The following is a 57671-nucleotide window of genomic DNA, read 5'->3' as shown; positions in this document are numbered from 1 at the left end:
CCAAACGCTGCTGGGCGCGGCGGCCGAGCACTACCGGGCCGACCTGTCCAACTTCTTCGGCCTGGATCTGGCCCGGGTGCTGCCCTACAACCTGGCCCGCACCTGGCATCTGCAGCTGTCGCTGTTCTGGACCGCGGCCGCCTTCCTGGCCGGCGGCATCTTCCTGGTGCCCTTCATCGCGCGCCGCGAGCCCAAGCGCCAGGCGCTGCTGGCCTACATCCTGCTGGGGGCGGTCGCGGTGGTGGTGTTCGGCTCGCTGATCTGTGAGGCGCTGTCCATCTACGGTGTCATCCCGGCCGGCGGGCTGTTCTCCCAGCAGTGGGAGTACCTCGACCTGCCGCGGCTGTGGCAGATCCTGCTGATCGCCGGCATGTTCATGTGGATCGCCATCATCTGGCGCGGCATCCGCGGCCGGCTCAAGGGCGAGTCGAAGATGAACATGCCGTGGCTGTTCTTCTTCTCCGGGCTGGCCATCCCGGCCTTCTACACGGTGGGCCTGCTGGCCGGCAGCGACGCCCACTACACCGTGGCCGACTTCTGGCGGTTCTGGGTGGTGCACCTGTGGGTGGAGGACTTCCTCGAGCTGTTCACCACCGTGATGGTGGCCTACATGTTCGTTCTGCTCGGCGTGGTGCGCGAGAAGATCGCGCTGGGCGTGATCTTCCTCGACGTCATCCTGTATTCCGCCGGAGGCGTCATCGGCACCATGCACCACCTGTACTTCTCCGGCACCCCGGTGGAACACATGGCGCTGGGCGCGTTCTTCTCGGCCGCCGAGGTCATTCCGCTGACCTTCCTGACCGTCGAGGCGTGGGCGTTCCTGCAACTCGGCGCACGCCAGCAGTCCGGCGACGCCAACCCGTTCCCCCACCGCTGGGCGGTCATGTTCCTGGTCGCGGTCGGCTTCTGGAACTTCTTGGGGGCGGGCATCTTCGGCTTCCTGATCAATCTTCCGGTGGTGTCCTACTACCAGATCGGCACCGCCCTGACCGCCAACCACGGGCACGCGGCCATGATGGGCGTGTACGGCATGCTCGCCGTCGGCCTGGCCATGTTCGCCTTCCGCTACGTGATCCCGGCCGACAAGTGGCCGGAGAAGCTGGCGCGAATCTCGTTCTGGTGCATGAACATCGGGCTGGCGTGGATGGTGTTCGCCACGCTGCTGCCGTTGGGCGTGCTGCAGCTCTACCACTCGGTCAACGACGGCTACTTCGAGGCCCGCTCGCTGGGCTACATCACCAAGCCCGGCAACGCGGTCCTGGAATGGCTCCGACTGCCCGGTGATGTCATCCTGATCGCCGGCGGCGTGCTGCCGTTCGTCTGGATCGCCTGGACCGCGCTGCGTAACTTCCGGTCCGGCACCACGGTTCAGGAGCTGCCCGAGCACCCGCTCTACACCGAGTCCCCGGTCATGTCCGAGGCCGGCGCCGCTGCGGCGAAGGATTGACCGGTGGGTGCACCGGCCACCACGGTCTGGTTGATCGCCGGGTATTCGCTGGCCCTGCTGGTCCTCGGCTGGGGCTTCGACGTCATGGCGCGCCGGGCCTCGGCGCACGCCGCCCGCTGGCGCACGGGCCGATTCACCTACCGGCCCGACCACGACGCGTGGATCTGCCCGCAGGATCATTGGCTGTGGCCGACGTCCTTCGACCCGAAGCACCGGGTGATGCGCTACCGCGCCCTGCCTGTGGTGTGTAACAGCTGCCCGGTGAAAGCGGAGTGCACCAGCTCCGAGCACGGCCGCGAGATCAGCCGCGAGGTCGACCCCTGGCCGCATTCGGATGCCGGCCGGTTCCATCGCGGGATCGCTTGCTGCGTAGCCGGATTGGGGATCGTGTTGCCGCTGGCCACCCTGGTCACCAACCACTCGGCGGCGGACGCGCTGGTGTTGACGGCCACCGTGCTGCTGGTCGCGCTGCTCGGCCTGCCGCTGGCGCGTCACCTGTGGAACACCCCCTCCAACGCGCCGCAACACCTGCCGCACCGCACCGCGATCGAGGACCAGGTGGCCGCGGCGATCGACCGGTACTCCACCCGCTGGGGCGGCTGGAAGAGCAAGGAGGACAACGCAACATGACCACCTTGGTGATCGCGCTGATCGGCGCCGGGATCGTAGTGCTCGTCGTCCTGGGTTTCTGGTCGCTGGTGGTGCTGCGCGAATACGAACGCGGCGTGGTGTTCCGGATGGGGCATGCCCGCCCGCTCTACGGTCCCGGATTGCGGTTTCTGATTCCGCTGCTGGACAAGATGATTCGGGTCGACCAGCGGCTGGTGACACTGACCATCCCACCACAAGAGGTGATCACCCGCGACAACGTGCCGGCCCGGGTCAACGCGGTGGTGATGTTCCAGGTGACCGATCCGCGCAAGGCGATTCTGGCGGTGGAGAACTACGCGGTCGCCACCTCGCAGATCGCCCAGACCACGCTGCGTTCGCTGCTCGGCCGGGCCGACCTGGACACGCTGCTGGCGCACCGCGAGGACCTCAACAACGACCTGCGCACCATCATCGACAAGCAGACCGAACCGTGGGGCGTGCAGGTGCACGTGGTGGAGATCAAGGACGTGGAGATCCCCGAGTCGATGCAACGGGCGATGGCCCGCGAGGCCGAAGCCGAACGCGAACGGCGCGCCAAGGTCATCAACGCGCGCGGCGAGCTGCAGGCGTCCGAGGAGCTGCGCGAGGCCGCCGAGACCCTGTCGAAGAGCCCGGCCTCGCTGCAGCTGCGCTACCTGCAGACGCTGCTGGAGTTGGGCGCCGACCAGAACTCGACGGTCGTCTTCCCGCTGCCGGTCGACATCATCACCCCCTTTCTGCGCAACCCGGAGCTGCTACAGGGCGTGGTCGACAACGTCGGCCGTCCCGGGTGACCGCTGCCGCCGACCTCTTAGGCGCACGCCAAATAACAAGCGTGCCAAACACTTTGGGTATCAGTGGGGCGCCGGGCGGGTCGGGCGGTAGGTTAACGGACAGTGAACGTAGGGTGAATTAAGGCTGAATTCACCCCGGGTGGTCGTGGGGAAATGGGGAAAACGCCGCACGCGTCGTCCGCACCTGCGACGTTTGAAGGGCCCGAGACCGAAAGCCTGCTGCGATGCCCTGTGCGCATGCCCCGCCGACCCGATAAGCGCCACGCCCGTTAAGCCGCGTGGCGCCATCGCGCCGGGCTGCCCATCACCGACGCGGGGTGAGCTTTGCCGGGCGGCAAAGCGGACACGGACGCGGCCCACTATTCGAGATCAACGCCGATGCGGCGAGCGCCGGCGCTACCGGCGTTTGCCGACACACCGCACTGTGAGGGGACACAACACGATGGATTGGGCTTTTCTACCACCAGAAATCAACTCGGCCAGGATGTACACCGGCGCCGGCGCGGCCTCGCTGCTGGCGGCCGCGGGCAGCTGGGACGCGCTGTCGGCCGAGCTGACGGCCACCGCCGACGGGTACGAATCGGTGCTCTCCGGCCTGGGCCTGCAATGGCACGGACCGGCCGCCGACGCGATGGCCTTCGCGGCGGCCCGCTACCTGACCTGGCTGCGCGCGACCGCCGAGCAGACCAAACAGACCGCCATGCAGGCGCGCACCGCCGCGGCGGCCTACGAGCAGGCCTACGCGATGACGGTGCCGCCGCCGGTGATCGCCGCCAACCGCACCCTGTTGGCGTCGCTGGTGGCGACCAACATCATGGGCCAGAACACCGCGGCCATCGCGGACACCGAGGCGCAGTACGCCGACTTCTGGGCCCAGGACACCGCCGCCATGGCCGGCTACTCGGCGTCGTCGACGGCGGCAACGCAGCTGCCGCGGTTCGCCTCCGCGAACAATTCCACCAACGAGTCCGGGGTGACCGCCCAGAACGCCGCGGTGAGCGCCGCCAACGCCAACGCCGCCGCGAACAAGGCTGTGACACAGTCATTTTCGCCGCTCGCCGACAACCCGCCGGGGACGACGATCAACAACTACTACGTGGACGCATCGTCGACCAGCGCGGCCAACAGCAACGCCTTCCGGGTCCTCGACGTCATCCAGGGCACCGGGCTGGGCTTCAGCGCCCCCTACAACATGGAACAGTTCGTGTCCGGGATCATCGGGGCCGAGAACAACCTGGGCATGTTGGCCAAACCCGGTGCGGCCGCGGCCAATATCGCCCCGGCGCTCGCCGCGCCCGCGCTGCGCGGCGCCACCGCAGGCCTCGGCGGCGGCCTGGGCGGGGGCCTGGGGAACGTCACCGCAACCCTGTCGCACGCCGGCACGATCGGGCCGATGTCGGTGCCGGCAACCTGGTCCGCTCCCACCAGCACGCATGTCTCGCCGTTGGCACCGGCCGGCTTCACCACGCTGCCGGGCACCGAGGAGCCGATGGCGTCGGGATATCCCGGCTACCCCGGCATGCCCGGCGGTGGCGCCGCGCGATCCGCCGGCGTGGGTGTCCCGCCCCGCTACGGCGTGCGGCTCACCGTGATGCCGCGCCCGCCGGCCGCCGGCTGACCCCGGCCACCAGCAGACCCCGTCGTCGCACCCAGTTCGTGCGCCGCTCATCAACGCTCATCGACCGCTCACCGACGCTTATAGAGATGTAGGGCAATGGATTTCGGCTTCCTTCCGCCAGAGGTGAACTCTGCCCGGATGTATGCCGGCCCCGGGTCGGGTTCGCTGTTGGCCGCCGCGGGGAGCTGGGACTCGTTGGCGGCGGAGTTGAGCATCACGGCCGCGGTGTACGAATCGGTGCTCGCCGGCCTGACGGGCCTGTACTGGCACGGGCCCGCGTCCCGGGCGATGGCGGCCGGCGCCGCCCCCTACGTGGGCTGGCTGCACACGACCGCCGAACGGGCACAGCAGACCGCGACGCAGGCCCGCGCCGCCGCGGCGGCCTACGAACTGGCGCATGCCATGACGGTGCCCCCCGCCGCCGTCGCGGCCAACCGCACCCAGCTGGCGGCGCTGGTGGCGACGAACTTCTTCGGCCAGAACACCGCGGCCATCGCGGCCACCGAAGCGCAGTACGCCGAATACTGGGCCCAGGACGCCGCCGCGATGTATGCCTACTCGGCCAGTTCGGCTGCGGCAGCGCAGTTTTCGCCGTTCGCCTCGCCCCGCCGCACCACCGACCCGGGCGGGGTGACGGCCCAGCAGGCCGCCGTCGCCGCGGCCGAGACCGGCAGCACCGGCACCGATTCGGGAACGCAGGTGATTCCCCCGACAGCCGGGGCCTCGGAAATCCCGCTCGATTTCCGGATCCTGGACACCATCCTGGGAGCCCAGACCACGTTCAGGTCGATCTTCACCACCGAGGGGATCCCGGCCGGAATCATCCAGGCCGACAAGAACTTGGGCATTCTGCCCAATCTCGCGACGATTCCGGCCGCACTCCCCCGGACACCCGCGCTGAGCGCCTCGCCGACCGGGCTGGGCAGAATCGACGCGGTGCTGGCCCGGGCCGCACGGATCGGCCCGATGTCGGTGCCCGCCGGCTGGACCGCCGCGACGGGCAATCCCGTTGCCGCAGCGCCGGTCACCGGCTGGTCCGAGCCGAGCGCGGCCGACGCGCGTCCCGGTGTGACCGCGCCCGGTCTTCCCGGGATACCGGGCGCCACGCTCAGACGCGCGGCGCTGGTGGTGCCCCGCTACGGCGTGCGGATCACGGTCATGGCCCGCCCGCCCGCCGCCGGCTGAACCTCAGCCGCCCGGCTGGGACGGCGGGGACGGCTCGGGCGGCGCCGGCGGGGCGAACCTCCAATTGTCCGGATTCTTCGACGAATACAGCACCGGGAACAGCTGACCGATGGTCGGCCATTGATTCACGTCGACGGCCATCCGCTGATACACGGCGTGTTCGTTGACGGTGGGACCGTTGATCACGCCGGCGATGGTGACGTACTGCTCGCCGGTGGCCTCGGGCCGCGGGCTGACGCCGGTCACCAGCAGGGTGCCGCTCAGCAGCTCGCCGCGGGGCCCGCGCGGAACGAACCGCTGGACGAGGAACACCGCCAACACGGCCACCAACAACACCAGCAGTCCGAATTCCCACACCCGGCCATGGTAGGACTGCTCACATGAATCGCACCCGCGGCGATGCGCCGCCCGGCGAACCAAGGGAGCGGCGCGGGTGAGCAACGACGATCTGGCGCTGGCGTTGCTGCTGGCCGACCGGGCGGATGCGGTGACCTCGGCCCGGTTCGGCGCGCTGGACCTGCGCATCGACACCAAACCGGACCTGACCCCCGTCACCGACGCCGATCGCGCCGCCGAGGCCGAGCTCCGCGCGGTGCTGGCGCGGCAGCGCCCGCACGACAGCATCGTCGGCGAAGAGTTCGGCGGAGACACCGCCTTCACGGGGCGGCAATGGATTATCGACCCGATCGACGGCACCAAGAACTTCGTCCGCGGGGTGCCGGTGTGGGCCACCCTGATCGCGTTGCTGCACGACGGCGTTCCCGTCGTCGGCGCGGTGAGCGCCCCGGCGCTGGCCCGCCGGTGGTGGGCCGCGCACGGCCGGGGAGCGTTCGTCGCGGTCAACGGGGCCGCCGCCCGTCGGCTATCGGTTTCCTCTGTGGCACAACTGGATTCGGCCAGTCTTTCGTTCTCCAGCCTGTCCGGGTGGGCGCAGCTGGGCCTGCGGGATCGATTCCTGGCGCTGACGGATGCGGTGTGGCGGGTGCGCGCCTTCGGCGACTTCCTGTCCTACTGCCTGGTGGCCGAAGGGGCCGTCGACATCGCCGCCGAGCCGGAGGTGTCGGTGTGGGACCTGGCCGCCCTCGACATCCTGGTGCGCGAGGCCGGCGGGACGCTGACCGGGTTGGACGGCACCCCCGGGCCGCATCGCGGCAGCGCGGTGGCCAGCAATGGACTGCTACAGCGACAGGTGCTCGAGCGCCTCGCACTGTGAATTAGTTAACAAGTGTTCTCCATGATCTTACTCCGGAGTAAGATCGGCTCTATCCGCACTGCCCATCAACCTGAGGCTGCTGAAAATGACCGATTCCGGTTCCACCAAGACCCCAGCCCGCGTCAAACGGCGTGACCGCCAGTCCGGCGTCGGGCTGCAACCGCACAAACGCACGGGCATCGACATCGCCATCGCGCTGCTCACCCCGCTGGTCGGGCAGGAGTTCCTGGACAAATACCATCTGCGCGACCCGCTCAACCGGGGCTTGCGGTACGGCACCAAGACCATCTTCTCCACCGGCGCCGCCACGTCCCGGCAGTTCAAGCGGGTACAGAACCTGCGCGGCGGGCCGACCCGGCTCAAGTCCAGCGGCAAGGACTACTTCGACCTGACCCCCGACGACGAGCAGAAGATGATCGTCGAGACCCTCGACGAATTCGCCGCCGAGGTGTTGCGGCCCGCCGCCCACGACGCCGACGAGGCGGCGACCTACCCGCGCGACCTGATCGCCAAGGCCGCCGAGCTGGGCATCACCGCGATCAACATCCCCGAGGACTTCGACGGCATCGCCGCGCACCGCTCCAGCGTGACCAACGTGCTGGTCGCCGAGGCGCTGGCGTACGGCGACATGGGCCTGGCGCTGCCGCTGCTGGCCCCGGGCGGCGTCGCCTCCGCGCTGACCCACTGGGGCAGCGCCGAGCAGCAGGCCACCTATCTGCCGGAGTTCGCCGGCGAGAACGTGCCACAGGCCTGCGTGGCCATCGCCGAACCGCAACCGCTGTTCGACCCCACCCGGCTGAAGACCAGCGCGGTGCGCACCCCGAGCGGATACCGCCTCGACGGGGTGAAGTCCCTGGTGCCCGCCGCCGCCGACGCCGAGCTGTTCATCGTCGGCGCGCAGCTGGACGGCAAGCCGGCCCTGTTCATCGTCGAATCCTCGACGAAAGGCCTTACCGTGAAAGCGGATCCGAGCATGGGAATCCGGGCGGCGGAGCTGGGCCACGTCGAACTGTCCGGGGTGACGGTGCCGCTGGGCGCCCGGCTCGGCGAGGACGAGGCCACCGACGACGACTATTCCGAGGCGATCGCCCTGTCCCGGCTGGGCTGGGCGGCACTGACCGTCGGGACGTCGCACGCGGTGCTCGACTATGTGGTGCCCTACGTGAAGGAACGCGAGGCCTTCGGTGAGCCGATCGCGCGCCGGCAGGCGGTCGCCTTCATGTGCGCCAACATCGCCATCGAGTTGGACGGGCTGCGGCTGATCACCTGGCGCGGCGCGGCGCGCGCCGAACAGGGCCTGCCGTTCGCCCGCGAGGCGGCGCTGGCCAAACGGCTCGGCGCCGACAAGGGCATGCAGATCGGCTCCGACGGCGTCCAGCTGCTCGGCGGCCACGGCTACACCAAGGAGCACCCGGTCGAACGCTGGTACCGCGACCTGCGGGCCATCGGCGTCGCCGAGGGCGTCGTGGTCATCTGAGTCGTTAATGCAAGAACCGAGCTGAAAGTTCAATCATGGCAATCAATCTGGAACTTCCCCGCAAAATGCAGGCGGTGACCACAAAGACGCATCAGGGCGCCGCGGAGTTGATGCGCCCGATCGCGCGCAAGTACGACCTGAAGGAACACGCCTACCCGGTCGAGCTGGACACGCTGATCAGCCTGTTCGAAGGGGCTTCGGAGTCAATCGAATTCGCCGGGGCGAACGCGCTGGGCGGCGAGGACGAAGAACGGGACAAGAACCACAACGGCGCCAATATGGCCGCGCTGCTGCAGACGCTGGAAGCCAGCTGGGGCGACCTCGCGATGATGCTCTCGGTGCCCTACCAGGGGTTGGGCAACGCGGCCATCTCCGCGGTCGCCAACGACGAGCAGCTGCAGCGGCTGGGCAAGGTGTGGGCGGCGATGGCCATCACCGAGCCCGGCTTCGGATCGGACTCGGCGGCGGTGTCGACCACCGCCACCCTGGACGGCGACGAGTACGTGATCAACGGCGAGAAGATCTTCGTCACCGCCGGCTCGCGGGCCACCCACATCGTGGTGTGGGCGACGCTGGACAAGTCGAAGGGCCGCCCGGCGATCAAGTCGTTCATCGTGCCGCGCGACCATCCCGGCGTCACCGTCGAGCGGCTCGAGAAAAAGCTCGGCATCAAGGGTTCCGACACCGCGGCCATCCGGTTCGACAACGTCCGCATCCCCAAGGAAAACCTGCTCGGCAACCCGGAAATCGAAGAGGGCAAAGGCTTTTCGGGGGTGATGGAGACCTTCGACAACACCCGGCCCATCGTTGCCGCCATGGCCGTCGGGGTGGCCCGCGCCGCGCTGGAGGAGATCCGCAAGATCCTCACCGACGCCGGCGTGGAGATCTCCTACGACAAACCCGCGCACGTCCAGAGCGCGGCCGCGGCCGAGTTCCTGCGGATGGAAGCCGACTGGGAGTCGGCCTATCTGCTGTCGCTGCGGGCGGCGTGGCAGGCCGACAACAAGATCCCCAACTCCAAAGAAGCGTCCATGAGCAAGGCCAAGGCGGGCCGGATGGCCACCGACGTCACCCTCAAGACCGTCGAATTGGCGGGCACCGCAGGCTATTCCGAGCAGTCACTGCTGGAGAAGTGGGCGCGTGACTCCAAGATCCTGGACATCTTCGAGGGCACCCAGCAGATCCAGCAGCTGGTGGTGGCCCGCCGCCTGCTGGGCCTGTCGTCGGCCGAACTCAAGTAGCGGCCGGGCTATCGGCGTTGCACGCCGAGCGTGCAACCACCGCGAGACATCGGCCGTTTTCTCGCCGCGAGTACACGTTCGGCGACAGTCAAGCGCGCCGGCGAATCCTCCGGCCGGGCCGTGGTGCGGGTCGTCGACGGTTTTTGAGCCGGCAGTACGCTGTTCGACCATGCGTGCTGCACGAGTGACTCGACTGGACGGTCCGGACGCGATCGAGGTGACGGACGTCGACGAACCGGCCGGCGACGGCGTCGTCGTCGACGTGCACGCGGCCGGGGTGGCCTTCCCGGACGCCCTGCTCACCCGCGGCCTCTACCAGTACCGGCCGGAGTTGCCGTTCGTGCTCGGCGCCGAGATCGCCGGCGTGGTGCGGTCCGCGCCCGAGGGCGCGCACGTGCGTTCCGGCGACCGGGTCGTCGGCCTCACCATGCTGTCCGGCGGCATGGCCGAGGTGGCGGTGCTGGCCCCCGACCGGGTGTTCAAGCTGCCCGACAACGTCAGCTTCGAGGCCGGCGCCGGCCTGCTGTTCAACGACCTGACGGTGTACTGCGCGCTGACCGTGCGGGGCCGGCTGCAGCGCGGCGAGACGGTGCTGGTGCACGGCGCGGCCGGCGGTATCGGCACGTCGGCGCTGCGACTGGCGCCGGCGCTGGGTGCCGCCCGCACCATCGCCGTGGTCAGCACGACGGACAAGGCCGACATCGCCACGGCGGCCGGCGCGACGGACGTCGTGCTGGCCGACGGCTTCAAGGACGCCGTGAAGGAGCTGACCCACGGCCGCGGCGTCGACATCGTCGTCGACCCGGTCGGCGGCGACCGGTTCACCGATTCGCTGCGCTCGCTGGCCCCCGGCGGGCGGCTGCTGGTGGTCGGCTTCACCGGCGGCGAGATCCCCACGGTCAAGGTAAACCGGTTGCTGCTCAACAACATCGACGTGGTCGGCGTCGGCTGGGGCGCCTGGACGGGCACCCATCCCGGCGCGCTGGCCGAGCAGTGGGCCGGGCTCGAACGACTGCTCACCTCCGGTGAGCTGGCCCCGCCCGAGCCGGTGGTCTATCCGCTCGACGAGGCCGCGGCGGCCGTGGCCTCGCTGGAGAACCGCACCGCCAAGGGCAAGGTCGTGCTGCGCGTGCGCGGTTAGGCGCTCGGCGGCCGGCGGCACCCGGGCGGCCTTGTGCCCGCCCAAAAGAAAAAGTAATGTCACTTTCAGTTTTTGCCGCCGAGCTTGGCCCCACCGGAGGAGCCACCATGGAATCCTTTATTCACCTGCGCAAAGGCCGAACACCGGGCCGGCTGCACGCCGACCTCGACGGGCTCAAGGACGACGAGCTGGGCCGCGGCGGCTTCACCGGCCGCACCGCCAACATGTACCGCCGCCACGACCCCACCGCCTACCGCGTGCAGGGTCCGCTGCGACCCATCGACGTGTTGACCTCCGAACTCAAACCGAGCGACGCCACCGACGCCACGGGCGGGCCGTTGCTGATGTTCGCCAACCCCGACTGCCGCATCTCGCTGTCGCGCCGTAGCGAGCCGATGCCGTTCTACGTCCGCCACGTCGACGGCGACCTGCTGTGCTTCGTCCACGGCGGCGCCGGATTGCTGCACACCGAGTTCGGGCCCATGCCCTACCGCCAAGGCGACTGGGTGTATCTGCCCAAGGCGACGACGTGGCGCCAGCTTCCGGATGCCGAGACCACGCTGCTGATGATCGAGGCCACCGACGAGTTCCGCGTCCCGCCGCCCGGGCCGCTGGGGCGGCACTTCCCGTTCGACCCGTCGCAGGCCACCATCCCCGAGCCGCAAGCACTCGATGACGATCCCGCCCGCGACGAGTACGAGGTCCGGCTGGTGCATGAGGGCGGCCCGACAACGCTGCTCTACCAACACAATCCGCTCGACGTCGAGGGCTGGCGCGGTGACAACTTCGCGTTCACCTTCAACATCGCCGACTACAACGTGGTGACCTCCGACAGCGTCCACCTACCGCCGACGGTGCACCTGTTCATGCAGGCCACCGGCGTGTACGTGATGAACTTTCTGCCCAAACCGGCCGAGGGCGTGCCCGGCACCGAACGCACCCCCTGGTATCACCGCAACGTCGACTACGACGAGATCGCCTTCTTCCACGGCGGCTCGCTCTACGGCATCCCGATGCCGCCCGGGCTGATTTCCCATGCGCCGCAAGGGGTTCACCACGGCGCACCGGAGAAGGCGCGGGAGCGGGCCCGCCGTAAGTTCGACGAGTACGCCCGGGTCGACTGGCAGGTGATCGCCGTCGACACCCGCCGCCGGCTGACGCCGTCGGCGGAGGTACTGGCCCACGACCTAGGACAGCACTGATGAAACACGAATACGACCGCATCCCCTACCTGGTTGCCTTCCAGAACAATTCGGGCGTGCGGGATGTCTACGGCGGGCTGGCCGAGATCACCGTGCTGGAGAGCTACCTGCTCAAGCCGAAGAACAAGCCGAGCGACACCGTGCTGGTGTTCATGCACCCGATCGGCGGCGGCGCCTACCTGCCGATGATCAATGCGCTGGCCCGCGCGGGCCACCACGTCATCTACTGCAACAGCCGGTTCCGCGGCACCGACTCGGCCCTGCTGATGGAGAAGGTGGTCGAGGATCTCGGCGAGTGCATCAAAGACGCCAAGAAGCGACTCGGCTACACCAAGGTAGTGCTGGCCGGATGGAGCGGCGGCGGCTCGCTGTCGGTGTTCTACCAGCAGCAGGCGCAGAATCCGACCATCACGTCCAGCCCGTCCGGCGACGGCCCGGACCTGACCAAGCTCGACCTGATCCCCGCCGACGGCATCATGCTGCTCGCCGCGCACATCAGCAGGCACGGCACGCTGACCGAGTGGCTGGACGCGTCCATCCTCGACGAATCCGACCCCACTAAGCGCGATCCCGAGCTGGACCTGTACGACTCCGACAACCCGAACCAACCGCCCTACAGCCAGGAGTTCCTGGACCGCTACCGGCAGGCCCAGATCGAGCGCAACCGCCGCATCACCGCGTGGGTCAAAGCCAAGCTGGCCGAGTTGAAGGCCGCCGGCCGCCCCGACGACGAATTCGGGTTCGTCGTGCACGGCACGATGGCCGACCCGCGCTGGCTGGACCCGACCGTCGATCCCAACGAACGCACCCCGGGAACGTGCTACCTGGGGGATCCTCGAGTGGTGAACATGAGCCCCGTCGGGTTGGCGCGGTTCTGCACGCTGCGCGGCTGGCTGTCGCAGTGGAGCTACGACGACGCCCGCGGCGACGCGCTGGCCTGCGGGCCCGACATCGCCATCCCGGCGCTGGTGATCGGTAACCTGGCCGATGACGCCTGCACCCCCAGCCACACCCGGCGGCTGTTCCAGGCGATCGGACACCACGACAAGGAGATGCACGAAATCCCGGGCGCCACACACTATTACGCGGGACCGGACCAGCGCGACGCGCTGCGCTCGGCGGTCGGCATCGTCACCGACTGGCTGGTCCGGCACGACTTCGCGGAGAAGGCATGAGCGCTGCGGGTGCGGCCGGACCGCTGGACGGCATCCGGGTGCTCGAGCTGGGCACCCTGATCGCCGGCCCGTTCGCCGGCCGGCTGCTGGGCGACATGGGCGCCGACGTGATCAAGGTGGAGCTCCCCCGGGCGCCGGACCCGCTGCGCACCTGGGGACAGGCCGAGGTCGACGGGCACCACGTGTTCTGGACGGTGCACGCCCGCAACAAACGAGCGATCACCCTCGACCTGCGCCACCCGCGCGGCCGCGAGCTGTTCTGCGAGCTCGTCGAGAAGTCCGACATCGTGGTGGAGAACTTCCGTCCGGGCACGCTGGAGAAGTGGAACCTGGGCTATGACGTGCTGTGCGAACGCAACCCCGGCATCATCCTGGTCCGGGTGTCCGGCTACGGGCAGACCGGACCCGACGCCGCCAAGGCCGGGTACGCCTCGGTCGCCGAGGCGGCCAGCGGACTGCGCCACCTCAACGGCTTTCCCGGCGGCCCGCCGCCCCGGCTGGCGCTGTCGCTCGGCGACAGCCTGGCCGGCATGTTCGGCGCCCAGGGCGCGCTGGCCGCGTTGTACCGCCGCAGCGTCACCGGCCGCGGCCAGGTGGTCGACGTCGCGCTGACCGAATCCTGTTTGGCCGTACAGGAATCCACGATCCCGGATTACGACGTCGGCGGGGTGGTGCGCGGGCCGTCGGGCACCCGGCTCGAGGGCATCGCCCCGTCCAACATCTACCGCAGCGCCGACGGCTCGTGGGTGGTGATCGCCGCCAACCAGGACACCGTGTTCGCCCGGCTGTGCAAGGCGATGGGCCGCGCCGAGCTGGCCACCGACGAACGGTTCGCCACCCACGTCGCGCGCGGCCGCAACCAGGACGAACTCGACGGGATCATCGGCGAGTGGGCCGCACAGCGCCAGCCTGACGAGATCATCGAAACCCTTTCCGCCGCAGGCGTGATCGCCGGACCGATCAACACGGTCGCCGAGGTCGTCAACGACCCGCAGCTGCGGGCCCGCGACATGCTGGTCGAGCATTACGACGAGCGGCTGCGGCGCAACGTGCTGGGCCCGGGCATCGTGCCGGTGCTCTCGGAATCGCCGGGCCGGGTGCGCAACGCGGGTCCGGCGCGGCCGGGCCAGCACAACGACGAGGTGTACCGCGGGCTGCTGGGCAAGACCGCCGAGGAACTCGAGGAGCTGCGGGCACAGGAGGTGCTGTGAGCACACATGTGGCCATCCGCGAGGTGGCGCTGCGCGACGGCCTGCAGATCGAGGCGCCGATCCCGTTGTCCGCCAAGCTCGAACTGCTGGCCGCGGTGGCGGCCACCGGGGTGCGCGAGGTCGAGGCCACCGCGTTCGTCTCCCCGTCCAAGGTGCCGTCGATGGCCGACGCCGCCGACCTGGCCGCCCACCTGGCCGACTACCCAGACATCGAATTCTCCGCCCTGGTCGCCAGTCCCAACGGCGCCAGGCGGGCGGTGGCCGCGGGGTTGCGCGCCATCGAATACGTGGTGGCCGCCGACGACACGTTCAGCGCGGCCAACGTCGGGCGCACCAGCGCCGAGGCCACCGAACAGATCGGCGACATCGTCGCCATCGCCCACGACGGCCCGGGCCCGCCGGTCACCGTCGAAGTCGTCATCGCCACCGCGTGGGACTCACCGTTCGAAGGCCCCACTCCCCCGCAGCGGGTGCTCGACATCGCCGCCGCGGCCCGCGACCGCGGGGCCGACCGGCTGTCGATCGCCGACACCATCGGCACGGCGACCCCCGGCCGGGTGAGTTCGCTGATCGCGCAACTGCTTCCGGTGATCGGGGACATGCCGCTCGGCGGTCATTTCCACAACACCCGCGGCTGCGGGCTGGCCAGCGCGTACGCGGCGGTCGGCGCCGGGGTCACCCGGCTGGACGCGTCGGTCGGCGGGCTGGGTGGCTGCCCGTTCGCGCCCGGGGCCACCGGCAACATCGCCACCGAAGACCTGGTGTACCTGCTCACCGACAGCGGATTCGACGTGGATGTCGACCTGCAGGCCGCCATCGCCGCCGCCGGTGTCGCGAAAACACTTGTGGGGCATGACCTTCCCAGTGCCCTGCTGCGCGCCGGGGACCGGCGGAGAAGTTGACAGCGGGGTCCCTGATGCCTGCCGAACTGCTGACCGCCAAGGGCCGCCAGACCAGGCAGGCCATCGAGCAGGCCGCCCGCAAGCTGTTCGCCGAGCGGGGTTTTCACGGCACCACGCTGGCCGACATCACGTCGGCGGCCGGGAAATCCCCGGCGGTATTCTACCGGTATTTCGCCGACAAGGAAGACCTGCTGGCCGCGCTCGCGGAGTCCTTCCTGCACGAGGTGGTCACGCCCTCGGGGCTCAGCGTCCACCTGCCGGACTCCCCCGACGACGACGCCTTCTTCACCGCGGTGGTCACCGGCTACTGGAACATGTTCAAACAGAACATCGGCATCATGATCGCGGTGGCCCAGCTGGCCGCCACCCAGCAGCGGTTCGCGGCGGTGCAGAACGAATTCCGGCGCTTCGGCATCGATCTGGTGGCGGCGTCGGTGCGCCGCGCCCAGGAGCAGGGTTACGGCACCGAGCTGCACCCCCAGCACACCGCGGCGGCCATCGCGCTGCTGTTCGAGAACTTCACCACCGTGTTCGTCGGCCCGTCCGGTCTGGGTATCGAGATCAGCGACGAGGACGCCATCGCCACCCTCTCGACGATCTGGAAGAAAACCCTCTACGGCGTGTAAGGAGACAGCTGTGGATTTCACCCTGCCCGAACACCTTCCGGGCGTGCTCGCCGCGATGGACGCGTTCATCGAGGACGAGATCAAACCGCTGGAGCGCGAGCACATCCAGTATTTCGACCAGCGCCGCGAGCATGCCCGCACCGATTGGGACAACGACGGGATCCCCACCCGCGAATGGGAGGACCTGCTGGCCGAGATGCGGCGGCGGGCCGACCGGGCGGGCTGGCTGCGGTACGGATTGCCCGCGTCGCTGGGGGGTCGCGACGGCAGCAACGTCGACATGGCGGTCATTCGGGAACACCTGGCGCACAAGGGTCTTGGCCTGCACAACGACCTGCAGAACGAGTCGTCGATCGTCGGGAACTTCCCGCAGGTGATCATGATGGAGCGGTTCGGCACCGACGAACAGCGCCGGGAGTGGTCGCAGGCGCTGATCACCGGGGAACGTTCCATGGCGTTCGGCCTGACCGAGCCGCAGCACGGCTCGGACGCCACCTGGCTTCAGACCCGCGCCGAACGCGACGGTGACGGCTGGGTGATCAACGGCGCCAAGCGATTCAACACCGGCGTGCACCGCGCCACCCACGACCTGATCTTCGCCCGCACCTCCGGTGAGCCCGGGACCGCGGTGGGCATCACCGCGTTCCTGGTGCCGACCGACGCACCCGGATTCACGGTGCCCTACTACTGGTGGACGTTCAACATGCCCACCGACCACGGCGAGGTCGAGCTGACCGATGTCCGGGTGCCCGCCGACGCGGTGCTCGGTGAGGTGGACCGCGGACTCGAAGTCGCGCAAACCTTCCTGCACGAGAACAGGATTCGGCAAGCGGCCAGCAGCCTGGGTGCCGCCCAGTACTGCATCGACCGGGCCGCCGAATACGCCGGCAGCCGAACGGTGTTCGGCAAACCGCTGTCGGTCAACCAGGCCGTGCAATGGCCGCTGGCCGAACTGCAGACCGAAGCCCAGATGGTGCGGCTGCTCGTGCAGTACGCGGCCTGGCACCTGGACCGCGACCACCACATGGAGGTATCCGACAAGGTGTCGATGGCCAACTACCGGGCCAACCGGCTGGTCTGCGACGCCGCCGACCGGGCCATGCAGATCTTCGGCGGCCTCGGCTACAGCCGGCACGAACCGTTCGAGCACATCTACCGCCATCACCGCCGCTACCGGATCACCGAGGGCGCCGAGGAGATCCAGATCCGCCGGGTGGCGCAGCGGCTGTTCAAATTCGGCAAGAAGTGATGGACAGCGACGCGGCCGAACTGCGCCCCAAACTGGAAGGGGTGCTGGCCACCGCGCTCGGCGCCGGCACCGCCGTCGAGCAGCTGCGCACGCTCACCGGCGGGGCCAGCAGAACCACCTGGGCGTTCGACGCCGTCACCGGCGGGCGGCGCCGCCCGCTGATCCTGCGCACCGGCCCGCCCGACGACGTGCACGCCGGCATGGAGCTCGAAGCCCAGGCGCAAGCCGCCGCCGCGGCCGCCGGCGCCCCGGTCCCCCACATCCTGGTCGCCGACAATTCGCCTGCCGCACTGGGCAATCCGTTCCTGATCTGTGACGAGATCAAGGGCGAGACCATCGCGCGGCGCATCCAGCGCCGGCTCGACGCCACCGACGGCCACGCGGCCCGGGCCCACCTGCTCGGGCAATGCGCGCACGCGGTGGCCGCCATCCACCGCGCCGAGATAGACCGGATCGAGGACCCGGGCCTGAGGCGCCAGGACCAACTCGCCGAATGGCGGCAACGCCTCGACGACATGGGCGACACCACCGCCACCTTCGAATGGGCGTTTCGCTGGCTGGCCGCCCGCCGGCCCCGGGCGGCGCCGGCGGTGTTGGTGCACGGCGACTTCCGGATGGGCAATCTCATCGTCGACGGCGCCCAGCTTGCCGCGGTGCTGGATTGGGAGCTGGTGCATGTCGGCCAGGCGTATGAGGACCTGGCCTGGTTCTGCATCCGCGCCTGGCGATTCGGCGCCCCGGCCGGCCTCGGCGCCGGCGGCCTGGGCAGCATCGAGAGCTTCCTGCGTGCCTACGAGCAGGCCAGCGCGACGACCGTGGACCGGGCGGCGTTCCACTGGTGGCTGGTGCTGGCCACGCTGCGCTGGGGGGTGATCTGCCGCTACCAGGCGGAGCGGCACCTGAGCGGCCTGCACCGCTCGGTCGAGCTGGCCACCATCGGCCGGCGCGTCTGCGAGACCGAGTGGGATCTGCTCAACCTGCTCGAAGGGGCCGCCTGATGATCGGCCCCTATGGCCGCCCGCTGGCCGCCGAACTCGTCGCCGCCGTGGCCGAATTCCTGGAGACCGACGTGCGCGCGGCGACCGAGGGGCAGGTCAACTTCCACGCCCGGGTGGCCGCCAACGCGTTGCGCATCGTCGAGCGCGAACTGCTCGACGAGAGCGAAGCGGAATCGCGTGCCGCCCTGGCCGCCTTGGGTTTCGCCGAGGAGGAGCAGCTCGCCGCCGCGATACGCGCCGGGGAGATGGACGCGCGGGCCGACGACGTCATCGCCTGCCTGCGCGCGCTGGTGCGACGCCGGTTGGCCGTCGCCCATCCCGGCTACGACAACGAATAGCAAACAGATCGGAGGGGAGCGGGGGCCATGACCGCCAGCGGTGCGAAAACCGTCGTCGACACGGCCGACCGGCTGTTCGCCGCCATCGAGCGCGGTGACGTGACCGCGGTCGCGGCGATGTGGAGCGACGACATCGCGGTGTGGCGGGTCGGCTCCCGCCGCGACGACGACAAGGCCCGCGCCGTGCGGGTGATCGACTGGTTCATCGGCGCGACCGCCCGGCGCCGCTACCAGATCCTGGACCGGCAGCTGTTCGACGGCGGCTTCGTCCAGCAGCACGTCTTGCACGCCACCGGGCATGGCGGGCAAGCGATCTCGCTGCGGGTGTGCATCGTGATCAGGGTGGGCGCGCACGGCATGATCGAGCGCATCGACGAATACTTCGATCCCGCCGGGATCGCGCCGCTGATGTGATAGGCGCTAGATTCGCCACGACAGTTGGGGGTGATCGATGACGACCTTGGAGACACTGCTGCACGATCCGGAGATGGCCGGCGTGTGGAACCTGGTGCCGGACCGCTCGGCCATCACTTTCAGCATCAAGAACATGTGGGGGCTGCTGACCGTCCGGGGCCGCTTCACCGACTTCACCGGTGACGGCCAACTGACCGGCAAGGGAGCGGTTTTCGGGCGCGTCGACATCCGGGCCGCATCGCTGGACACCGGGATCGGCCGCCGCGACCAGCACCTGCGCTCGCCCGACTTCTTCGACGTCGAACGCTTCGAGAAGATCAGCGTGGTGGTCACCGGGCTGCAGCCTACCAAGGGCAAAAACGCCGACCTGCGCACCGACTTCACCGTCAAGGGCGTCAGCGCACAACTGCCGCTGCCCGTCACGATCCTCGAGCTCGACGACGGCTCGATCCGGATCACCGGCGAAACCACGCTCGATCGCGCCCGATTCGACCTGGGCTGGAACCGGTTCGGCATGATCGGCCGCACCGCGACGGCCGCGGCCGACGTCATCTTCGTCCGAGATTCGCAATAGATTCGCAATAGATTTGCGGGCACCCCGATAAACCCACTGCGGCACCAGTAGCATCTGCAGCGTGTCGGACTCCACGCCCCAATCCAGCGTCGCCCTGCGGATCCTCGTCTACAGCAGCAACGCCCAGACCCGGGAACGGGTGATGCGGGCACTGGGCAGGCACCTGCATCCCGACCTGCCCGAGCTGAGCTACGTGGAGGTGGCCACCGGCCCGATGGTGGTCAAGACGATGGACCAGGGCGGCATCGACCTGGCCATCCTGGACGGCGAGGCCACCCCGACCGGCGGCATGGGAATCGCCAAACAGCTCAAGGACGAACTCGACGCGTGCCCGCCGCTGGTGGTGCTGACCGGGCGGCCCGACGATGCCTGGCTGGCGTCCTGGTCGCGCGCCGAAGCCGCGGTGCCGCATCCGATCGACCCCATCCTGCTGGGCCGCACGGTGCTGAACCTGTTGCGCACCCCGGTTCGCTGACCGGATCCACGCGTCCTCGTTGCCGCCGGGGCAAGCTCCCGGCCGTCGCCCCCTGACTTTACGCTGGACAGCGCGAGCACGGCGGCGTCAATACTGCAAAACGCCCACCCCGGGCAAGCGCGCCGCGCGCCGCGACGCTATGTTGAAGATCACTGTGACGGTCCCGAAACCGGGTTCGTCACAGCAGCCCGGTTACCGCCTGGCCGCTGCAGGCGGCTCGCACGACGGATCATGGAGCGAGTTGAACGTCTACATACCCATCCTGGTGCTGGGGGCGATCGCCACCGCCTTTGCCGTGGGCTCGGTGGTGATCGCGAGCCTGGCCGGCCCGTCACGTTTCAACAAGTCGAAGATGGCGGCCTACGAGTGCGGCATCGAGCCCACCGAAACCTCGGTGAGCGGCCCGCGCGCCACGGCCGGACAGCGGTTTCCGGTGAAGTACTACCTGACCGCGATGCTGTTCATCGTCTTCGACATCGAAATCGTGTTCCTGTACCCGTGGGCGGTCAGCTACGACGCGCTGGGCACCTTTGCTCTGATCGAGATGGTGGTCTTCATGCTCACGGTTTTCGTGGCCTACGCCTACGTGTGGCGCCGCGGCGGCCTGACGTGGGACTGAGGGCCGAGAGGGGATTGAGGTAAGCGTGGGTCTTGAGGAACAGCTGCCCGGCGGGATCCTGTTGTCGACGGTCGAGAAGGTCGCCGGCTACGTCCGCAAGAACTCGCTGTGGCCGGCGACGTTCGGGTTGGCCTGCTGTGCCATCGAGATGATGGCAACCGCCGGGCCAAGATTCGACATCGCGCGGTTCGGCATGGAGCGGTTCTCGGCCACTCCCCGCCAGGCCGACCTGATGATCGTCGCCGGTCGGGTGAGCCAGAAGATGGCCCCGGTGCTGCGCCAGATCTACGACCAGATGGCCGAGCCGAAATGGGTGCTGGCCATGGGGGTGTGCGCGTCATCCGGCGGGATGTTCAACAACTACGCGATCGTGCAGGGCGTCGACCACGTCGTCCCGGTGGACATCTACCTGCCCGGCTGCCCCCCGCGCCCGGAAATGCTGTTGTACGCAATCCTCAAGCTGCACGAGAAGATTCAACAGATGCCGCTGGGCGTCAACCGGGAAACCGCCATCGCCGAAGCCGAGCAGGCGGCGCTGTCGGCCCGGCCCACCATCGAGATGCGCGGACTGCTGCGATGAGCTCGCCCGACCAGGACCCCCGCGAGGCGATAGCCCAGGGCGACGACGAGGTGATCGACGTTCGTCGCGGCATGTTCGGGGCCGCCGGCACCGGCGACACGTCCGGCTACGGGCGGCTGGTGCGCACGGTCACCCTGCCCGGCAGCAGCCCGCGACCCTACGGCAGCTACTTCGACGACGTCGTCGACACGTTGACCGAGTCGTTGCAGAGCAACGGCATCGAATTCCACCAGGCAATCGAGAAGGTCGTGGTGTACCGCGACGAGCTCACCCTGCACGTCGACCGGGCCGCACTGCCGCACGTGGCCCAGCACCTTCGCGACGACCCGCGGCTGCGTTTCGAGATGTGCCTGGGCGTCAGCGGCGTGCACTACCCGCACGAGACGGGTCGCGAACTGCACGCCGTCTATCCGCTGCAGTCCATCACGCACAACCGCCGCGTCCGCCTGGAAGTGGCTGTGCCCGACGGGGATCCGCACATCCCGTCGCTTTACCGGATCTATCCGACCACCGACTGGCACGAGCGCGAGACCTACGACTTCTTCGGCATCATCTTCGACGGGCACCCGTCGCTGACCCGCATCGAGATGCCGGACGACTGGCACGGGCATCCGCAGCGCAAGGACTACCCGCTCGGCGGGATCCCGGTCGAATACAAAGGCGCACAGATACCCCCGCCCGACGAGCGGAGAGCGTACAACTGATGAGCACCACCACCGAATCGACGCACGACGGCGCCGGCGAGACCCTCGTGGTCGCGGGCGGCCAGGACTGGGACAAGGTCGTCGAGGCCGCCCGCAGCGCCGACCCCGGCGAACGCATCGTCGTCAACATGGGACCCCAGCACCCGTCCACCCACGGGGTGCTGCGGCTGATCCTGGAGATCGAGGGCGAAACGGTCACCGAGGCGCGTTGCGGAATCGGCTACCTGCACACCGGCATCGAAAAGAACCTCGAATACCGGTACTGGACCCAGGGTGTCACGTTCGTGACCCGAATGGATTATCTCTCACCGTTTTTCAACGAGACCGCCTACTGCCTGGGCGTGGAGAAGCTGCTCGGCATCACCGACCAGATACCGGAGCGGGTCAACGTCATCCGGGTGATGATGATGGAGCTCAACCGGATCTCCTCGCATCTGGTGGCCCTGGCCACCGGCGGCATGGAGCTGGGCGCGATGACGCCGATGTTCGTCGGCTTCCGCGGCCGCGAAATCGTGCTCACCCTGTTCGAGTCGATCACCGGGCTGCGGATGAACAGCGCCTACATTCGGCCCGGCGGCGTGGCCCAGGACCTGCCGCCGAATGCGAAAACCGAAATCGCCCAGGCGCTCGACCAGTTGCGCCAACCGCTGCGCGAAATGGGCGACCTGCTCAACGAGAACGCCATCTGGAAGGCCCGCACCCAGGACATCGGCTACCTGGACCTGACCGGCTGCATGGCGCTGGGCATCACGGGGCCGATCCTGCGCGCCACCGGGCTGCCGCACGATCTGCGCAAGAGCGAACCGTACTGCGGTTATGAAAACTACGAATTCGACGTGATCACCGCCGACACGTGTGATGCTTACGGGCGCTACATGATTCGCGTCAAGGAGATGTGGGAGTCGATCAAGATCGTCGAGCAATGTCTGGACAAGTTGCAGCCGGGCCCCATCATGGTCGAGAACGGAAAGATCGCCTGGCCCGCCGATTTGAAGGTCGGCCCGGACGGCCTGGGTAACTCGCCGGAGCACATCGCCAAGATCATGGGCGGCTCGATGGAGGCCCTGATCCACCACTTCAAGCTGGTCACCGAGGGCATCCGGGTCCCGCCGGGCCAGGTGTACACGGCGGTCGAATCGCCGCGCGGCGAGCTCGGCGTGCACATGGTCAGCGACGGCGGCACCCGCCCCTACCGGGTGCACTACCGCGACCCGTCGTTCACCAATCTGCAGTCCGTCGCCGCGATGTGCGAGGGCGGCATGGTCGCCGACCTGATCACCGCGGTCGCCAGCATCGACCCGGTGATGGGCGGGGTGGACCGATGACCGGCCCACAGGGGCAGCCGGTGTTCCTCCGGCTCGGCCCGCCGCCCGACGAGCCCAACGCGTTCGTGGTCGAGGGCGCGCCCACGTCCTACCCGCCCGAGGTGCGGGCCCGGCTCGAGGTCGACGCCAAGGAGATCATGGGCCGCTACCCCGACAAACGCTCGGCGCTGCTGCCGCTGCTGCACCTGGTCCAGTCGCAGGACTCCTACCTGACCCCGGCGGGGCTGGAGTTCTGCGGCGAGCAGCTGGGTTTGACCGGGGCCGAGGTGTCGGCGGTGGCCAGCTTCTACACCATGTACCGGCGTGGGCCGACCGGTGACTACCTCGTCGGGGTGTGCACAAACACGTTGTGCGCCATCATGGGTGGCGACGCCATCTTCGATGCGCTGAAGGAACATCTGGGCATCGGCAACGACGAGACCACGCCCGACGGGTCGGTCACGCTGCAACACATCGAATGCAACGCGGCCTGCGACTACGCGCCGGTGGTGATGGTCAACTGGGAGTTCTTCGACAATCAGACACCCGAGTCGGCGCGCGAACTCGTCGACTCGCTGCGCGCCGGTAAGCCCCGGCACCCCACCCGCGGCGCGCCGCTGTGCGTCTTCCGGGAGACCTCGCGCATCCTGGCCGGGCTGCCCGACGAGCGCCCCGACCAGGGGCAGGGCGGCGCCGGCGCGGCGACCCTGGCCGGGCTGAAGGTCGCCAAGGAACACGGCATGCAGGCACCGTACCCGCCGGAAGGCCAGCAATGACAACGACTTCGGAGACTTCGGAGGCCTCCGGGGCCCCGCAGGCGACGCCGCTGACGCCGGTGATCAGCCGCTTCTGGGACGATCCCGAGTCGTGGACGCTGCAGACGTACCACCGGCACGGCGGGTACGCGGCGATGAAGAAGGCGCTGGCGATGGAGCCCGACGCGGTCATCGGGATGGTCAAGGACTCCGGGCTGCGCGGGCGCGGCGGCGCGGGCTTCTCGACCGGCACCAAGTGGTCGTTCATCCCGCAGGGCGACACCGGCGCGGCCGCCAAGCCGCACTACCTGGTGGTCAACGCCGACGAGTCGGAACCCGGTACGTGCAAAGACATTCCGTTGATGCTGGCCACCCCGCACGTCCTGATCGAGGGGGTGATCATCGCGGCGTATGCGATCCGGGCCAACCACGCGTTCATCTATGTGCGCGGCGAGGTGCTGCCGGTGCTGCGCCGGCTGCAGAACGCCGTCGCCGAGGCCTACGCCGCCGGCTATCTGGGCCGCGACATCGACGGCTCGGGCTTCGATCTGGAGCTGGTGGTGCACGCCGGCGCCGGCGCCTACATCTGCGGCGAGGAGACCGCGCTGCTGGACTCGCTGGAGGGCCGCCGCGGCCAGCCCCGGCTACGGCCGCCGTTCCCGGCGGTGGCCGGGCTGTACGGCTGCCCCACGGTGATCAACAACGTCGAGACCATCGCCAGCGTGCCGTCCATCATCGGCAACGGCGTGGACTGGTTCCGCTCGATGGGCAGCGAGAAATCGCCGGGTTTCACGCTGTATTCGCTGTCCGGCCACGTCACCCGGCCCGGCCAGTACGAGGCGCCGCTGGGAATCACGTTGCGCGAGTTGCTCGATTACGCCGGCGGGGTGCGGGCCGGGCACCGGCTCAAGTTCTGGACCCCCGGCGGCTCGTCGACCCCGCTGCTGACCGACGAACACCTCGACGTGCCACTGGATTACGAGGGCGTGGGCGGGGTCGGCTCGATGCTGGGCACCAAGGCGCTGGAGATCTTCGACGAGACCACCTGCGTGGTGCGTGCGGTGCGCCGCTGGACCTACTTCTACAAGCACGAGTCGTGCGGCAAGTGCACGCCGTGCCGCGAGGGCACGTTCTGGCTCGACCAGATCTACGAACGGCTGGAGACCGGTAAGGGCACGGCCGAGGACATCGACAAGCTGCTGGACATCTCCGACACCATCCTGGGAAAGTCGTTCTGCGCGTTGGGCGATGGCGCCGCCAGCCCGGTGATGTCGTCGATCAAGTACTTCCGCGACGAGTACGTCGCCCACGTCGAGAACGGCAGATGCCCGTTCGACCCGCGAGACTCCATGCTGACACCGAACGGGAGCGACTCGTGACCCAAACTGCGGACACCGAAGGCCGCGTGACCCAGCCGGAGATGGTGACGCTGAGCATCGACGGCAACGAGATCAGCGTCCCCAAGGGGACTCTGGTGATCCGCGCGGCCGAGTTGATGGGCATCCAGATCCCCCGGTTCTGCGACCACCCGCTGCTGGAGCCGGTCGGGGCGTGCCGGCAGTGCCTGGTCGAGGTCGAGGGGCAGCGCAAGCCGATGGCCTCGTGCACCACGGTCGCGACCGACGACATGGTGGTGCGCACCCAGCTCACCTCCGAGGCCGCCGACAAGGCCCAGCACGGCGTGATGGAGCTGCTGCTGATCAACCATCCGCTGGACTGCCCGATGTGCGACAAGGGCGGCGAATGCCCGCTGCAGAACCAGGCAATGTCCAACGGCCGCAGCGATTCTCGCTTCACCGACGTCAAGCGCACCTTCGCCAAGCCGATCAACATCTCCGCGCAGGTGCTGCTGGACCGGGAGCGCTGCATCCTGTGCGCCCGCTGCACCCGGTTCTCCGAGCAGATCGCCGGCGACCCGTTCATCGACATGCAGGAGCGCGGCGCGCTGCAGCAGGTCGGCATCTACGCCAACGAACCGTTCGACTCCTACTTCTCGGGCAACACCGTGCAGATCTGCCCGGTGGGGGCGCTCACCGGCACCGCCTACCGGTTCCGGGCCCGCCCCTTCGACCTGGTGTCCAGCCCCAGCGTCTGCGAGCACTGCGCGTCCGGGTGCGCCCAGCGCACCGACCACCGCCGCGGCAAGGTGCTGCGCCGACTGGCCGGCGACGACCCGGAGGTCAACGAGGAGTGGAACTGCGACAAGGGCCGGTGGGCGTTCAGCTACGCCACCCAGCCCGACGTGATCACCACTCCCCTGGTCCGCGACGCCGACGGTTCGCTGCAACCGGCCTCCTGGTCGCACGCGATCGCCGCCGCGACCCGGGGGTTGGAATCCGCGCTGGGCAACACCGGGGTGCTGGTCGGCGGTCGGGCCACCTGGGAGGACGCCTACGCGTACTCGAAATTCGCCCGAATCGTGTTGGGCAGCAACGACATCGACTTTCGGGCCCGGCCGAGCTCGGCCGAGGAGACCGACTTTCTGGCCGCCCGGATCGCCGGCCGGCCGATCACCGTCAGCTACTCCGACCTGGAGTCCGCACCGGTGGTGCTGCTGGCCGGGTTCGAGCCCGAAGACGAGTCGCCGATCGTGTTCCTGCGGCTGCGCAAGGCGGCCCGCAAGCACGGGGTGCCGGTGTACGCGGTGGCGCCGTTCGCCACCCGCTCGCTGACCAAGATGTCGGGTCGGCTGATCAAAACCGCGCCCGGCGCCGAGGCCTCGGCGTTGGACCGGCTGGCCACCGGCGAAGTGGGTGACCTGCTGTCCACCCCGGGCGCGGTCATCATGGTCGGCGAACGGCTGGCCACGGCGCCGGGCGGACTGTCCGCCGCCGCCCGGCTGGCCGACACCACCGGCGCCCGGCTGGTCTGGGTTCCGCGGCGCGCCGGCGATCGCGGCGCCCTGGAGGCCGGGGCGCTGCCCGGGCTGCTGCCGGGCGGCCGGCCCGTCGCTGACGACGACGCCCGCGCGCAGATCGCGTCGGCCTGGAACGTGTCCGAATTGCCTTGCGGCCCTGGGCGTGACGTGCAGGAGATGCTGGCTGCCGCCGCCGACGGCACGCTGGGCGCACTGCTGGTCGGCGGTGTGGACCCGGACGACTTCGCCGATCCGCAGGCGGTGCTGGCGGCGCTGGACGGGGTGGGCTTCGTGGTCAGCCTGGAGCTGCGGCACAGCGCCGTCACGCAGCGCGCCGACGTGGTGTTCCCGGTCGCGCCGACCACCCAGAAGGCGGGCGCCTTCGTCAACTGGGAGGGCCGATTCCGCCCGTTCCAGGCCGCGCTGCGCGGCAGCATGACGCAGGCCGGCCAATCCGATCACCAGGTGCTCGACACTTTGGCCGACGAGTTGGGCGTCTACCTGGGGACGGCGACCGTCGAGGAGATCCGCACCGAATACGCCGCGCTGCCCTACTGGGAGGGCAAACGCGCGGCCGGCCCGGACGTCGCGGCCGCCGAGCCGACGCCGCCCGGGGCGGGTGAAGCGGTGCTGACCGGTTGGCGGATGCTGCTGGACAACGGTCGCATGCAGGACGGCGAACCGCATCTGGCCGGCACGGCGCGCAAGCCCGTGCTGCGGCTGTCGGCCGACACCGCCGCCGAGATCGGCGCCGCCGACGGCGATGCGGTCACCGTGAGCACGCCGCGCGGATCGATCAGCCTGCCGCTGGTGATCACCGACATGCCCGACCGGGTGGTCTGGCTGCCGCTGAACTCCTCCGGCTCGGCGGTACACCGCCAGCTCGGCGTCACCGTCGGCGCCACGGTGCGGATTGGAGTTGGCTCGTGACGACCCCCCTGACCGCCTTCGGGCACGACCCCTGGTGGCTGGTGCTGGGCAAGGCGCTGGCCATCTTCGTGTTCCTCATGCTCAACGTGCTGGTCGCGATCCTGCTCGAACGCAAGATCCTCGGCTGGATGCAGCTGCGGCCCGGCCCCAACCGGGTGGGCCCGTGGGGTGTGCTGCAGAGCCTGGCCGACGGAATCAAGTTGGCGCTCAAGGAAACCATCACCCCGGGCGGCGTCGACAAATTCGTCTACTTCGCGGCGCCGGTCATCTCGACCATCCCCGCCTTCACCGCGTTCGCGTTCATCCCGTTCGGCCCGGTGGTGTCGGTGTTCGGCCACCGCACCCCGCTTCAGCTCACCGACCTGCCGGTCGCGGTGCTGTTCATCCTGGGCCTGTCGGCGATCGGGGTGTACGGAATCGTGTTGGGCGGCTGGGCATCCGGCTCCACCTACCCGCTGCTGGGCGGGGTGCGCTCCACCGCGCAGGTGATCTCCTACGAGGTGGCGATGGGATTGTCGTTCGCGGCGGTGTTCCTCTACGCCGGCTCCATGTCCACCTCGCAGATCGTGGCCGCCCAGGACCGGGTCTGGTTCGTGTTCCTGCTGCTGCCGTCGTTCGTGATCTACCTGATCTCGATGGTCGGTGAAACCAACCGGGCGCCTTTCGATTTGCCCGAGGCCGAGGGCGAGCTGGTCGCCGGGTTCCACACCGAGTACTCGTCGCTGAAGTTCGCCATGTTCATGCTGGCCGAGTACGTCAACATGATGACGGTGTCGTCACTGGCCACCGCGTTGTTCTTCGGCGGCTGGCATGCGCCGTGGCCGCTGAACATGTGGGCGGGCGCCAACACCGGCTGGTGGCCGGTGCTGTGGTTCACCGCGAAGATGTGGACCTTCCTGTTCATCTACTTCTGGCTGCGGGCCAGCCTGCCGCGGCTGCGCTACGACCAGTTCATGGGGCTGGGCTGGAAGCTGCTGATCCCCGCCTCGTTGGTGTGGGTGCTGATCGCGGCGGTGATCCGCACGCTGCAGAACCAGGGGTACGCGCACTGGACGCCGATCCTGGTGATCTCCAGCATCGTGTTCGCCGCCGCCCTGGTGCTCTCGCTGCGAAAACCGTTCACCACGCCGCATATTCGCGCGCTGCGACGGCAGCTGCGCCGCCAGGCCAAGCAGCTGCCCACCGCGCCGGATTCCACCCCGGTATTCCCGACACCGCCGCTGCCGGCGAAAGCGCTGGCGGCCGCGAGTAAGGAGAAAGCACGTGGCTAAATTCTTGGACGCGGTCGCCGGATTCGGCGTGACGTTCGCGTCGATGTTCAAAAAGCATGTCACCGAGGAGTATCCGGAGAAGCCGGGCCCGGTCGCGCCGCGCTACCACGGCCGTCACCAGCTCAACCGTTACCCCGACGGGCTGGAGAAGTGCATCGGCTGCGAGCTGTGCGCGTGGGCCTGCCCGGCCGACGCGATCTACGTCGAGGGCGCCGACAACACCGAGGAACTGCGGTATTCGCCCGGGGAACGCTACGGCCGGGTGTACCAGATCAACTACCTGCGCTGCATCGGCTGCGGGCTGTGCGTCGAGGCCTGCCCGACCCGGGCGCTGACGATGACCAACGACTACGAGATGGCCGACGACAACCGCGCCGACCTGATCTACGAGAAGGATCGGCTGCTGGCCCCGCTGCTGCCCGAGATGACCGCGCCGCCGCATCCCCGCGCCCCCGGCGCCACCGATAAGGACTACTACCTGGGCAATGTGACCGCGCACGGGCTGCGGGAGGCCCAGCGGGCCGGGGAGCCGCGGTGAGTGCCTTCGCCGGCCACGCCGTCGCCGCCACGCTGGCCTCCAGCTATTCCCAGGACACCATCGTCCGCACATCCACCGGCGAGGCGGTCACCTTCTGGGTGCTGGGCGCGCTGGCCGTGATCGGTGCGCTCGGGGTGGTGCTGGCCGTCAACGCCGTCTACTCGGCCATGTTCCTGGCCATGACGATGATCATCCTGGCGGTGTTCTACATGATCCAGGACGCGCTGTTTTTGGGAGTCGTCCAGGTCGTGGTGTACACCGGCGCGGTGATGATGCTGTTCCTGTTCGTGCTGATGCTCATCGGCGTCGACTCGGCCGAATCGCTCAAGGAGACGCTGCGCGGCCAGCGCGTCGCCGCGGTGGCCGCCGGTGTCGGGTTCGGCATCCTGCTCATCGCCGCGGTCGGCAACGTGGCCAGCGGCGGGTTCGCCGGGCTGACCACCGCCAACGCCAACGGCAACGTGGAAGGGCTTGCCGCCCTGATCTTTTCCCGCTACCTGTGGGCCTTCGAGCTGACCAGCGCGCTGCTGATCACCGCGGCCGTCGGGGCCATGGTGCTGGCGCACCGGGAGCGTTTCGAGCGCCGCAAGACCCAGCGCGAACTTTCCCAGGAGCGTTTCCGGGCCGGCGGGCACCCCACCCCGCTGCCCAACCCCGGTGTCTACGCCCGCCACAACGCCGTCGACGTGGCCGCCCTGTTGCCGGACGGCTCGTATTCGAAGCTGTCGGTGTCGCCCATCCTGCAAAGCCGCGGCGGCGACGGCAAGGACGTCGCCGCACCGGAGCCCAGCCCGAGTCTGTCGCAAGGCGGTGCGTCGTGAATCCCATCAACTACCTGTATCTCTCGGCGCTGCTGTTCACCATCGGGGCGGCCGGTGTGTTGTTGCGCCGCAACGCCATCGTGATGTTCATGTGCGTCGAGCTGATGCTCAACGCGGTCAACCTGGCGTTCGTCACGTTCGCCCGGATGCACGGCCACCTGGACGGGCAGATGATCGCGTTCTTCACGATGGTGGTCGCCGCCTGCGAGGTGGTCATCGGCCTGGCCATCATCATGACCATTTTCCGTACCCGCAAATCGGCGTCCGTCGATGACGCGAACCTACTCAAAGGCTGAGCACGCCAACATGACTCACTACACTCCGCTGCTGGTGGCGCTGCCGCTGGCGGGTGCCGCGATCCTGTTGTTCGGCGGGCGACGCACCGACCGGTGGGGGCATTGGCTGGGTTGCGCCACCGCCGTGGCGGCGTTCGTGGTCGGCGTCGGCCTGCTGGATGAGTTGCTCGGCCGTCCCGCCGACCAGCGCGCCATCCACGAAAGGGTGTTCAGCTGGATCCCGGTCGGCCAGCTGCAGGTGGACCTGGGGCTGCAGATCGACCAGCTGTCGGTGTGTTTCGTGTTGCTGATCACCGGCGTGGGGTCGCTGATCCACATCTACTCGGTGGCCTACATGGCCGAAGATGCCGACCGCCGAAGGTTTTTCGGCTACCTCAACCTGTTCCTGGCGTCCATGCTGCTGCTGGTGATCGCCGACAACTACGTGGTGCTCTACGTCGGCTGGGAGGGCGTGGGCCTGGCGTCCTACCTGCTGATCGGGTTCTGGTACCACAAGCCGACGGCGGCCACCGCGGCCAAGAAGGCGTTCGTGATGAACCGGGTCGGCGACGCCGGGCTGGCATTGGGAATGTTCTTGATGTTCAGCACTTTCGGGACGCTGTCCTACGCCGGGGTGTTCGCGGGGGCGCCGGCGGCCGGTCGGGGCGCGCTGACCGCGATGGGTCTGCTGTTGCTGCTGGGGGCCTGCGCCAAATCCGCACAGGTGCCGCTGCAGGCCTGGCTGGGCGACGCCATGGAGGGCCCCACCCCGGTGTCCGCGCTGATCCACGCCGCCACCATGGTGACCGCGGGCGTGTACCTGATCGTGCGGTCCAACCCGCTGTACAACCTGTCGCCGGATGCGCAACTGGCGGTGGTGATCGTGGGTGCGGTCACCTTGCTGCTGGGTGCCTTCATCGGCTGCGCCAAGGACGACATCAAGCGGGCGCTGGCGGCTTCGACCATGAGCCAGATCGGCTACATGGTGCTGGCCGCCGGGTTGGGCCCGGCCGGCTACGCGTTCGCGATCATGCATCTGCTGACCCACGGGTTCTTCAAAGCCGGCCTGTTCCTCGGCTCCGGCGCGGTGATCCACGCGATGCACGAGGAGCAGGACATGCGGCGCTACGGCGGGCTGCGGGCCGCGCTGCCGGTCACGTTCGTCACCTTCGGGTTGGGCTACCTGGCCATCATCGGGGTGCCGCCGTTCGCGGGCTTCTTCTCCAAGGACGCCATCATCGAGGCCGCGCTGGCCGCCGGCGGCGTCCGCGGGTACCTGCTCGGCGGGGCGGCGCTGCTGGGCGCCGGCGTCACCGCGTTCTACATGACCCGGGTGATGCTGATGACCTTCTTCGGCGAAAAGCGTTGGGCCCCAGGCAGCCATCCGCACGAGGCGCCGGGGCTGATGACCTGGCCGATGATCCTGCTGGCCGTCGGGTCGGTGTTCTCCGGCGGACTGTTCGCGGTGGGCGGCACGCTGCAGCGCTGGCTGGAGCCGGTGGTCGGCAGGCACGAAGAGGTGACTCACGCCGTCCCGGTGTGGATCAGCACCGCGCTGGCGCTGGGCGTCGTGGCCGTCGGCATCGCGGTGGCCTACCGGCTCTACGCCACCGCGCCCATCCCCAGGGTGGCGCCGTTGTCGGTGTCGCCGCTGACCACGGCGGTCCGTAACGACTTCTACGGCGATGCCTTCAACGAGGAGGTGTTCATGCGCCCCGGCGCGCAACTGACCCACGCGCTCGTCGAGGTCGACGACGCGGGCGTCGACGGCTCGGTCAACGCACTGGCGGCGTTGGTGAGCGCGACGTCGAATCGCTTGCGGGGCCTGCAAACCGGCTTCGCCCGCAACTATGCCCTGTCGATGCTGACCGGCGCCGTGCTGGTGATCGCGCTGATCCTGGCGGTGCGGCTGTGGTGAATCAGCTGCCCTGGCTGAGCATCCTGTGGCTGGTGCCGCTGGCCGGCTCGGTACTGATCATCCTGATGCCGCCCGGGCTGCGGCAGCTCGCCAAGTGGACCGGCCTGGTGTTCGGGGTGCTGACCCTGGCGGTGGCGATCGTGGTCACCGCCGGCTTCAAAACCGGCGGCGCCCCCTATCAGTTCGTCGAAAAACACCAGTGGATCCCGGCTTTCGGCGCCGGCTACACGCTGGGCGTGGACGGCATCGCGGTGGTGCTGGTGCTGCTGACCGCGGTGCTGATCCCGGTGCTGCAGGTGGCCGGCTGGAACGACGGCGGCGATAGGCAGCGCGGTGTGCACGCCTACGTCGCCCTGACGCTGGCCATCGAGTCGATGGTGCTGGTCTCGGTGATCGCCCTGGACGTGTTGCTGTTCTACGTGTTCTTCGAGGCGATGCTCATCCCGATGTACTTCCTGATCGGCGGCTTCGGCGCCGGATCGGGCAGGTCGCGGGCGGCGGTGAAGTTCTTGCTGTACAACCTGTTCGGCGGGCTCATCATGCTGGCCGCGGTGATCGGGCTGTACGTGGTGACTTCCCAGCACGGGGCCGGCACGTTCGACTTCCGCGACATCGTGGCCGGGGTGGCCTCCGGCCGCTACGGCGCCGACCCGGCGGTGTCCAAGGCGCTGTTCCTCGGCTTCATGTTCGCGTTCGCGATCAAGGCGCCGCTGTGGCCGTTCCACCGCTGGCTGCCCGACGCCGCGGTCGAGGCGACGCCGGCGACCGCGGTGCTGATGATGGCGGTGATGGACAAGGTCGGCACGTTCGGCATGCTGCGCTACTGCCTGCAGCTGTTCCCCGACGCCGCAACGTATTTCCGCCCGCTGATCGTGGTGCTGGCGGTCATCGGGGTGATCTACGGGGCGATCGTCGCCATCGGTCAGGCCGACGTCATGCGCCTGATCGCCTACACCTCGATCTCGCACTTCGGGTTCATCATCCTGGGCATCTTCGTGATGACCAGCCAGGGCCAGAGCGGCTCGACGCTCTACATGCTCAACCACGGCCTGTCCACCGCGGCGGTGTTCCTGATCGCCGGGTTCCTGATATCGCGGCACGGCGGCAGCCGGGCTATCGCCGACTACGGCGGCGTGCAGAAGGTGGCGCCGGTGCTGGCCGGCACCTTCCTGGTTTCGGCCATGGCCACCCTCTCGCTGCCCGGTCTGGCGCCGTTCGTCAGCGAATTCCTGGTCCTGCTGGGCACTTTCAACCGATATTGGCTGGCGGCCGCGTTCGGGGTCACCGCGCTGGTGCTCTCCGCGGTGTACATGTTGTGGCTCTACCAGCGCATGATGACCGGACCGGTGGCCGGCGGCAACGAGAAGATCGGCGATCTGCGGGCCCGGGAGTTGGTCGTGGTGGCGCCGCTGATCGCGCTGCTGCTGGTGCTCGGCATCTATCCCAAGCCGGTGCTCGACATCATCAACCCCGCCGTCGAGAACACCATGACCACCATCGGTCAGCACGACCCCGCTCCGAGCGTGCCGATGGGCACGCCGCGGACAGCCGAAGGACGGCGATGATGACCCTGCCCACCCCGAGCATCCAGTACTTCCTGCTGTGCCCGACGCTGATCGTGTTCGGCGTCGCCGTGGCCGGTGTTCTGGCGGAAGCGTTCCTGCCCAGGCGGATTCGCTACACCGCCCAGGTGACGCTGGCTCTGGGCGGTCTGGTCGCCGCACTGTTCGCCGTGATCGAGGTGGCCGAGTCCCTCCCGGCCTCCGGGCGGGCCGCGGTGCTGGGCGCCATGGCCATCGACCGCCCGACGCTGTACCTGCAGGGCACCGTGCTGCTGGTCGCGGTGATGGCGGTGATCTTCATCGCCGAACGCACCCAGACCAAGTCGGACAGCAAGGTTGCGGTGGTGGCGGGATCGGGCGGCCTGGACTCGTTCACCCCGCAGGCCTCGGCGGTGCCCGACAGCGACGCCGAGCGGGAGGCCGAGCGCGCCGGCGCGGCCCAGACCGAGCTGTTCCCGCTGGCCATGCTGTCGGTCGGCGGCATGATGGTCTTCCCCGCGTCCAACGATCTGCTGACCATGTTCGTCGCGCTGGAAGTGCTGTCGCTGCCGCTGTATCTGATGTGCGGCCTGGCCCGGCACCGGCGGCTGCTGTCGCAGGAAGCGGCCATGAAATACTTTCTGCTGGGCGCCTTTTCGTCCGCGTTCTTCCTCTACGGTGTGGCGCTGCTCTACGGTGCGACCGGCACCCTGCTGCTGACCGGTATCCGCGATGCGCTCATCACCCGCGGTGACACCTCGCTGGCCCTGGTGGGCGTCGCGCTGCTGTCGGTCGGACTGCTGTTCAAGGTCGGCGCCGTCCCGTTCCACTCCTGGATACCCGACGTGTATCAGGGTGCGCCCACGCCGATCACCGGGTTCATGGCGGCGGCCACCAAGGTCGCGGCTTTCGGTGCCTTGCTGCGGGTGGTCTACGTCGCGCTGCCGCCGCTGCACGATCAGTGGCGTCCGGTGCTGTGGACCATCTCGATCCTGACCATGGCGGTGGGCACCATCACCGCGGTGAATCAGAGCGACGTCAAACGGATGCTGGCGTATTCGTCGGTCGCCCACGTCGGGTTCATCCTGACCGGGGTGATCGCCGACAACCACACCGGCCTGTCGGCCACCCTGTTCTACCTGCTGGCCTACAGCTTCTCCACCGTCGGCGCGTTCGCCATCGTCGCCCTGATCCGCGACGCCGACGGGGTCGAGGACGCCACCCTGTCGCACTGGGCGGGGCTGGGTCAGCGCTCTCCCATTGTGGGCGTGATGTTTTCGATGTTCTTGCTGGCGTTCGCCGGGATCCCGTTGACCAGTGGCTTCGTCAGCAAGCTGGCCGTGTTCAAGGCCGCCGCCCAGGGCGGCGCCGTGCCCCTGGTGATCGTCGGTGTGGTCGCCAGCGGGGTCGCCGCCTACTTCTACGTGCGGGTGATCGTGTCGATGTTCTTCACCGAGGCCACCGAGGATACCCCGCACGTGGTGGCGCCGGGCATCTTGAGCAAGGCCGCGATCGCGGTGTGCGCCGCGGTCACCGTGGCGCTGGGCGTCTTCCCGCAGCCGCTGCTCGACCTGGCCGACCAGGCGGCCCAGCTGCTGCACTGAGTCGGCCGGCGAGGTCGTCGCGGGCAGACTTGGCCTGCTCGGGCGTCAACAACGGATTCGAATAGATGTCGACCAGGATGGCCGCGACCCGCAGATCGCCCTGCTCTGTGCTGATGTCCACGCCCAGGCCGCGCGAGACGTGTTGCCGCAGCAGCGGTATGGCAAGAGCCATCGCGGTGATGAGGGTGGCGCGCGACTTGGCGTCGACATCGGCGGGCTCGGCCCGATGTTCATCGGCCGAGGCAAGCCATTCCTCGGTCATCGACACCAGCGCGTCGAACAACTCACCGGCGCCGCCCTCAACCAGGGCGCGGGTGATGTAGTCCTGGTATTGGCCGAGGCGAATACGGGCTGAAACGTAGTGCACGTCACCACGTTTGGCGTTGTCCTGCACCTGGGCGTTGAGGTCGCGCATGGTTTTGACGAGGTAGTCGTCGCAGGCTTGACGAAGCTCCTGCTTGGAGCCGAAGTGGTGCCGCAGCAACCCGGACGACACCCCTGCCGCCGCGGCGATGCTGCGGATGGTCGCCCCTTCGTATCCCTTTTCGCCGAACTCGCGCAGCGCCGCGTGCCTGATGCGGGCGCGGGCGGTGAGATCGTCGGGATCTGTCGTGGTCATTGCGTCAGACTACACGATTGGACAATAAACTACACGGCTGTATAGTCGAGGAAGCCGGAGTTCAGGGAGGCACGGATATGGGCATTGACACCAGCGCCATCACCCCGGAGGAAGAGACCGCATTTTTGACGTTGCAGGCCCGCGCGATCAACAACGGGTGGGCACGCCCCATCCTGCCCGACCCGGGTGCCGCCGATGCCGTGACAAAGATCGACTACGACTTCGACGGCCTGGGGCTCGTGACGCCCGTCGTTTGTCAAACATCCCTGCGCGCAAAACTTCTCGACGACCGGGTGCGCGCGTTCATCGCCCAACACGCCGATGCCGTGGTGGTCGATCTGGGCGCCGGGCTCGACGACGGGTACGCCCGTGTCAATCCGCCGGACACCGTCGACTGGTACAGCGTCGAGCTGCCCGGGCTGGCGGCCCTGCGCGACAAAGTGATGCCACCGGGACCTCACGAACACACCATCGGAATCTCCGTGACCGACCCCGAGTGGATATCGGCGATTCCGGCGGACCGCCCCGCCATCGTCATCGCCGACGGATTGTTCCCCTTCCTCAACAAGGAGCAGATCATCGCGGTGATGCGCGCGATCACCGATCACTTCCCCGCCGGACAGCTGGCGTTCAACGACTACGGACGCATGGTGATTGGCGTATGGATCTCGAAGTTGTTCCCGCAGCGGATGTTCAAGAAGGTGAACCAGCTCCGTGCGTTCGAGGGTTACAACGACCCGCACACGCCGGAACGCTGGAACCCCAAACTCACCCTCGTCGAGGAGACCAGCCTGGCGAGTGTGCCCGAGGTGGACCTGTTTCCGACGTGGTTGCGGATCGCGACACGGATGGCGGGGTGGAGCAAGCGGACGGCACGGTCCGCGCGCATCCTGAGGTTCAGCTTTTAGCGCCTTCCGCGCGTCGGGGGTGCCGCTCCGGTCGCGTCGTGCGGCCGGCGCCGGCGGTCAGCTCAGGAACGGCCGAATGGCCAGCAGGTAGATCGCCAGCGCCCCCAGCGGGGCAAGCAGCGGCAGCCACGGCAGCTGCAGCGGAAACGACGTCGCCACCAGACCGGCGAAGCTAAACCCCACGGCCGCAACGGCGGTCGTGCGGCTGCCCAGGATCACCGGGACGGGGGTGCCGACCGCGTGTCGGCACACCAGGTAGGCGGTGGCGCACAACCCGGACAGCGCGACGCACGCCGGCGGAGGGTTCGACGTCACGACGGTCACGGCCGCCAGCAGCACGGCAATGGTTGCGGCGGGCCGCAATACGGTGCCCGCCGCGACCGCGATCAGGGCCGCGGCGACCGCGACGGCCGCCGATTCCGGCCGGCCGCCGGCGGCCAATCCCACCATGAGCAGACCGAATCCGGGCGCGCCCACCCGCACCGGCAGATTGGTTCGGCCGCTATCCACGCAGCCTCCCCCGGACCCGGCGGCGGCGATCGGGCAGTACACCCATCGACTGTTCCAAACCGCGGTCGCCCGGCCACCACACGATGTCCACGCCGACGGTGGCCATGTCGCGGTACATCGCCGAGCGCTGCAGCGCCCACATCCGATCCACCAGCGGATCCTGTTCGTCCTCGAACGGCGAACCCTCGAGGATGTCGACCGCCAGCACGACGTGGCCGCGCCGGCGCAGATCGATGAGGGCGAGGGCGAATTCGGTGTCGAGCAGGGTGGAGAATGCGATGACGATGGCCCCGGCGGGCACCGCCGCGCGCGGCGCCAACGTGCCGGTGGTGTGCTCGAATCCGTCGCCGGCGGCCAGCACGGTGTCGAGCACCCGGTAGAACTGGCGTTGCCCGATATCGGCGCCGAGCCAGCGCGGGCGGTTGCCGCCCAGGGCGACGATCCCGGCCCGATCACCGTGCCGCAGCGCGGTTTGCACCACCTGGGCCGCGCCCCGCACGATGCGCTCGGTGGCCTGCGTCGCCGGACCCGCCGGCTGCCGGTATCCGTCGATCAGCACCACCACGTCGGCCGCGCGGTCGGTCAGCCGCTGGGTCACGTGCAGCTGGCGGCGGCGCGCGCTCACCGCCCAATTCACTGCGCGCAGTTGGTCTCCGGGCACGTAGGGGCGAATGTCGGCGTATTCCACGCCGGGCCCGACATGCCGGGTCAGGTGGGCGCCCAACCGGTCCAGCAGCTCGGTGCGCGGGATCGGCGTCGGCTGCGGCGGCGTCAGCGGAAACACGATCACCTCGGCGGCGTCCACCAGCGCGGTCCCGCTCAACAACCCGCCGCGGGCCAGCACGTCCACCCGCGCCGCGACGTGGTAGCGGCCCCAGCGCTGCGCGGTGGCCCGCACGGTTTTGCCGCGGCGCGAACCGGATTCGCCGAACTGCAGTTCCATTCCCTCGACGGGCGGAACCGTCAGCCGGACCGCGCACGGGCCCTGCTCTTCGATCCCCCACACCGTCACGTGCGCCGGCTCGCCCTCGAAGCAGCGCTGCGTGTCGGGTTCGGCGTGCACGGCGACCGCCGGCACCCGTGGCTGCCAGCTGATCGTGCCCAGCACCCCGAGCAGCGGCGCGGCGAAGGCGATCAGCTGCCACCGGGCGCCGATCACGGCCGCGGCCAACGCGAACGCCGCGCAGGTGGCCATCGCCCGCGTCAATTCCGAAGCGCGCCAGCGGAACTCGGCTGCACGGGGTGCGGTCACGCCGCGCTCATCCGGTTTGCCCGGGCCCGGCGCCGGTACGGGGCACCGGGAGCCGGTGCAGCAGCTCGCCGATCACGTCGGCGCCCTGGATCTTGCGCACCCACATCTCCGGGCGCAGGGTGATCCGGTGCGCGACGGCCGCGGTGGCCAGCGCCTTGACGTCCTCGGGGATCACGTAGTCGCGGCCGAGCAGCAGCGCCCGGGCGCGGGCCAGCTGCACCAGGTCCAGTTCGGCGCGCGGGCTGGCGCCCACCGCGACCTGCGGGTGGTGCCGGGTGGCGTTGGCCAGCGAGACCACATAGTGCAGCACGTCCTCGTGCACGGTCACCTGCTCGACCGATTCGCGCATCGCCAGCAGGTCGTGCGCGTCGACGACCTGGTTGACCGCCGGTTCGGCCGATCCGCGTTCCAGGCGCCGGCGCAGCATCGACGTCTCGTCCCGTTCGGACAGGTAGCGCAGCTCCAGCCGGATCGCGAACCGGTCCAGCTGCGCCTCGGGCAGCGGGTAGGTGCCCTCGTACTCGATCGGGTTGTCGGTGGCCAGCACGATGAAAGGCTTTGGCAGCCGGTGTGTTTCGCCGTCGATGCTGACCTGGCCTTCGGCCATCGCCTCCAGCAGCGCCGCCTGCGTCTTCGGCGGGGTGCGGTTGATCTCGTCGGCCAGCAACAGGTTGGTGAAGATGGGCCCGGCCCGGAACGCGAAGCGGCCCGACTGCATGTCGTAGATCGTCGAGCCGAGCAGGTCGGCGGGTAGCAGGTCGGGGGTGAATTGCACGCGGGTGAATTGCAGGCCCAGCGCGGCGGCGAAGGACCGCGCGATCAGCGTCTTGCCCAGTCCCGGAAGGTCTTCGATGAGGATGTGGCCGCGGGCCAGAACCGCGGTGAGGATCAGCCGCAGCGCGTTGCGTTTCCCCACCACCACGCGTTCTATCTCGTCGAGAATCGCCTCGCAGTGTGCCGTCGTGGTTGCGGCCGGCAGAGTCATGGTCGGATCGCGCCCCCTGTCATACCTGCTCCAGCTTTCGCAGAATCTCTTCCAGCGCCGCGCGTCCCGGGCCGGGTTGACGCCCACCGGTGCGGGTGACGTTGTTGGGGTTGACCCACTCCCACAGTTCGGCGCCGAAGAGCATCTGCCCGGTCGCCTGGAAGGACGCCGGGTCCTTGGCTTGCCGTTGGCCGGTTGCGATCGCGTAGCGGCGGGCGAGCATCGGGCGCAGGTGCCGGTCCCAGTCGGCCCGGGTGGACTCCGACCACCGGATCGTCGTCTCGGTGGCCGCAAGCCAGCGGCGCAGTGAATCGCCGAGATCGTCGGCGTCGTGCTCGGATTCGCGTTCGGCGCCGCGGCCGAGCGCACGCCGCAGGCTGAGCAGCACCAGGGCCAGCCCGACGCCGGAGGCCGTCAGCACCAGCCGGCGGTCGTGCTGGGTCAGCGCCAGCAGCTCGATCCCGATGATCAAGCAAAGACCCAGGGCCACAGTCTTTTTCATGCGACACTCCGGCTCCCCAGTTCGTCGAGCACCAGCCGCAACACCCGCACCGCCACGTCGCGGTGGCCCTCGTTCATCACGTGCGGGCTGAACCGCGCCTCGGTGAACAGGTTCACCAGCTGGACGGCGTTGTCGGCGTGCAGCGCATGGTGTTCCACCGCGCGGGCCAGCACCTCGCTGGGGGTGTCGAAGTCCTGCGGCACGGCACCGGGAACGTGCGCCAGTTCGCGTTCCATCGCGGCGTAGCAGGCGATGATGGCCTCGCGGGGGTCGCGGCGCAGGTCGGCCATCTCGGCCAACCCGCGTTCGGCCGCACGCGCCAGCGACTCCGAATGTGGTTGCGGCGCCGGGTTTTCGGCCGGTTCGTCGGGGACAGCCGGCGCCGGCGACCGCCACCGGCGCCGCGCGCCGGCCACCGCTGAGGCGACGACCATCAACAGCATCGCGACGGTGCCGGCGAGCAGGATGCCCAGCGTGTCCTGCGACCCGTCGCGCGGACGCTGCGGGTGCTGCGGCGGCGGTGCCGGGGGTGCCGCCGGGTGCGGTGGCGGCGACGCACCGGTGCCGGGCGGCGGGGCGGGCGCGAGCCCGTGCGACGCGAACAGCCGGGCCAACAGCATCACGATCAGCAGCCAGGCCACGATCACGCCGAGCCCGATCAGCAACACCCGCCAGGTCGGGCGGCCCCTGCCGGCGCCCAGCGTCTCCGACAGCGCGCCGGCGGGCGGGGCCGGCGCCCGCGGGTCCTTCAACCGCGCGACGATCGCGACCGCGATCAGCGCCAGCGTCACCGCGAGGATGGCCACCACCAGGCCCAGCGCCGCCCGGCCGCCCGCCTCGCTGCGCGTCGCGTCGTGTTGGGCGGGCAGGTACCCGCGCAGGGCGGCGGCGACCACGAGCAACAGAACGATCAGGGCGACGACCCGCCCCGTCGGCTTGTCCATCCCGGGCATCGGCACACCACTCGACCGGTTGCCTGCCGCTGGTGCGGCACTGGCTTTGCTCATACTTGCACGTCAGGCGGTCCCGGGGCCAGAACCGCCCGCACCGCTTATGCACAGTTGGCGGTTCATCCACAGATTGGCCGCGGACCGGTTCTGTTCGAACGTTTGTTCTATACGGTGGTGGCGTGGCGTTTTCCTGTCATCGGAACAGGCGCGGCAGCGCATCGGCGCCGCGCTCGACGCGATCGACGCTGCCCACGACGTGCTGCGGCGGACCTCGTCGGATCTGGTCGGCACTGGCTTTCGGATCGACGTCGCCGAACGACTCGAAACCCAGGACCGCACCAATCGGGGGCTGATGTACCGCTTCTTCGGCGAAATCGCCGACCCGCCCGACGAGGCCGGGTCGTTGCCGGTGGCGCGCTCCATGCTGTGGGCGCGGCTGCGCGTCAGCCCCGGAGAACTCCGGCGCCGCTTCGCGCTCGCGGCCCGCATCCGACCGCGCCGTTCGCTGACCGGCCCGCCGCTGGACCCCGAGCTGCCGGCGTTGGCGGCGGCGGTCGCTGCGGGCGCGGTCGGCGAGGACCACATCCGGGCGGTGTGCTCCGCGGTCGATGCCTTGCCCTGTGCGGTCCCCCGCTCCGCCACGTCGGACGCTGAGCGCACGCTGGTACGGCATGCGGCCAAACTCGATGCCGCCGTGATCACCAAGCTGGGCCGGCGAATCGCCGACTATCTCAATCCCGACGGCGAGTTCAGCGACGTCGATCGCGCCCGCCGCCGCGGTCTGCACCTGGGGCCGCAGGGCGTCGACGGGATGTCGCGGCTGTCCGGGCTGCTGGATCCCGAGACCCGCGCCTACTTCGAGGCCGTCGCATCGGCGGTGCGGCCCGGCCGTCACCAACCCGAAGGCGGCGGCGATCCGCGGGCACGCGATGAGCGCACGCCGTCGCAGCGTTGCCACGACGCGCTCAAGCTCGGCCTGGAAGTCGCCATCGCCTCGGGCGGTCTCGGCGTGCATCGCGGCCATCCGGTCACCGTGATCGCCAGCACCACGCTGGCCGAGCTCGACCAGGCCGCGCGCGCGGTGGCCGACCCGTCGATTCCGATGCCGGCGCCGGCGCTGACGGGCGGCGGTTCACGATTGCCGATGCCGGACCTGATTCGCATGGCAACCAAGGCAATTCACTATCTGGCGGTGTTCGACGAGCACACCGGCCGGCCCTTGTATCTGGGGCGGCAGAAGCGCGTCGCGACCGCGGATCAGCGGCTCATCTGTTATGCCCGTGACCGCGGCTGCACCCGACCCAATTGCCTTGAGCCCGGTTACCACTGCGAAGTGCATCATGCGCCGGACTGGGCGGACGGCGGCCGGACCGACGCGGACAAGCTGTTTTTCGCCTGCGGTCCCGACCATGGCGCGGTCAGCCGGGGCGAGTGGCGCACCAGTGTCGGCGACGATGGGCGATTGGCCTGGACCGACGGCAACGGGCCACCTCAGACCAACCGGGCACACCATCCCGACGAGCTGCTGCGCGGCGATCCCGACCCGCCCGAAAACGATTGACGGACGCGGCGATCGGCCGTCAAGCCGGTGTCGGCCCCCGGGCGAAGGGATTGCCGGAGTTTTTCCGGTGGTCGTTTTGGTGCCGATCCGCCGGGTAGCCGACGGGAGTCCATCCAATCGACATTGGGGGAAACACATATGGACGACCGAAAGATTCACCTTGTGATCGCGCGCCGCCCACTGGCAGCGCTCGGCGCCGGTGTGGCTGCGCTGGCTGTCAGCGGAGCACTCGGCGCGGGGGTCGCGTCGGCAACCGTGTCCCACGCGATGCCGGGCACCGCAACCGGCCCCGCGGTGAGCTTCCTGCCGAACAACCCGCCGCCACCCGGGCCACCTGGACCGCCCGGTCCTCCCGGGCCGCCCGGACCTCCCGGAGCGCCGGGCGCTCCGGGCGCGGTGGGGCCACCCGGCGGGCCAGGGGCGGTAGGACCTCCCGGCGGGCCGGGGGCGGTAGGACCTCCCGGCGGGCCGGGCGCACCCGGCGCTCCGGGGCCGGTGGGTCCGCCCGGCGGACCGGGCGCACCTGGCGCACCTGGACCTGCCGGGCCTCCGGGTCGCTAAACCCGTGAGCCGCGGTGGGGGACGGTGCAACGCCTCCCCCACCGCGGTGATGCGGGCCAGAAGAACCTAGTCCAAGCTGCCAGAACCTAGTCCAAGCCGAAGGGACGGAAGCTGCCGTCCAGCACCTGCAGGTGACCGATGGTGCGGCCGGTGACCCTGCCGGGATCTACCAGCGCCAATTCCACTGCGGCCCGGGCGAATTCGTCCGCCGACGCGGTGTCGTCGAAATCGCGGGCGTAGTAGGAAAGCCCCGGCGTGAGGATCGGTTTGGACGGCGACAGCGCATTGACCGCGATGCGATGGTCGGCGAGATCGTATGCCACACACTGGGTCAGGTGTTCGAGCGCGGCCTTGGACCCGCCGTACCCGGGCAGCACCCCGCCGCTGCGATCGGCGTACGGGCAGTCACCCGGCAGCCGGGAGGCGACCGAGGTGATGTTGATGATCGCTCCGCCGCCCGCCCCGATCATGTCCGGGCACACCCTCTGCATCAGTTCGTAGGCGGCGAAGACGGCGATGTCGAAATGCCGCCGGTAGGCGTGCAGCGGCGTGCTGACGAAGCCCGGCCAGCCCGGTTTGGCGCCGCCGGACGCCGGTTTGGCGCGCGCCTCGCCGCCGGACGCCGGTTTGGCGCCGCCCGACGCTGGTTTGGCGCCGCCCGACGCCGGTTTGGCGCGCGCCTCGCCGCCGGGCGCCGGTTTGGCGCGCGCCTCACCACCGGGCGCCGGCGGCCTGCCGGGCGCGGTGAAGGCCGCATTATTGACCAGAATCGTGATGGGGCCCAACGCCTCTCGAGCCGAATCCACCAGCCGCGCGACGTCGTCGCGGTCGGTCAGATCGGCCCGCACCGGCACCGCGCGCCCACCGGCGGCCTCGATGTCGGCGACCGTGGACCCGATGGTGCCCGGCAACCGGTCGTCCCAGACTTGCTCGGTCCGCCCGGCGACCGCCACCGCGGCGCCCTCGCTCGCCAGGGCCAGCGCGATGGCCCGGCCCAGGCCACGGCTGGCGCCGGTGACGATCGCGGCGCGGCCGGCCAGCCGGCCCGTCACCGCCGCACCCCGTGCACCACGATCGCCGTCGTCTGCTCCACCCACGCGTCGTCGAGTTCCTCCTCCGGGCGCAGCAGCATCCGCAGCATCGTCGCTCCCCCGATCAACTCGATCAACCGGTCCGGATCCACGTCGGGATGCGCCTCGCCGCGGTCCACCGCCTCGCGCAACCGCACCCGCACCGCGGTGAACAGGTCCGCGAACCGCGACATCACCCGGGCGTTGAGCGCAGGATCGGCCGTCATGTCGGCCACCAGGCCGGGCAGCGCGGCGCGCACCACGGGCGTGGTGAACACGTCGCGCGTGGCCTCGATCATCATCCGCATGTCGGCGGCGATGTCGCCGGCCGGCGCCTCCAGCGCGGTCGGGGCCGTCGGGAAGGCCGCCTCGTGCACCAGTTCGGCCTTGCTCGACCAGCGCCGGTACAGCGCCGATTTGGTGGTGCCGGCACGCTCGGCGACCGCCGCCAGACTGATATTCGAATAGCCCGTTTGGACAAGCAGTTCCGCGGTCGCCGATAGGATGGCCGAGTCGATGCGCGGATCGCGGGGGCGGCCGGCGCCGGGGGCCTTGTCAAGGCCGGACGGGTCTGCTTTCATAACGCTACCTACCGTATCGTAATTGCCGCGAAAAAGTCTCAAGGAATGGAGGCACCCGTGGCTACAGAACCGGCGGTCGACAACGTCGACCGGCTGCAGCGCTCGAGCCGCGACGTCACCACCGTGCCGGCGGTGATGTCACGCTGGCTTTCCACCGTACTGCCGGAGGGCGCCGAACCCGAGGTGACCGTGGAAAGCGGCGTGGATTCGACGGGCATGTCGTCGGAGACCATCATCCTGACCGCCCGGTGGCGGCAGGACGAACGCCCGACCGAGCAGAAGCTGGTGGCGCGGGTGGCCCCGACCGCCGAGGACGTCCAGGTCTTCCCGACCTACCGGCTCGACCACCAATTCGAGGTGATCCGCAAGGTCGGTGAGCTGACCGACGTGCCGGTGCCCCGGGTGCGCTGGCTGGAGAACACCGGCGAGGTGCTCGGCACCCCATTCTTCGTGATGGACTACGTCGACGGGCTGGTGCCGCCCGACGTCATGCCCTACACGTTCGGCGGCAACTGGTTCGCCGACGCGCCCGCCGAGCGGCAACGCGAACTGCAGGACGCCACCGTCGGCGTGCTGGCCAAGCTGCACTCGATTCCCAACGCGGCGAACACCTTCGGCTTCCTCACCGAGGGGCAGACCGGCGACACGGCGCTGCGCCGGCACTTCAACTGGGTGCGGTCCTGGTATGACTTCGCGGTGCCCGACATCGGCCGGTCGCCGCTGCTGGAGCGCACCTTCGACTGGCTGGAGGCGCACTGGCCGGCCGCGGCGGACGCCGCCGAGCCGGTGCTGCTGTGGGGCGACGCCCGGGTGGGCAATGTGTTGTACCGCGACTTCGTCCCGGTTGCGGTGCTGGACTGGGAGATGGTGACCCTGGGGCCGCGCGAGCTCGACGTGGCGTGGATGATCTTCGCGCACATGGTTTTTCAGGAGCTCGCCGGTCTGGCCACGCTGCCCGGCCTGCCCGGGGTGATGCGCGAGGACGACGTGCGCGCCACCTATGAACGGCTGACCGGCGTCGAGATCGGGGACCTGCACTGGTTTTACGTGTACTCCGGGGTCATGTGGGCGTGCGTGTTCATGCGCACCGGCGCGCGCCGGGTGCATTTCGGCGAGACCGAAAAACCCGACGACGTCGAATCGCTGTTCTACCACGCGGGATTGATGAAAAGACTTATAGGAGAAGAGTGATGCTCGGACCGCTCGACGAATACCCGGTACATCAGATCCCGCAGCCCATCGCGTGGCCGGGCTCCTCGGACCGCAACTTCTACGACCGCTCCTACTTCAACGCCCATGACCGAACCGGGAACATCTTCGTCATCAGCGGCATCGGATACTACCCCAACCTCGGGGTCAAGGACGCGTTCTTCCTCGTCCGGCGCGGGGACACCCAGACCGCGGTGCACCTGTGCGACGCCATCGACCAGGACCGGCTCAACCAGCACGTCAACGGCTACCGGATCGAGGTGAAAGAGCCGCTGCGCAAGCTGCGTCTGGTGCTCGACGAAACCGAAGGCGTGGCAGCCGATCTCACCTGGGAGGGGCTGTTCGACGTGGTGCAGGAGCAGCCGCACATCCTGCGTTCGGGCAACCGGGTGACGCTGGACGCGCAGCGCTTCGCCCAGCTGGGCAGCTGGAGCGGGCGCATCGTCATCGACGGCCAGGAGATCGCGGTCGACCCCGCGACCTGGATCGGCAGCCGCGACCGGTCCTGGGGCATCCGGCCGATCGGGGAGCCCGAGCCGGCCGGCCGGCCCGCCGACCCGCCGTTCGAGGGCATGTGGTGGCTGTACGTCCCGATGGCGTTCGACGACTTCGCGATCGTGCTGATCATCCAGGAGCAGCCCGACGGGTTCCGCTCGCTCAACGACTGCACCCGGATCTGGCGCGACGGCCGGGTAGAGCAACTGGGCTGGCCGCGGGTCAAGATCCACTACCGCTCCGGCACCCGCATCCCAACCGGCGCGACCATCGACGCCAGCGCCCCCGACGGCACGCCGGTGCACTTCGACGTGGAGTCCAAGCTGCCGGTGCCGATCCACGTCGGCGGCGGCTACGGCGGCGACTCGGACTGGCTGCACGGCATGTGGAAGGGCGAGAAGTTCACCGAGCGGCTGACCTACGACATGACCGACCCGGCGATCATCGCGCGCTCGGGCTTCGGGGTGATCGACCACGTGGGCCGGGCGATCTGCCGCGACGGCGACAAGGCCCCGGTGGAGGGCTGGGGCCTCTACGAGCACGGCGCGCTGGGGCGCCACGACCCGTCCGGATTCTCCGACTGGTTAACGGTCGCGCCGTAACCGGTACGCCGCCCCGGGGTGGTCGTCGCCGAGCAGCGGCCCCGCGGCCCCCAGGCGTTCGCGCAGCGTCGAACCCGGCACCTGCTCGGGCACGTGCCCGCGCCGGCGTAGCTCGGGCACAACGAATTTCGCGAAATCGACGAAGGTGCCCGGGGTGGTCACGTAGGCCACGTTGAACCCGTCGACGTCGGCGTCGTCGACCCAACGCTCGAGTTCGTCGGCGACCTCGGTCGGTGACCCCACCAGCACCGGGCCGCGCCCGCCGATGCCGATCTCGGCGGCCAGCTCGGCCACCGTCCAGGCCCGCCCCGCGGTGGTGAACGACGCCAGCGCCGAGCGGTTGGCGTCGGTTTCGACGTAGGTCAGCGGTTCGTCGGGGTCCAGCTCGGCCAGATCCACCCCGGTCCAGCCGCCGAACAGGGCCAGCGCCCCGCGGGGGCTGACGAAGCGCCGGTATTCGGCCAGTTTGGCGACGGCCGCGTCGTGCGTCTCGGCGACCACCGGGGTCACCATGGTGAACACCTTGACCGCCCGCGGGTCCCGGCCCAGCTGCGCGGCGGCCGTCCGCAGCGCCCGCACGGGCTCGCGCACCACCTGCGCCGTCGGCCCGGAGACGAAGACCGCCTCGGCGTGAGCCGCGGCGAAGCGGATACCGCGCGGTGAGGCCCCGGCCTGGAACAGCACCGGGGTGCGTTGCGGCGACGGCTCGCACAGGAACGGCCCGGGCACCGAGAAGTAGCGGCCCTTGTGCTCGATGTCGTGCACCTTGGCGGGGTCGGTGAACACGCCGCGCTGCCGGTCGCGCAGCACGGCGCCGGCCTCCCACGAGCCCTCCCACAGCTTGTAGCAGACCTCCAGATATTCGTCGGCGATCTCGTAGCGCTGGTCGTGCGGGATCTGGGCGTCCAGGCCCAAATTGCGTGCGGCACTGTCCAAATAGGATGTGACGATGTTCCACGCCACCCGGCCGCCGGTGAGGTGGTCCAGCGTGGAGAGCCGGCGCGCCAGGGCATACGGCTGCTCGTAGGTCAGCGACAGGGTGATGCCGAATCCCAGCGTCTCGGTCACCGCCGCCATCGCCGAGACCGCGGCGCTCGGTTCGTTGACCGGGAACTGCGCGGCGTCGACGACGGCGGCGTCGCGGGAGGCGCCGTAGATGTCGTAGACGCCGAGCACGTCGGCCAAAAACAGCGCGTCGAACCCGCCCGCCTCCAGCGTGCGGGCCAGCTCCGTCCAGTAGCTCAGCTCGCGGTACCGGTGGCCCTGGTCGTCGGGGTGCCGCCACAGCCCGGCCGACTGATGCCCGACGCAAGCCATGTCGAAGGCGTTGAGGTAGATCCGGCGGGCCGCGCTCATCCGATCGGCTCCCCGCGCGTCTCCCGGGCCGCGCAGGCGGCGCCCACGGTGATCGCCGCCAGCACCGCGAAATAGCCGACGATCAACCACGGCCGGCCGCCCCCGGCGACCAGCAACGACGCCGCGATCAACGGCGCGAACCCGCCGGAGAGCACGGCGCCGATGTGATATCCCAGGCTCGATCCGCTGTAGCGCACCCGGGTGTCGAACAGTTCGGCGAACCAGGCGGCCTGCGGACCGTACATCGCATCGTGAACGACGTTGACGCCGAACACGATTGCCACGACCACCAGCACCGCCGAGCCGGTGCCGGCGGCGACGAAGAACAACACCAGCGCCACGACCGACGCCAGCGCGCCGAACAGATACGGCGGCCGCCGCCCGACCCGGTCCGACAGCAGCGCCCAGCCCGGCGTGCTGAGAAACCCCAGCGCCGACGAGATCAGCACCGCGACCAGCCCCACACCGCTGCCCTTTCCGAATGAATCCTGAAGGTAGCTAAGCGAATACGTGGTCAACAGCACGAACAGCCCGATCTGCGACAGGCGCAGGCCGGTGGTGATGACGACGTTGCGCGCGTCGGTGCGCAGCACCTGCACGATCGGCAGCCGGGCCAGCTCGTCGCGGCTTCTGAGCCGGTCGAAGACTTCGGCGTCGGTGAGCCGCAGCCGCACGAACAGACCGACCGCCACCAGAAAGATGCTGAGCAGGAACGGGATTCGCCATCCGAAGCCGAGGAAGGCGGCGGGCCCGGTGGCCTTGCGGACACCGAAGAACACCGACGTCGCCAGCAGCATGCCGGCCGGGGAGCCCAGCTGGGTGAAGCTGCCGAACAGGCCGCGGCGGCCCGGCGGCGCATGCTCCACCGACAGCACCGCGGCCCCACCCCATTCCGCGCCCACGGCCAGCCCCTGCACCACCCGCAGCGACGCCAGCAGGGCCGGCGCCGCCAGCCCGGCCTCGGCGTAGGTCGGCAGCGCCCCGATCGCGGTGGTGACCAAACCCATCACCAGCAGCGCGGCCACCAGCACGGTCTTGCGGCCCAGCCGGTCACCGAAGTGGCCGGACAGCACCGCACCGAGCGGGCGGGCCCCGAATCCGGCGGCGTAGGTGGCGAACGAGGCCAGCGTCCCGGCGGACGGCGAGATGTTGGGGAAGAACAGCGGTTTGAACACCAGCGCCGACGCGGTCGCGTACAGGTAGAAGTCGTACCACTCGATGGTGGTGCCGATCATGCTGCCCGCAGCGACGGTGCGCAGCCCCGGCCGGGCGGGAAGGTCGCCGGCCGAAGCGGCGGCCGGGCTGGTCAGAGTCACGCGGTTGCAGGGTAATGAACCCGTCGGCGCCGGCGAATGTTTGCCATCGCCGTGATGCGAACGCCGGGCGGATGCGCTGGGGCTTTGCCACAATTCGCCGACAAACCCCGCGAAATGCGGTTCACTAGAGCGCGTGTCAGGGCCGCCGCGGATCGTCGACGTCGTCGTGGTCGGCGCCGGCTTTGCCGGGCTGGCCGCCGCCCGCGAGCTCAACCGGCAGGGCCATGACGTGGTGGTCTTCGAGGGCCGCGACCGGGTGGGCGGGCGGTCGTTCACCGGCAGCGTCGCCGGGCTGCCGGCCGATCTGGGCGGGACGTTCGTCGGGCCCACCCAGGACGCGGTGCTGGCGTTGGCGGCCGAACTCGAGGTGCCGACCACCCCGACGCACCACGAGGGCAAGAACCTGATCCACTGGCGCGGCTGGACGCACGCCTACCACGGCACCATTCCCAAGCTGTCCCTGACCGGCCTGCTGGACATCGGCCGGCTGCGCTGGCAGTTCGACCGGATCGCCCGCAGCATTCCGCTGGCGGCGCCGTGGGAGGCCCGGCGGGCGGCCGAACTGGACGGCCTGTCGCTGGGCGGCTGGCTGCGCTCGGTGCGCGCCACCGCCTCGTCGCACGCGCTGCTAGCGATGGTGGCCCGGGTGACCTGGGGATGTGAGCCCGACGAGGTGTCGATGCTGCACGCCGCCCGGTACGCGCACGCGGCCGGCGGGCTGGACCGGCTGCTCGACGTCGAGGACGGCGCCCAACAGGACCGCTTCCCCGGCGGCACCCAGCAGATCGCCGCGGCCGCGGCCGCCGAACTGGGCGCACGGGTGGTGCTGGGCGCGCCGGTGCGCCGGATCGAGCGGCACGGCGCGGGCGTGACCGTGCGCACCGACCTCGGCGACACCGAGGCCGGGTTCGTCATCGTGGCCATCCCGCCGGCGCATCGCGCCGCGATCGAGTTCGCCCCGCCGCTGCCCGCCGAGTACGAGCAGCTGGCCCGGCACTGGCCGCAGGGCCGGCTCAGCAAGGCCTACGCGGCCTATTCCACCCCGTTTTGGCGGGCCGACGGCTTCTCCGGGCAGGCGCTGTCGGACGAGGGCCCGGTTTTCATCACCTTCGACGTCAGCCCGCACCCGGACGGCCCAGGCATCCTGATGGGTTTCGTGGACGCCCGCGCCTTCGACTCGCTGCCCGCCGACCAGCGCCGCCGCGACGCATTGCGTTGTTTCGCAACGCTTTTCGGCGACGACGCGCTCAAGCCCCTCGACTATGTCGATCACCGTTGGGGCGCTGAGGAATTCGCGCCCGGCGGACCCACCGCGGCGGTGCCGCCGGGCTCGTGGACCCGGTTCGGGCGGTGGCTGCGCGAACCCGTCGGGCCGATCCACTGGGCCGGCACCGAAACCGCCGACGAGTGGACCGGATTCCTCGACGGCGCCATCCGCTCCGGCCGGCGCGCCGCCGCCGAGGTGACCGCCCTGCTATGAGCTGATCCGGTGGGTGGGCAGGTTGCGGGTCGCAGATTCGGCGAGCGCCCGCAGCCGCCGGTTCACCTCCCGCGGGTGTTCCAGCATCGAGCAGTGCCCGCCGGGCAGCTCCACCAGCTCGATCAGGTTCGGCAGGCCCTCGGCGATCCTGCGGGACTGGCGGATGGGTGTCAGCCGGTCCCGTTCGCTGCCGATGACCAGCGTCGGCACCGTCAGCCCGGCCAGGTCCAGGTAGCGCGACCCCAGGGCGGAGACCAGCGCCCGCGCGCAGCCGGCCCGCCCCGCCGGCGCGGTGTTCTCGAACAGCTCGTAGACCAGCCGGGCGATGGCCGGGTCGGCGTCGCGGCCGGTGGCCAGCAGCGCGACCAGATGGCGGCTCGGGACGCGGGCCGCCCGCGGGACCGCGAACCCGGCGAACGCGCCGATCAGCACGCGCCCGGCCAGCACCCGGGCCGGCGACAGGCCCGGCGGCACCGAGAGCAGCTGCACCTGCCGGATCAGCTCACCGCTGGTGGTGTTGATCAGTGCGACGGCGTCCGCGCGCCGGGAAACCTTGTGCCGGTAGCGGTTTGACCATGCGGCGATGGTGATGCCGCCCATCGAGTGCCCGGCCAACACCGCCCGCTCGTGCGGCGCTAGCGTCGCCTCCAGCACCGAATCCAGATCGGCGGCAAGGTGTTTGAGGCTGTAGCCGGTGGCCTTCGGCACGCCGCTGCGGCCGTGGCCGCGATGGTCGTAGGCGATCACCCGGTAGTCACGGGCCAGGTCGTCGATCTGGTATGCCCAGGCGCGGATGGCGCAGGTGATGCCGTGGGTCAGCACGATCGGATACCCGTCCGGCGGACCGAACACCTGCGCGTGCAGCCGGGTGCCGTCGACCGCCCGGACCGTGACGGTGCGACTCGGCGGCAACCGGTCGGGGAACGGGTCCGTTCGAGCCCTCATCGCCGCTCCCCCTTCGAACGCGGCCCCGTCGCCGCAGCTAAAGGATCAGACGATCTTATCGCCAAGTTCGGTTCGCTTTTGGTAAATCGGGCAAACGATTCTTCTCTCGCGCTTCCGTCACACCGCCGTCTGCTGCCGCAGCGTGGTGTGCGGGCTCTGGCCGTAGGTCTGCCGGTAGAGCACCGCGAACCGTCCGGTGTGCGCGAACCCCCAGCGCTGGGCGATCTCGGTGACCGTCGAGGAGGCGGTCGTCGCGGCCACCAGCTCCTGGTGCGCGCGGCTGAGCCGGACCCGGCGCATGTACTCGGTCGGGGTGGTGTCGAGCTGGCGGCGGAACAGGTACTGCACCGCGCGCGGCGTCAGGTGCACCGCGGCCGCGACATCGTTGATGCCGATGTCCTCGGCGGCGTGGCGGTGGATGAAAGACACCGCCTCCTTGAGGGTTTCGGGCAGGGCGAGATCGCTGACCGGATCCTGCTCGGTCAGGTTGGACGGATAGCACTCGAGCAGCGCGCCGGCCAGCAGGCCGGCCATCCCGGCGGCGATCAGCGGTTGCCGGGCGGTGTCGGGCGAGGCGAGCGTCAACATCGCGTAGTCCAGCGCGCGATGCCAGGCCCGCACCGCGGCCCGCGAGCGCGGCCGCCAGTTCAGGAACTGGGTCTGTTGCGACAACGCGGTGTGCCATTCCGCGGCGACTTTCTGCAGCACCTCCGCCGCGATGGTCACCACATCGAAACGCGCTCCGTGGCAATGCAATACGCAGGCCATGCCGTGGGCGACGAGGAGCGGGAAGTCCGGGGTGGCCAGCGGGCCGCCGGCCACGTTGAGCGCACCGGCCCGCGGCTGGATCACGACGACGGTGTCGCCCGCCGGGATCTCGAGGGTCATCCTGCCCTGGATGGCCACCTCGTCGACCGTCATCGATCCGGTGTCGCTGCGCCGATGCGACACGACGCAGTGGTTGGTCACCCCGGCGATCCGCCAGCCCGGGTCATAGGCCGTGGCGAAGAACCGGCGCGCCGACTGCGCGTCGGCGCCGCGAAACTGCTTGTATTCCACCGCAACGGGGCGGGCCCGGCGCTCGCCGTTGACCGCGAGCACCGGATCGACCGGACCGTAATCGGACCGGGCCGCCTCGGCCGGCGCACCGACCGGCGCGCCGTCGTCGCGGACCGTCATGGTGGTCAGGCCCATGACCGGCCCGGGGGGAAGACCGTGGGCGGGCGCGTCATCGCAGCACCGCGTCGCCGTCGAGGGGCGCGGCCGGCTCGTGCACCCCGAGGCTTTGGTAGATGTTCAGCGCGTCCAGCGCGATCCGCTGCCAGGCGAAGCGCGACTGCGCGCGGCTGCGTCCGGCCGCACCCATGCTTTCGCATTGAAACTTCTGGGCCAGCAGCCTTCTCAGCGCGGCGGCCAATCGCGCGGGATTCTCCGGCGACACCACGATGCCGGTGATGTCGTCGAGCACCACGTCGGACAGCACCCCCACGGTGGCCACGACCACCACCACCCCGCTGGCCATCGCCTGCAGCACCGGGGTGGGGCGCGGCGGCCGGCGCGGCGTGCACACCAGCACGTCGGCCGAACGGAGCAACCGGGGCAGCTCGTCGCCGCCGACCGGTCCGGCGAAGCGGACCCGGTCCGCCACCCCGAGGTGCACCGAAAGGCGCAGCAACCGGGCTCGCGCGCCGTCGTGCCCGTCGCCGCCGGGGTCGGTCTCGGCGATCACCAGCTCCGCACCGCGAACCTTGGGCAGTGCCCGGATGGCGAGATCGATACCGTTGTGCCACAACGGGTTTGGCGCCACATACAGGATGCGCTGCAGGGCCCCACGGGAGTCCGCCGGGCCGGTCGGGGTGTAGCGCTCGGCGTCCACCCCGCAGGTCAGGGCGGATACCCGCACCCGGCGCCGGCGCAGCCGGGCCAGCGCGTCGACGTCGGCGCTGCTCTCCCCGGTCACCCAGTTCGCGCTGCGGGCCAGCAGCGGCTCGATGCGTTGGCGTTCGGTGCCGCGTTCGCCGTCGTGGCCGCGCGCCGTCGCGGCCAGGCCCAAAAACGACTGCACGGTCGGAATGTGGCGCCGCCGGGCGGCCAATTGGGCGGCCAGCCCGCCCAGCCAGCCGTAGGCGTGCACCACGTCGGGCCGGTCCTTGGACCAGATCCGCTCGAGGGCGCCCGCCCAGTCCCCGACGTAGGGCAGCACGTCGACCGGCGCGGCCGCGTCGCGCGGGCCCACCGGCACCGACACCCGCCGGTAGCCGTCCGGGGCGCTGCCCCCGCGTCGCCGCCCGGCCCGCCGCAGGCAGGTGGTGACGTCATTGCCCTGGGCCGCCAGCGCGGCACCCAACTGTTCGGGGTCCTCCCCGACGACGTCATCGCCGCTGACAATTGCAATTCTCAACTGCAATTCCCTCCGCGCGCCATCGTCCGTCCGCCAACATCGGGTGGCATACCCCGGCCCGGGACGGACAAACGGCCCGGATCACCTCTTCGGCGCGCACCCGTCACGGCCAGCGCCGCCGGAAATGCGCCGACGGGTGGAGACTGAACGGGTGACGACTGAGGCGGATCGGCCCGGAGTCGAGCTGGTGGCGCTGGTGGCGTCGGCGGGCGGCTTGGAGGCGCTGACCACCGTGCTGCGGGATCTGCCGCGCGATTTTCCCGCCGCCGTCGTCGTCCAGCAGCACCTGGCCGGTCATGACAGCCTGCTGGCCACCATCCTGACCCGGCAATCGGGGCGGCCGGTCGGCTGGGCGGCCAACGGGCGAGCCGTCACGCCCGGGGAGGTGGTCATCTGTCCGCCGGGCAAGGCGCTGGAGCTGACGCCGCAGGGCCGCTGGCGGCTGCACGGCGCACAGCAGCACGGGGCGCGGGGCGCCGACGTGTTGTTGACCTCGATCGCCGGCTCCTACGGACCGCGAGGCGTCGCCGTCGTGCTGTCGGGGTCCGGGCGCGACGGCGCGGCGGGCACCGTCGCGATGCGCCGGGCCGGCGGCGTGGTGATCGCCGAGAGCCCGGCCACCGCCCTGTACCCGTCGATGCCGATCGCGGCCGCGCAGGCCGGTGCCGATCTGGTGCTCGGGATCGGCGAGATCGCCCCCGTGCTGGCCGACCTGGTCCACGGGTTGCCGCTGCCGCGACGATCGCCGCCGGCAGACGCGCCGGACGAGGCCTACCTGAATGGCGGCGTCGACCCGGACGGCATCTTCGCCCGGCTGGCGGCCCGGTTCGGCGCCAACACCCCGGCAGCGCGCGCCGAACTCGCCCGGCTGCGCGCGGCCGAACTGCGCCGCCGCCGCCAGGAGCTGTCCGCCGGGGTCGGCGCCACCCGGGAGACGGTGGCCACGGCGCGGCGCCGGGCCGAGGAGTCGCGCCGGCGCGCCCTGCTGGCCCACCGGGCCGCCGACGAGGCGTGGGCGCGCTCCGAACAGGAGCACCGCGACCGGGACGGCTAGCCCACCACGTCCATCAGCAGCAGCGCCCCGCCGACGGTTCCCTCGTTGCCGCGAAACGACGTGCAGGTGACCCGCACCCGGGCCGGGCGGCCGCGCCGGTTGACCGCATCCACCACGACCTCACCGGAGCCGTCCGGGTCGACGAACGCGTTGCCGATCAGCGGACGCACCGCGTCCAGCGGCAGCCCGATGTCCAGCGCGGTCAGCATGGTGCCCGTCGTCTCGTCGGCCCGCAGCCCCCACAGCTCTTCGCAGCCCCGGTTCCACAGGATCACCTTCATCTCGCGGTCCACCACCACCATGCCCATCCGCACCGAGTCGACCAACGAATCCAGGAAGCTCTTCGCGTCGTCGAGTTCCAGGCTGCGTTCGCGCAGCATGTCGTTGATGGTGTGCAGTTCGTCGTTGGTGGACTGCAGCTCCTCGTTCATCGTCTCGAGTTCTTCGTTGGTGGACTGCAGCTCCTCGTTGGTGGTCTCGAGCTCCTCGACCGTGGACTGCAGTTCCTCGTTGGTGGTTTCGAGTTCCTCGTTGGTGGACTGCAGCTCCTCGTAGGCCGCCTCCAGCTGGCGGTTGGTCTGCACCACCTTGTCCAGCAGCGCGCGCGTCGCGGTCACGTCGAAGAACACGATGGACACGCCGAGCAGGCCGTTCTCGGCGTCGACGAGCGGGTTGACGTGGATCTCGAACCACACCGTCTCGGCGCCGGGCCGCTGCCATTTGACGTCCTGGATGCGCGCCGAGCGCCGCTCCACCTTCGCCTGCTCCAGGTAGGCGCGCAGCTCGACGGGACGGTAGGACACCTCGAGATCGCGCAGCAGCCGGCCGATGTCGCGCGCCGAGAGCCCGAAGACCGTCTCGGCCTGCTGGTTGATCATCGCGACGGTGTCCTCGCCGGTCACCACGATCTGGGCCACCGGGCTGGCCCGGAACGCCAGATCGCGCACCGTCGCCAGCCCCGGCAGGTCAGCGTGGCGTTCGTAGAACGCGCCCGCCGGGTCGTAGTGGTCCAGGCCGCTGTGGCTGCCGACCGCCTTGCGGAAGATCCGGTGCTTGAGGCTCAGCGGGGTGAACCGGTCACCGTGGCTGAGCAGCATCTCGGCGTGCCCCAGAAACAGCGTGCCCTGCGGGGCAAGCGCAAAATGCAAGCGCCCCAACACATTTCGCTGGGTCTCGGCGTTCAGATACATCAGCGTGTTGCGGCACACCAGCAGGTCCACCCGGGAGATCGGCGCATCCTTGACCAGGTCGTTGCGGCCGAAGATCACCGCCCGGCGCAGATCCTTGTGAAAAACGTAGCGGCCGTTGACCTGTTCGAAGTAGCGGGCCAGCAGATCCGCCGGCACCGACTCGACCGCCCGGGCGTCGTAGGAGGCGCCGCGCGCCTCGGTCAGCGCGTCCTCGTCGACGTCGGTGGCATAGATCTTCACCCGCTGCCGGAACGCGTCGAAGCCCAGCGCCTCGGCCAGCAGCATCGCCAGCGTGTAGGCCTCCTGGCCCGAGGCGCACCCCGCACTCCACACCCGGATCGGATCGTTGGGCCCGCGTTCGGCCAGCAGCCGCGGAATGACTTCGGCGGCGACGAACTCCCAGGCGTCCGGGTCGCGGAAGAACGAGGTGACGTTGATCAGGATGGTGTTGAACAGCGCGGTGAACTCGTCGGAGCTGGCCTGCAGGAAGTCCAGGT

55 protein-coding genes (2 of these 55 running past the window's edge) are annotated in these 57671 nt (G+C 69.7%); 40 read left to right on the top strand and 15 right to left on the bottom strand.

The annotated features are described in order from the left end of the window. The 5 genes from H7I87_RS09580 to H7I87_RS09560 form a co-directional block, all read left to right on the top strand. Nucleotides 1-1447: the 3' portion of a nitric-oxide reductase large subunit gene (locus H7I87_RS09580; protein WP_024636760.1), read on the top strand. 881 nt of this gene lie to the left of the window's left edge; only the last 1447 of its 2328 coding nucleotides appear in the window; its start codon lies beyond the left edge, outside the window; the stop codon is at nt 1445-1447. A 3-nt stretch (nt 1448-1450) separates the two neighbouring features. Then, nucleotides 1451-2077, top strand: a complete 627-nt coding sequence (locus H7I87_RS09575; RefSeq protein WP_009978453.1) for a hypothetical protein — start codon at nt 1451-1453, stop codon at nt 2075-2077. Next, nucleotides 2074-2871, top strand: a complete 798-nt coding sequence (locus H7I87_RS09570; protein WP_011725813.1) for a slipin family protein — start codon at nt 2074-2076, stop codon at nt 2869-2871. Before H7I87_RS09575 ends, H7I87_RS09570 begins: the two co-directional genes overlap by 4 nt. Nucleotides 2872-3313: 442 nt before the next feature. Next, entirely contained in the window at nt 3314-4489 is a 1176-nt protein-coding gene (locus H7I87_RS09565; RefSeq protein ID WP_011725814.1) for a PPE family protein, read from the top strand. Nucleotides 4490-4585: 96 nt separating this feature from the next. Further along, complete coding sequence (locus H7I87_RS09560) at nt 4586-5674, top strand: PPE family protein (protein ID WP_011725815.1); 1089 nt, start codon at nt 4586-4588, stop codon at nt 5672-5674. Nucleotides 5675-5677: 3 nt separating this feature from the next. Here the strand turns inward: H7I87_RS09560 and H7I87_RS09555 are convergent, their stop codons facing one another. Next, on the bottom strand, nt 5678-6031 hold the full coding sequence (locus H7I87_RS09555) for a hypothetical protein (protein WP_011725816.1): 354 nt from the start codon (nt 6029-6031) through the stop codon (nt 5678-5680). 76 nt (nt 6032-6107) lie between these two features. On the opposite strand from H7I87_RS09555, the gene hisN reads away from it, so the two are divergent. The 29 genes from hisN (at nt 6108) to nuoN (ending at nt 35627) form a co-directional block, all read left to right on the top strand. Further along, nucleotides 6108-6887 carry a histidinol-phosphatase gene (hisN, locus tag H7I87_RS09550; protein WP_009978460.1) on the top strand — a complete coding sequence of 260 codons (780 nt, stop codon included), beginning with the start codon at nt 6108-6110 and terminating at the stop codon, nt 6885-6887. A gap of 85 nt (nt 6888-6972) precedes the next feature. Continuing rightward, complete coding sequence (locus H7I87_RS09545; protein WP_019732097.1) at nt 6973-8364, top strand: acyl-CoA dehydrogenase family protein; 1392 nt, start codon at nt 6973-6975, stop codon at nt 8362-8364. A 35-nt stretch (nt 8365-8399) separates the two neighbouring features. Then, complete coding sequence (locus H7I87_RS09540) at nt 8400-9605, top strand: acyl-CoA dehydrogenase family protein (RefSeq protein WP_009978461.1); 1206 nt, start codon at nt 8400-8402, stop codon at nt 9603-9605. A 169-nt stretch (nt 9606-9774) separates the two neighbouring features. Continuing rightward, complete coding sequence (locus H7I87_RS09535) at nt 9775-10746, top strand: NADPH:quinone oxidoreductase family protein (RefSeq protein WP_023861016.1); 972 nt, start codon at nt 9775-9777, stop codon at nt 10744-10746. 107 nt (nt 10747-10853) lie between these two features. Next, complete coding sequence (locus tag H7I87_RS09530; RefSeq protein ID WP_011725820.1) at nt 10854-11948, top strand: homogentisate 1,2-dioxygenase; 1095 nt, start codon at nt 10854-10856, stop codon at nt 11946-11948. Beyond that, entirely contained in the window at nt 11948-13123 is a 1176-nt protein-coding gene (locus tag H7I87_RS09525) for an alpha/beta hydrolase family protein (RefSeq protein WP_011725821.1), read from the top strand. The genes H7I87_RS09530 and H7I87_RS09525 overlap by 1 nt, the downstream gene beginning before the upstream one ends. After that, the gene (locus H7I87_RS09520) at nt 13120-14334 is read left to right on the top strand and encodes a CaiB/BaiF CoA transferase family protein (RefSeq protein ID WP_019733876.1); all 1215 of its coding nucleotides are present in this window, start codon (nt 13120-13122) and stop codon (nt 14332-14334) included. Before H7I87_RS09525 ends, H7I87_RS09520 begins: the two co-directional genes overlap by 4 nt. Continuing rightward, nucleotides 14331-15236 (top strand): hydroxymethylglutaryl-CoA lyase, encoded by a 906-nt coding sequence (locus tag H7I87_RS09515; protein WP_023861014.1) that lies wholly within the window; start codon nt 14331-14333, stop codon nt 15234-15236. Before H7I87_RS09520 ends, H7I87_RS09515 begins: the two co-directional genes overlap by 4 nt. A gap of 14 nt (nt 15237-15250) precedes the next feature. Beyond that, nucleotides 15251-15862 (top strand): TetR/AcrR family transcriptional regulator, encoded by a 612-nt coding sequence (locus H7I87_RS09510; protein WP_011725824.1) that lies wholly within the window; start codon nt 15251-15253, stop codon nt 15860-15862. Between the two features lie 10 nt (nt 15863-15872). Continuing rightward, a complete protein-coding gene (locus H7I87_RS09505; protein ID WP_011725825.1) occupies nt 15873-17111 on the top strand; it encodes an acyl-CoA dehydrogenase family protein in 1239 nt (412 codons plus the stop codon). Further along, nucleotides 17111-18109: a phosphotransferase family protein gene (locus tag H7I87_RS09500; protein ID WP_011725826.1), complete on the top strand. Its 999-nt coding sequence runs from the start codon at nt 17111-17113 to the stop codon at nt 18107-18109. The genes H7I87_RS09505 and H7I87_RS09500 overlap by 1 nt, the downstream gene beginning before the upstream one ends. Next, a complete protein-coding gene (locus H7I87_RS09495; protein ID WP_011725827.1) occupies nt 18109-18447 on the top strand; it encodes a DUF6285 domain-containing protein in 339 nt (112 codons plus the stop codon). Before H7I87_RS09500 ends, H7I87_RS09495 begins: the two co-directional genes overlap by 1 nt. 27 nt (nt 18448-18474) lie before the next feature. Further along, the gene (locus tag H7I87_RS09490; protein WP_003874825.1) at nt 18475-18861 is read left to right on the top strand and encodes a nuclear transport factor 2 family protein; all 387 of its coding nucleotides are present in this window, start codon (nt 18475-18477) and stop codon (nt 18859-18861) included. Between the two features lie 37 nt (nt 18862-18898). Then, nucleotides 18899-19435: a YceI family protein gene (locus H7I87_RS09485; protein ID WP_023861012.1), complete on the top strand. Its 537-nt coding sequence runs from the start codon at nt 18899-18901 to the stop codon at nt 19433-19435. A gap of 61 nt (nt 19436-19496) precedes the next feature. Continuing rightward, a complete protein-coding gene (locus tag H7I87_RS09480) occupies nt 19497-19910 on the top strand; it encodes an Rv3143 family two-component system response regulator (RefSeq protein ID WP_011725829.1) in 414 nt (137 codons plus the stop codon). 241 nt (nt 19911-20151) lie between these two features. Further along, a complete protein-coding gene (locus tag H7I87_RS09475) occupies nt 20152-20529 on the top strand; it encodes an NADH-quinone oxidoreductase subunit A (RefSeq protein ID WP_004571437.1) in 378 nt (125 codons plus the stop codon). A gap of 25 nt (nt 20530-20554) precedes the next feature. Beyond that, a complete protein-coding gene (locus H7I87_RS09470; RefSeq protein ID WP_003874821.1) occupies nt 20555-21109 on the top strand; it encodes a NuoB/complex I 20 kDa subunit family protein in 555 nt (184 codons plus the stop codon). After that, nucleotides 21106-21813, top strand: coding sequence for an NADH-quinone oxidoreductase subunit C (locus H7I87_RS09465; protein ID WP_011725831.1), 708 nt, complete (start codon nt 21106-21108; stop codon nt 21811-21813). The genes H7I87_RS09470 and H7I87_RS09465 overlap by 4 nt, the downstream gene beginning before the upstream one ends. Further along, nucleotides 21813-23138: an NADH dehydrogenase (quinone) subunit D gene (gene nuoD / locus H7I87_RS09460; RefSeq protein WP_003874819.1), complete on the top strand. Its 1326-nt coding sequence runs from the start codon at nt 21813-21815 to the stop codon at nt 23136-23138. The genes H7I87_RS09465 and nuoD overlap by 1 nt, the downstream gene beginning before the upstream one ends. Further along, entirely contained in the window at nt 23135-23893 is a 759-nt protein-coding gene (nuoE, locus tag H7I87_RS09455) for an NADH-quinone oxidoreductase subunit NuoE (protein WP_011725832.1), read from the top strand. The genes nuoD and nuoE overlap by 4 nt, the downstream gene beginning before the upstream one ends. Next, nucleotides 23890-25251 (top strand): NADH-quinone oxidoreductase subunit NuoF, encoded by a 1362-nt coding sequence (gene nuoF / locus H7I87_RS09450; RefSeq protein ID WP_009978486.1) that lies wholly within the window; start codon nt 23890-23892, stop codon nt 25249-25251. Before nuoE ends, nuoF begins: the two co-directional genes overlap by 4 nt. Further along, nucleotides 25248-27659, top strand: a complete 2412-nt coding sequence (locus H7I87_RS09445; RefSeq protein ID WP_023861011.1) for an NADH-quinone oxidoreductase subunit G — start codon at nt 25248-25250, stop codon at nt 27657-27659. The genes nuoF and H7I87_RS09445 overlap by 4 nt, the downstream gene beginning before the upstream one ends. Nucleotides 27660-27667: 8 nt before the next feature. Continuing rightward, the gene (gene nuoH / locus H7I87_RS09440) at nt 27668-28930 is read left to right on the top strand and encodes an NADH-quinone oxidoreductase subunit NuoH (RefSeq protein ID WP_031343717.1); all 1263 of its coding nucleotides are present in this window, start codon (nt 27668-27670) and stop codon (nt 28928-28930) included. Next, nucleotides 28851-29468, top strand: a complete 618-nt coding sequence (gene nuoI / locus H7I87_RS09435) for an NADH-quinone oxidoreductase subunit NuoI (RefSeq protein WP_370445528.1) — start codon at nt 28851-28853, stop codon at nt 29466-29468. Before nuoH ends, nuoI begins: the two co-directional genes overlap by 80 nt. Nucleotides 29469-29500: 32 nt before the next feature. Then, nucleotides 29501-30289, top strand: coding sequence for an NADH-quinone oxidoreductase subunit J (locus H7I87_RS09430; RefSeq protein ID WP_085978469.1), 789 nt, complete (start codon nt 29501-29503; stop codon nt 30287-30289). After that, a complete protein-coding gene (gene nuoK / locus H7I87_RS09425; RefSeq protein ID WP_003874812.1) occupies nt 30286-30585 on the top strand; it encodes an NADH-quinone oxidoreductase subunit NuoK in 300 nt (99 codons plus the stop codon). The genes H7I87_RS09430 and nuoK overlap by 4 nt, the downstream gene beginning before the upstream one ends. A 10-nt stretch (nt 30586-30595) precedes the next feature. Beyond that, nucleotides 30596-32482: an NADH-quinone oxidoreductase subunit L gene (gene nuoL, locus H7I87_RS09420; protein WP_009978491.1), complete on the top strand. Its 1887-nt coding sequence runs from the start codon at nt 30596-30598 to the stop codon at nt 32480-32482. Beyond that, nucleotides 32479-34047, top strand: coding sequence for an NADH-quinone oxidoreductase subunit M (locus H7I87_RS09415; protein WP_009978493.1), 1569 nt, complete (start codon nt 32479-32481; stop codon nt 34045-34047). The genes nuoL and H7I87_RS09415 overlap by 4 nt, the downstream gene beginning before the upstream one ends. Then, complete coding sequence (gene nuoN, locus H7I87_RS09410) at nt 34047-35627, top strand: NADH-quinone oxidoreductase subunit NuoN (protein WP_009978494.1); 1581 nt, start codon at nt 34047-34049, stop codon at nt 35625-35627. The genes H7I87_RS09415 and nuoN overlap by 1 nt, the downstream gene beginning before the upstream one ends. Here nuoN and H7I87_RS09405 read toward each other — a convergent pair. Further along, nucleotides 35554-36246 (bottom strand): TetR/AcrR family transcriptional regulator, encoded by a 693-nt coding sequence (locus tag H7I87_RS09405; RefSeq protein WP_009978496.1) that lies wholly within the window; start codon nt 36244-36246, stop codon nt 35554-35556. The two genes, nuoN and H7I87_RS09405, sit on opposite strands and share 74 nt — an antisense overlap. Before the next feature lie 77 nt (nt 36247-36323). Here H7I87_RS09405 and H7I87_RS09400 point away from each other — a divergent pair, with 77 nt between their 5' ends. Further along, nucleotides 36324-37154, top strand: a complete 831-nt coding sequence (locus H7I87_RS09400; RefSeq protein WP_009978497.1) for a class I SAM-dependent methyltransferase — start codon at nt 36324-36326, stop codon at nt 37152-37154. 57 nt (nt 37155-37211) lie between these two features. Here the strand turns inward: H7I87_RS09400 and H7I87_RS09395 are convergent, their stop codons facing one another. The 5 genes from H7I87_RS09395 to H7I87_RS09375 form a co-directional block, all read right to left on the bottom strand. Next, nucleotides 37212-37604, bottom strand: a complete 393-nt coding sequence (locus tag H7I87_RS09395) for a hypothetical protein (protein ID WP_179868901.1) — start codon at nt 37602-37604, stop codon at nt 37212-37214. Between the two features lie 52 nt (nt 37605-37656). After that, entirely contained in the window at nt 37657-38859 is a 1203-nt protein-coding gene (locus H7I87_RS09390) for a DUF58 domain-containing protein (RefSeq protein WP_009978499.1), read from the bottom strand. A 64-nt stretch (nt 38860-38923) separates the two neighbouring features. Continuing rightward, nucleotides 38924-39901 (bottom strand): AAA family ATPase, encoded by a 978-nt coding sequence (locus H7I87_RS09385; RefSeq protein WP_003874803.1) that lies wholly within the window; start codon nt 39899-39901, stop codon nt 38924-38926. A 19-nt stretch (nt 39902-39920) separates the two neighbouring features. Further along, nucleotides 39921-40403 carry a hypothetical protein gene (locus tag H7I87_RS09380; RefSeq protein ID WP_003874802.1) on the bottom strand — a complete coding sequence of 161 codons (483 nt, stop codon included), beginning with the start codon at nt 40401-40403 and terminating at the stop codon, nt 39921-39923. Then, a complete protein-coding gene (locus H7I87_RS09375) occupies nt 40400-41347 on the bottom strand; it encodes a DUF4129 domain-containing protein (RefSeq protein ID WP_031347686.1) in 948 nt (315 codons plus the stop codon). Before H7I87_RS09375 ends, H7I87_RS09380 begins: the two co-directional genes overlap by 4 nt. 196 nt (nt 41348-41543) lie before the next feature. Here H7I87_RS09375 and H7I87_RS09370 point away from each other — a divergent pair, with 196 nt between their 5' ends. After that, the gene (locus tag H7I87_RS09370; protein ID WP_031347685.1) at nt 41544-42914 is read left to right on the top strand and encodes an HNH endonuclease signature motif containing protein; all 1371 of its coding nucleotides are present in this window, start codon (nt 41544-41546) and stop codon (nt 42912-42914) included. Between the two features lie 647 nt (nt 42915-43561). Here H7I87_RS09370 and H7I87_RS09365 read toward each other — a convergent pair. Continuing rightward, nucleotides 43562-44527, bottom strand: a complete 966-nt coding sequence (locus H7I87_RS09365) for an SDR family NAD(P)-dependent oxidoreductase (RefSeq protein ID WP_033727218.1) — start codon at nt 44525-44527, stop codon at nt 43562-43564. After that, nucleotides 44524-45126, bottom strand: coding sequence for a TetR/AcrR family transcriptional regulator (locus tag H7I87_RS09360; RefSeq protein WP_009978507.1), 603 nt, complete (start codon nt 45124-45126; stop codon nt 44524-44526). The genes H7I87_RS09365 and H7I87_RS09360 overlap by 4 nt, the downstream gene beginning before the upstream one ends. A 57-nt stretch (nt 45127-45183) precedes the next feature. On the opposite strand from H7I87_RS09360, the gene H7I87_RS09355 reads away from it, so the two are divergent. Then, nucleotides 45184-46317: a phosphotransferase family protein gene (locus H7I87_RS09355; RefSeq protein ID WP_011725847.1), complete on the top strand. Its 1134-nt coding sequence runs from the start codon at nt 45184-45186 to the stop codon at nt 46315-46317. Next, nucleotides 46317-47432: an Rv3169 family protein gene (locus tag H7I87_RS09350; protein ID WP_009978511.1), complete on the top strand. Its 1116-nt coding sequence runs from the start codon at nt 46317-46319 to the stop codon at nt 47430-47432. The genes H7I87_RS09355 and H7I87_RS09350 overlap by 1 nt, the downstream gene beginning before the upstream one ends. On the opposite strand, the gene H7I87_RS09345 is transcribed toward H7I87_RS09350, so the two are convergent. Then, nucleotides 47415-48788, bottom strand: coding sequence for an LLM class flavin-dependent oxidoreductase (locus H7I87_RS09345; protein ID WP_009978513.1), 1374 nt, complete (start codon nt 48786-48788; stop codon nt 47415-47417). The genes H7I87_RS09350 and H7I87_RS09345 overlap by 18 nt on opposite strands. Next, nucleotides 48785-50104 (bottom strand): MFS transporter, encoded by a 1320-nt coding sequence (locus H7I87_RS09340; RefSeq protein WP_009978514.1) that lies wholly within the window; start codon nt 50102-50104, stop codon nt 48785-48787. Before H7I87_RS09340 ends, H7I87_RS09345 begins: the two co-directional genes overlap by 4 nt. A gap of 133 nt (nt 50105-50237) precedes the next feature. Between H7I87_RS09340 and H7I87_RS09335 the strand changes: the two genes are divergently transcribed. Continuing rightward, a complete protein-coding gene (locus tag H7I87_RS09335) occupies nt 50238-51584 on the top strand; it encodes a flavin monoamine oxidase family protein (RefSeq protein ID WP_011725849.1) in 1347 nt (448 codons plus the stop codon). Here the strand turns inward: H7I87_RS09335 and H7I87_RS09330 are convergent. The 3 genes from H7I87_RS09330 to H7I87_RS09320 all read right to left on the bottom strand — a co-directional run bounded on the left by H7I87_RS09330 (nt 51579) and on the right by H7I87_RS09320 (nt 54930). Beyond that, nucleotides 51579-52529: an alpha/beta fold hydrolase gene (locus H7I87_RS09330; RefSeq protein WP_011725850.1), complete on the bottom strand. Its 951-nt coding sequence runs from the start codon at nt 52527-52529 to the stop codon at nt 51579-51581. The genes H7I87_RS09335 and H7I87_RS09330 overlap by 6 nt on opposite strands. Nucleotides 52530-52646: 117 nt before the next feature. After that, nucleotides 52647-53723, bottom strand: a complete 1077-nt coding sequence (locus tag H7I87_RS09325) for a helix-turn-helix transcriptional regulator (RefSeq protein ID WP_009978518.1) — start codon at nt 53721-53723, stop codon at nt 52647-52649. 34 nt (nt 53724-53757) lie between these two features. Next, nucleotides 53758-54930: a glycosyltransferase gene (locus H7I87_RS09320; protein WP_062894370.1), complete on the bottom strand. Its 1173-nt coding sequence runs from the start codon at nt 54928-54930 to the stop codon at nt 53758-53760. A gap of 124 nt (nt 54931-55054) precedes the next feature. On the opposite strand from H7I87_RS09320, the gene H7I87_RS09315 reads away from it, so the two are divergent. Then, complete coding sequence (locus H7I87_RS09315) at nt 55055-55984, top strand: chemotaxis protein CheB (RefSeq protein ID WP_063967173.1); 930 nt, start codon at nt 55055-55057, stop codon at nt 55982-55984. Here the strand turns inward: H7I87_RS09315 and H7I87_RS09310 are convergent. Next, nucleotides 55981-57671 carry the 3' portion of a CheR family methyltransferase gene (locus H7I87_RS09310; RefSeq protein ID WP_003878844.1) on the bottom strand. The gene runs 160 nt beyond the window's last position, so 1691 of the gene's 1851 nt are visible here — the last part of the coding sequence; its start codon lies off the right edge, out of view; it ends in the stop codon at nt 55981-55983. The two genes, H7I87_RS09315 and H7I87_RS09310, sit on opposite strands and share 4 nt — an antisense overlap.

The sequence above is a fragment of the Mycobacterium timonense genome, from assembly GCF_025821985.1.
Taxonomy (GTDB): Bacteria; Actinomycetota; Actinomycetes; order Mycobacteriales; family Mycobacteriaceae; genus Mycobacterium; species Mycobacterium avium.
The sequence above is the reverse complement of the archived record's forward strand: the minus strand, read 5'-3'. Positions and strand labels throughout refer to the sequence as shown.

Excerpts from the sequence above, each read along its gene's own strand:
- nuoF (WP_009978486.1), top strand. The coding sequence starts at position 23,890 with ATGACAACGACTTCGGAGACTTCGGAGGCCTCCGGGGCCCCGCAGGCG.
- H7I87_RS09535 (WP_023861016.1), top strand. The coding sequence starts at position 9,775 with ATGCGTGCTGCACGAGTGACTCGACTGGACGGTCCGGACGCGATCGAG.
- H7I87_RS09400 (WP_009978497.1), top strand. The coding sequence starts at position 36,324 with ATGGGCATTGACACCAGCGCCATCACCCCGGAGGAAGAGACCGCATTT.
- H7I87_RS09570 (WP_011725813.1), top strand. The coding sequence starts at position 2,074 with ATGACCACCTTGGTGATCGCGCTGATCGGCGCCGGGATCGTAGTGCTC.
- H7I87_RS09325 (WP_009978518.1), bottom strand. The coding sequence starts at position 53,723 with ATGGGCCTGACCACCATGACGGTCCGCGACGACGGCGCGCCGGTCGGT.
- H7I87_RS09380 (WP_003874802.1), bottom strand. The coding sequence starts at position 40,403 with ATGAAAAAGACTGTGGCCCTGGGTCTTTGCTTGATCATCGGGATCGAG.
- H7I87_RS09390 (WP_009978499.1), bottom strand. The coding sequence starts at position 38,859 with ATGGCCACCTGCGCGGCGTTCGCGTTGGCCGCGGCCGTGATCGGCGCC.
- H7I87_RS09545 (WP_019732097.1), top strand. The coding sequence starts at position 6,973 with ATGACCGATTCCGGTTCCACCAAGACCCCAGCCCGCGTCAAACGGCGT.
- H7I87_RS09465 (WP_011725831.1), top strand. The coding sequence starts at position 21,106 with ATGAGCTCGCCCGACCAGGACCCCCGCGAGGCGATAGCCCAGGGCGAC.
- H7I87_RS09345 (WP_009978513.1), bottom strand. The coding sequence starts at position 48,788 with ATGAGCGCGGCCCGCCGGATCTACCTCAACGCCTTCGACATGGCTTGC.
- H7I87_RS09405 (WP_009978496.1), bottom strand. The coding sequence starts at position 36,246 with ATGACCACGACAGATCCCGACGATCTCACCGCCCGCGCCCGCATCAGG.
- nuoL (WP_009978491.1), top strand. The coding sequence starts at position 30,596 with ATGACTCACTACACTCCGCTGCTGGTGGCGCTGCCGCTGGCGGGTGCC.
- H7I87_RS09510 (WP_011725824.1), top strand. The coding sequence starts at position 15,251 with ATGCCTGCCGAACTGCTGACCGCCAAGGGCCGCCAGACCAGGCAGGCC.
- nuoE (WP_011725832.1), top strand. The coding sequence starts at position 23,135 with ATGACCGGCCCACAGGGGCAGCCGGTGTTCCTCCGGCTCGGCCCGCCG.
- nuoN (WP_009978494.1), top strand. The coding sequence starts at position 34,047 with ATGACCCTGCCCACCCCGAGCATCCAGTACTTCCTGCTGTGCCCGACG.
- H7I87_RS09540 (WP_009978461.1), top strand. The coding sequence starts at position 8,400 with ATGGCAATCAATCTGGAACTTCCCCGCAAAATGCAGGCGGTGACCACA.
- H7I87_RS09360 (WP_009978507.1), bottom strand. The coding sequence starts at position 45,126 with ATGAAAGCAGACCCGTCCGGCCTTGACAAGGCCCCCGGCGCCGGCCGC.
- H7I87_RS09520 (WP_019733876.1), top strand. The coding sequence starts at position 13,120 with ATGAGCGCTGCGGGTGCGGCCGGACCGCTGGACGGCATCCGGGTGCTC.
- H7I87_RS09350 (WP_009978511.1), top strand. The coding sequence starts at position 46,317 with ATGCTCGGACCGCTCGACGAATACCCGGTACATCAGATCCCGCAGCCC.
- H7I87_RS09525 (WP_011725821.1), top strand. The coding sequence starts at position 11,948 with ATGAAACACGAATACGACCGCATCCCCTACCTGGTTGCCTTCCAGAAC.
- H7I87_RS09385 (WP_003874803.1), bottom strand. The coding sequence starts at position 39,901 with ATGACTCTGCCGGCCGCAACCACGACGGCACACTGCGAGGCGATTCTC.
- nuoD (WP_003874819.1), top strand. The coding sequence starts at position 21,813 with ATGAGCACCACCACCGAATCGACGCACGACGGCGCCGGCGAGACCCTC.
- H7I87_RS09375 (WP_031347686.1), bottom strand. The coding sequence starts at position 41,347 with ATGGACAAGCCGACGGGGCGGGTCGTCGCCCTGATCGTTCTGTTGCTC.
- H7I87_RS09485 (WP_023861012.1), top strand. The coding sequence starts at position 18,899 with ATGACGACCTTGGAGACACTGCTGCACGATCCGGAGATGGCCGGCGTG.
- H7I87_RS09565 (WP_011725814.1), top strand. The coding sequence starts at position 3,314 with ATGGATTGGGCTTTTCTACCACCAGAAATCAACTCGGCCAGGATGTAC.
- H7I87_RS09490 (WP_003874825.1), top strand. The coding sequence starts at position 18,475 with ATGACCGCCAGCGGTGCGAAAACCGTCGTCGACACGGCCGACCGGCTG.
- H7I87_RS09500 (WP_011725826.1), top strand. The coding sequence starts at position 17,111 with ATGGACAGCGACGCGGCCGAACTGCGCCCCAAACTGGAAGGGGTGCTG.
- H7I87_RS09530 (WP_011725820.1), top strand. The coding sequence starts at position 10,854 with ATGGAATCCTTTATTCACCTGCGCAAAGGCCGAACACCGGGCCGGCTG.
- H7I87_RS09560 (WP_011725815.1), top strand. The coding sequence starts at position 4,586 with ATGGATTTCGGCTTCCTTCCGCCAGAGGTGAACTCTGCCCGGATGTAT.
- H7I87_RS09495 (WP_011725827.1), top strand. The coding sequence starts at position 18,109 with ATGATCGGCCCCTATGGCCGCCCGCTGGCCGCCGAACTCGTCGCCGCC.
- H7I87_RS09315 (WP_063967173.1), top strand. The coding sequence starts at position 55,055 with ATGCGCCGACGGGTGGAGACTGAACGGGTGACGACTGAGGCGGATCGG.
- H7I87_RS09330 (WP_011725850.1), bottom strand. The coding sequence starts at position 52,529 with ATGAGGGCTCGAACGGACCCGTTCCCCGACCGGTTGCCGCCGAGTCGC.
- H7I87_RS09395 (WP_179868901.1), bottom strand. The coding sequence starts at position 37,604 with ATGGTGGGATTGGCCGCCGGCGGCCGGCCGGAATCGGCGGCCGTCGCG.